Annotated in this window: 59 protein-coding genes (1 of these 59 running past the window's edge); 34 read left to right on the top strand and 25 right to left on the bottom strand. The window is 68.6% G+C overall.

Annotated elements, in window-relative coordinates; all coding sequences use genetic code 11:
• From KL788_RS03645 to KL788_RS03615, 7 genes are all read left to right on the top strand, one after another.
• On the top strand, positions 1–1,720 hold the 3' portion of the coding sequence (locus tag KL788_RS03645; RefSeq protein WP_293168587.1) for a DEAD/DEAH box helicase. Its footprint begins 899 nt before the window's first position; the window shows 1,720 of its 2,619 coding nt (coding positions 900–2,619); its start codon lies beyond the left edge, outside the window; it ends in the stop codon at positions 1,718–1,720.
• Positions 1,721–1,722: 2 nt separating this feature from the next.
• Positions 1,723–4,518 (top strand): ATP-dependent helicase, encoded by a 2,796-nt coding sequence (locus tag KL788_RS03640; RefSeq protein ID WP_293173146.1) that lies wholly within the window; start codon positions 1,723–1,725, stop codon positions 4,516–4,518.
• A gap of 10 nt (positions 4,519–4,528) precedes the next feature.
• Positions 4,529–4,771, top strand: coding sequence for a DUF2130 domain-containing protein (locus KL788_RS03635; RefSeq protein WP_293168585.1), 243 nt, complete (start codon positions 4,529–4,531; stop codon positions 4,769–4,771).
• Positions 4,772–5,249: 478 nt separating this feature from the next.
• Positions 5,250–5,870 carry a DUF2130 domain-containing protein gene (locus KL788_RS03630; protein ID WP_293168583.1) on the top strand — a complete coding sequence of 207 codons (621 nt, stop codon included), beginning with the start codon at positions 5,250–5,252 and terminating at the stop codon, positions 5,868–5,870.
• A 58-nt stretch (positions 5,871–5,928) separates the two neighbouring features.
• Complete coding sequence (locus KL788_RS03625; protein ID WP_293173143.1) at positions 5,929–6,141, top strand: DUF2130 domain-containing protein; 213 nt, start codon at positions 5,929–5,931, stop codon at positions 6,139–6,141.
• Between the two features lie 186 nt (positions 6,142–6,327).
• On the top strand, positions 6,328–6,645 hold the full coding sequence (locus KL788_RS03620) for a type II toxin-antitoxin system RelE/ParE family toxin (protein WP_293168581.1): 318 nt from the start codon (positions 6,328–6,330) through the stop codon (positions 6,643–6,645).
• Positions 6,635–6,931, top strand: coding sequence for an addiction module antidote protein (locus KL788_RS03615; RefSeq protein ID WP_293168579.1), 297 nt, complete (start codon positions 6,635–6,637; stop codon positions 6,929–6,931). Before KL788_RS03620 ends, KL788_RS03615 begins: the two co-directional genes overlap by 11 nt.
• A gap of 9 nt (positions 6,932–6,940) precedes the next feature.
• Here the strand turns inward: KL788_RS03615 and KL788_RS03610 are convergent, their stop codons facing one another.
• Entirely contained in the window at positions 6,941–7,642 is a 702-nt protein-coding gene (locus KL788_RS03610; RefSeq protein WP_293168577.1) for a M48 family metalloprotease, read from the bottom strand.
• Between the two features lie 90 nt (positions 7,643–7,732).
• Positions 7,733–7,864 carry a hypothetical protein gene (locus KL788_RS03605; RefSeq protein ID WP_293168575.1) on the bottom strand — a complete coding sequence of 44 codons (132 nt, stop codon included), beginning with the start codon at positions 7,862–7,864 and terminating at the stop codon, positions 7,733–7,735.
• A gap of 35 nt (positions 7,865–7,899) precedes the next feature.
• On the opposite strand from KL788_RS03605, the gene KL788_RS03600 reads away from it, so the two are divergent.
• A complete protein-coding gene (locus KL788_RS03600; RefSeq protein ID WP_293168573.1) occupies positions 7,900–8,781 on the top strand; it encodes a hypothetical protein in 882 nt (293 codons plus the stop codon).
• Positions 8,782–8,799: 18 nt separating this feature from the next.
• Here the strand turns inward: KL788_RS03600 and KL788_RS03595 are convergent, their stop codons facing one another.
• A complete protein-coding gene (locus KL788_RS03595) occupies positions 8,800–9,054 on the bottom strand; it encodes a M48 family metalloprotease (RefSeq protein ID WP_293168572.1) in 255 nt (84 codons plus the stop codon).
• A 124-nt stretch (positions 9,055–9,178) separates the two neighbouring features.
• On the opposite strand from KL788_RS03595, the gene KL788_RS03590 reads away from it, so the two are divergent.
• The 4 genes from KL788_RS03590 to KL788_RS03575 all read left to right on the top strand — a co-directional run bounded on the left by KL788_RS03590 (position 9,179) and on the right by KL788_RS03575 (position 10,990).
• Positions 9,179–9,751, top strand: coding sequence for a hypothetical protein (locus KL788_RS03590; protein WP_293168570.1), 573 nt, complete (start codon positions 9,179–9,181; stop codon positions 9,749–9,751).
• Between the two features lie 96 nt (positions 9,752–9,847).
• Complete coding sequence (locus KL788_RS03585; RefSeq protein ID WP_293168568.1) at positions 9,848–10,318, top strand: hypothetical protein; 471 nt, start codon at positions 9,848–9,850, stop codon at positions 10,316–10,318.
• A 19-nt stretch (positions 10,319–10,337) separates the two neighbouring features.
• Positions 10,338–10,601 carry a type II toxin-antitoxin system Phd/YefM family antitoxin gene (locus KL788_RS03580; RefSeq protein ID WP_293168566.1) on the top strand — a complete coding sequence of 88 codons (264 nt, stop codon included), beginning with the start codon at positions 10,338–10,340 and terminating at the stop codon, positions 10,599–10,601.
• Positions 10,598–10,990: a type II toxin-antitoxin system VapC family toxin gene (locus KL788_RS03575; protein WP_293168564.1), complete on the top strand. Its 393-nt coding sequence runs from the start codon at positions 10,598–10,600 to the stop codon at positions 10,988–10,990. Before KL788_RS03580 ends, KL788_RS03575 begins: the two co-directional genes overlap by 4 nt.
• A gap of 56 nt (positions 10,991–11,046) precedes the next feature.
• Here the strand turns inward: KL788_RS03575 and KL788_RS03570 are convergent, their stop codons facing one another.
• Entirely contained in the window at positions 11,047–11,253 is a 207-nt protein-coding gene (locus tag KL788_RS03570; protein WP_293168562.1) for a dodecin family protein, read from the bottom strand.
• Positions 11,254–11,395: 142 nt separating this feature from the next.
• Here KL788_RS03570 and KL788_RS03565 point away from each other — a divergent pair, with 142 nt between their 5' ends.
• Positions 11,396–15,016, top strand: a complete 3,621-nt coding sequence (locus KL788_RS03565; protein WP_367120410.1) for a TM0106 family RecB-like putative nuclease — start codon at positions 11,396–11,398, stop codon at positions 15,014–15,016.
• A gap of 6 nt (positions 15,017–15,022) precedes the next feature.
• Here KL788_RS03565 and KL788_RS03560 read toward each other — a convergent pair whose 3' ends face one another.
• The 3 genes from KL788_RS03560 to KL788_RS03550 all read right to left on the bottom strand — a co-directional run bounded on the left by KL788_RS03560 (position 15,023) and on the right by KL788_RS03550 (position 17,085).
• Complete coding sequence (locus tag KL788_RS03560) at positions 15,023–16,345, bottom strand: DUF2510 domain-containing protein (protein ID WP_293168560.1); 1,323 nt, start codon at positions 16,343–16,345, stop codon at positions 15,023–15,025.
• Between the two features lie 98 nt (positions 16,346–16,443).
• Positions 16,444–16,701 (bottom strand): hypothetical protein, encoded by a 258-nt coding sequence (locus KL788_RS03555; protein ID WP_293168558.1) that lies wholly within the window; start codon positions 16,699–16,701, stop codon positions 16,444–16,446.
• A gap of 114 nt (positions 16,702–16,815) precedes the next feature.
• The gene (locus tag KL788_RS03550; RefSeq protein ID WP_293168556.1) at positions 16,816–17,085 is read right to left on the bottom strand and encodes a hypothetical protein; all 270 of its coding nucleotides are present in this window, start codon (positions 17,083–17,085) and stop codon (positions 16,816–16,818) included.
• 126 nt (positions 17,086–17,211) lie between these two features.
• Between KL788_RS03550 and KL788_RS03545 the strand changes: the two genes are divergently transcribed.
• Entirely contained in the window at positions 17,212–17,877 is a 666-nt protein-coding gene (locus KL788_RS03545; protein ID WP_293168554.1) for an alpha/beta hydrolase, read from the top strand.
• A gap of 20 nt (positions 17,878–17,897) precedes the next feature.
• On the opposite strand, the gene KL788_RS03540 is transcribed toward KL788_RS03545, so the two are convergent.
• The 3 genes from KL788_RS03540 to KL788_RS03530 are packed head-to-tail and all read right to left on the bottom strand — an operon-like array spanning position 17,898 to position 19,170.
• Positions 17,898–18,713, bottom strand: a complete 816-nt coding sequence (locus KL788_RS03540) for an SDR family oxidoreductase (RefSeq protein WP_293168552.1) — start codon at positions 18,711–18,713, stop codon at positions 17,898–17,900.
• Complete coding sequence (locus tag KL788_RS03535) at positions 18,710–18,934, bottom strand: hypothetical protein (protein WP_293168550.1); 225 nt, start codon at positions 18,932–18,934, stop codon at positions 18,710–18,712. Before KL788_RS03535 ends, KL788_RS03540 begins: the two co-directional genes overlap by 4 nt.
• Complete coding sequence (locus KL788_RS03530) at positions 18,931–19,170, bottom strand: hypothetical protein (RefSeq protein WP_293168548.1); 240 nt, start codon at positions 19,168–19,170, stop codon at positions 18,931–18,933. Before KL788_RS03530 ends, KL788_RS03535 begins: the two co-directional genes overlap by 4 nt.
• Positions 19,171–19,307: 137 nt before the next feature.
• On the opposite strand from KL788_RS03530, the gene KL788_RS03525 reads away from it, so the two are divergent.
• The gene (locus KL788_RS03525; RefSeq protein WP_293168546.1) at positions 19,308–20,150 is read left to right on the top strand and encodes a CPBP family intramembrane glutamic endopeptidase; all 843 of its coding nucleotides are present in this window, start codon (positions 19,308–19,310) and stop codon (positions 20,148–20,150) included.
• A gap of 186 nt (positions 20,151–20,336) precedes the next feature.
• On the opposite strand, the gene KL788_RS03520 is transcribed toward KL788_RS03525, so the two are convergent.
• Positions 20,337–20,501 carry a hypothetical protein gene (locus tag KL788_RS03520; RefSeq protein WP_293168544.1) on the bottom strand — a complete coding sequence of 55 codons (165 nt, stop codon included), beginning with the start codon at positions 20,499–20,501 and terminating at the stop codon, positions 20,337–20,339.
• Positions 20,502–20,814: 313 nt separating this feature from the next.
• On the opposite strand from KL788_RS03520, the gene KL788_RS03515 reads away from it, so the two are divergent.
• On the top strand, positions 20,815–23,304 hold the full coding sequence (locus tag KL788_RS03515; protein ID WP_293173137.1) for a DEAD/DEAH box helicase: 2,490 nt from the start codon (positions 20,815–20,817) through the stop codon (positions 23,302–23,304).
• Between the two features lie 21 nt (positions 23,305–23,325).
• Here KL788_RS03515 and KL788_RS03510 read toward each other — a convergent pair whose 3' ends face one another.
• The 6 genes from KL788_RS03510 to KL788_RS03485 all read right to left on the bottom strand — a co-directional run bounded on the left by KL788_RS03510 (position 23,326) and on the right by KL788_RS03485 (position 28,459).
• Complete coding sequence (locus KL788_RS03510; protein ID WP_293168542.1) at positions 23,326–24,069, bottom strand: DUF2510 domain-containing protein; 744 nt, start codon at positions 24,067–24,069, stop codon at positions 23,326–23,328.
• A 78-nt stretch (positions 24,070–24,147) separates the two neighbouring features.
• Positions 24,148–24,450, bottom strand: a complete 303-nt coding sequence (locus KL788_RS03505; protein ID WP_293168540.1) for a tryptophan synthase subunit alpha — start codon at positions 24,448–24,450, stop codon at positions 24,148–24,150.
• A gap of 60 nt (positions 24,451–24,510) precedes the next feature.
• The gene (locus tag KL788_RS03500; protein ID WP_293168538.1) at positions 24,511–25,377 is read right to left on the bottom strand and encodes a DUF2510 domain-containing protein; all 867 of its coding nucleotides are present in this window, start codon (positions 25,375–25,377) and stop codon (positions 24,511–24,513) included.
• Positions 25,378–25,469: 92 nt separating this feature from the next.
• The gene (locus tag KL788_RS03495; RefSeq protein WP_293168536.1) at positions 25,470–26,813 is read right to left on the bottom strand and encodes a DUF2510 domain-containing protein; all 1,344 of its coding nucleotides are present in this window, start codon (positions 26,811–26,813) and stop codon (positions 25,470–25,472) included.
• A gap of 145 nt (positions 26,814–26,958) precedes the next feature.
• Complete coding sequence (locus tag KL788_RS03490) at positions 26,959–27,564, bottom strand: DedA family protein (protein ID WP_293168534.1); 606 nt, start codon at positions 27,562–27,564, stop codon at positions 26,959–26,961.
• Between the two features lie 70 nt (positions 27,565–27,634).
• Complete coding sequence (locus KL788_RS03485) at positions 27,635–28,459, bottom strand: aminotransferase class IV (RefSeq protein WP_293168532.1); 825 nt, start codon at positions 28,457–28,459, stop codon at positions 27,635–27,637.
• Between the two features lie 12 nt (positions 28,460–28,471).
• Here KL788_RS03485 and KL788_RS03480 point away from each other — a divergent pair, with 12 nt between their 5' ends.
• The 5 genes from KL788_RS03480 (at position 28,472) to holA (ending at position 36,665) form a co-directional block, all read left to right on the top strand.
• Positions 28,472–29,872: an anthranilate synthase component I family protein gene (locus KL788_RS03480; RefSeq protein ID WP_293168530.1), complete on the top strand. Its 1,401-nt coding sequence runs from the start codon at positions 28,472–28,474 to the stop codon at positions 29,870–29,872.
• 46 nt (positions 29,873–29,918) lie between these two features.
• On the top strand, positions 29,919–32,486 hold the full coding sequence (leuS, locus tag KL788_RS03475; protein ID WP_293168528.1) for a leucine--tRNA ligase: 2,568 nt from the start codon (positions 29,919–29,921) through the stop codon (positions 32,484–32,486).
• A 57-nt stretch (positions 32,487–32,543) separates the two neighbouring features.
• Positions 32,544–33,152 (top strand): helix-hairpin-helix domain-containing protein, encoded by a 609-nt coding sequence (locus KL788_RS03470; protein WP_293168526.1) that lies wholly within the window; start codon positions 32,544–32,546, stop codon positions 33,150–33,152.
• Positions 33,153–33,154: 2 nt separating this feature from the next.
• The gene (locus tag KL788_RS03465) at positions 33,155–35,545 is read left to right on the top strand and encodes a ComEC/Rec2 family competence protein (protein WP_293168524.1); all 2,391 of its coding nucleotides are present in this window, start codon (positions 33,155–33,157) and stop codon (positions 35,543–35,545) included.
• Positions 35,546–35,636: 91 nt separating this feature from the next.
• Complete coding sequence (holA, locus tag KL788_RS03460) at positions 35,637–36,665, top strand: DNA polymerase III subunit delta (RefSeq protein ID WP_293168522.1); 1,029 nt, start codon at positions 35,637–35,639, stop codon at positions 36,663–36,665.
• 69 nt (positions 36,666–36,734) lie between these two features.
• On the opposite strand, the gene rpsT is transcribed toward holA, so the two are convergent.
• Complete coding sequence (gene rpsT, locus KL788_RS03455; RefSeq protein ID WP_293168520.1) at positions 36,735–36,995, bottom strand: 30S ribosomal protein S20; 261 nt, start codon at positions 36,993–36,995, stop codon at positions 36,735–36,737.
• A gap of 205 nt (positions 36,996–37,200) precedes the next feature.
• On the opposite strand from rpsT, the gene lepA reads away from it, so the two are divergent.
• From lepA to KL788_RS03430, 5 genes are all read left to right on the top strand, one after another.
• Positions 37,201–39,069, top strand: coding sequence for a translation elongation factor 4 (gene lepA / locus KL788_RS03450; RefSeq protein ID WP_293168518.1), 1,869 nt, complete (start codon positions 37,201–37,203; stop codon positions 39,067–39,069).
• Positions 39,066–39,551, top strand: a complete 486-nt coding sequence (locus tag KL788_RS03445) for a heme-degrading domain-containing protein (RefSeq protein WP_293168516.1) — start codon at positions 39,066–39,068, stop codon at positions 39,549–39,551. Before lepA ends, KL788_RS03445 begins: the two co-directional genes overlap by 4 nt.
• 154 nt (positions 39,552–39,705) lie before the next feature.
• Positions 39,706–40,383, top strand: a complete 678-nt coding sequence (locus KL788_RS03440; protein ID WP_293168514.1) for a DUF1990 family protein — start codon at positions 39,706–39,708, stop codon at positions 40,381–40,383.
• Between the two features lie 14 nt (positions 40,384–40,397).
• On the top strand, positions 40,398–40,832 hold the full coding sequence (locus KL788_RS03435; protein ID WP_293168512.1) for a hypothetical protein: 435 nt from the start codon (positions 40,398–40,400) through the stop codon (positions 40,830–40,832).
• A complete protein-coding gene (locus KL788_RS03430; RefSeq protein ID WP_293168510.1) occupies positions 40,829–41,773 on the top strand; it encodes a bifunctional riboflavin kinase/FAD synthetase in 945 nt (314 codons plus the stop codon). The genes KL788_RS03435 and KL788_RS03430 overlap by 4 nt, the downstream gene beginning before the upstream one ends.
• Here the strand turns inward: KL788_RS03430 and KL788_RS03425 are convergent.
• Positions 41,770–42,426 (bottom strand): hypothetical protein, encoded by a 657-nt coding sequence (locus KL788_RS03425; protein WP_293168508.1) that lies wholly within the window; start codon positions 42,424–42,426, stop codon positions 41,770–41,772. The two genes, KL788_RS03430 and KL788_RS03425, sit on opposite strands and share 4 nt — an antisense overlap.
• 68 nt (positions 42,427–42,494) lie before the next feature.
• Between KL788_RS03425 and KL788_RS03420 the strand changes: the two genes are divergently transcribed.
• Positions 42,495–43,751, top strand: coding sequence for a CynX/NimT family MFS transporter (locus KL788_RS03420; protein ID WP_293168506.1), 1,257 nt, complete (start codon positions 42,495–42,497; stop codon positions 43,749–43,751).
• A gap of 5 nt (positions 43,752–43,756) precedes the next feature.
• Here KL788_RS03420 and KL788_RS03415 read toward each other — a convergent pair whose 3' ends face one another.
• Positions 43,757–44,686, bottom strand: a complete 930-nt coding sequence (locus KL788_RS03415) for an ROK family protein (RefSeq protein WP_293168504.1) — start codon at positions 44,684–44,686, stop codon at positions 43,757–43,759.
• A gap of 206 nt (positions 44,687–44,892) precedes the next feature.
• On the opposite strand from KL788_RS03415, the gene KL788_RS03410 reads away from it, so the two are divergent.
• Genes KL788_RS03410 through KL788_RS03395 form a run of 4 tightly spaced genes read left to right on the top strand, consistent with a single transcriptional unit; the run spans position 44,893 to position 49,333 of the window.
• On the top strand, positions 44,893–45,903 hold the full coding sequence (locus KL788_RS03410; protein WP_293168502.1) for a sugar-binding transcriptional regulator: 1,011 nt from the start codon (positions 44,893–44,895) through the stop codon (positions 45,901–45,903).
• Complete coding sequence (deoC, locus tag KL788_RS03405) at positions 45,900–46,913, top strand: deoxyribose-phosphate aldolase (protein WP_293168500.1); 1,014 nt, start codon at positions 45,900–45,902, stop codon at positions 46,911–46,913. Before KL788_RS03410 ends, deoC begins: the two co-directional genes overlap by 4 nt.
• 3 nt (positions 46,914–46,916) lie before the next feature.
• Positions 46,917–48,455, top strand: coding sequence for an aldehyde dehydrogenase family protein (locus KL788_RS03400; protein ID WP_293168498.1), 1,539 nt, complete (start codon positions 46,917–46,919; stop codon positions 48,453–48,455).
• The gene (locus KL788_RS03395; RefSeq protein WP_293168496.1) at positions 48,452–49,333 is read left to right on the top strand and encodes an aldehyde dehydrogenase family protein; all 882 of its coding nucleotides are present in this window, start codon (positions 48,452–48,454) and stop codon (positions 49,331–49,333) included. The genes KL788_RS03400 and KL788_RS03395 overlap by 4 nt, the downstream gene beginning before the upstream one ends.
• Positions 49,334–49,475: 142 nt before the next feature.
• Here the strand turns inward: KL788_RS03395 and KL788_RS03390 are convergent, their stop codons facing one another.
• Positions 49,476–50,468 (bottom strand): ketopantoate reductase family protein, encoded by a 993-nt coding sequence (locus KL788_RS03390; RefSeq protein ID WP_293168494.1) that lies wholly within the window; start codon positions 50,466–50,468, stop codon positions 49,476–49,478.
• A gap of 64 nt (positions 50,469–50,532) precedes the next feature.
• Here KL788_RS03390 and truB point away from each other — a divergent pair, with 64 nt between their 5' ends.
• Both truB and KL788_RS03380 read left to right on the top strand, forming a co-directional pair.
• Complete coding sequence (gene truB, locus KL788_RS03385) at positions 50,533–51,462, top strand: tRNA pseudouridine(55) synthase TruB (RefSeq protein WP_293168492.1); 930 nt, start codon at positions 50,533–50,535, stop codon at positions 51,460–51,462.
• Positions 51,459–51,839, top strand: a complete 381-nt coding sequence (locus KL788_RS03380) for a hypothetical protein (RefSeq protein ID WP_293168490.1) — start codon at positions 51,459–51,461, stop codon at positions 51,837–51,839. Before truB ends, KL788_RS03380 begins: the two co-directional genes overlap by 4 nt.
• On the opposite strand, the gene KL788_RS03375 is transcribed toward KL788_RS03380, so the two are convergent.
• Both KL788_RS03375 and KL788_RS03370 read right to left on the bottom strand, forming a co-directional pair.
• A complete protein-coding gene (locus tag KL788_RS03375; RefSeq protein WP_293168488.1) occupies positions 51,836–52,504 on the bottom strand; it encodes an HAD family hydrolase in 669 nt (222 codons plus the stop codon). The two genes, KL788_RS03380 and KL788_RS03375, sit on opposite strands and share 4 nt — an antisense overlap.
• Positions 52,501–53,619 carry a flavin-containing monooxygenase gene (locus KL788_RS03370; RefSeq protein WP_293168486.1) on the bottom strand — a complete coding sequence of 373 codons (1,119 nt, stop codon included), beginning with the start codon at positions 53,617–53,619 and terminating at the stop codon, positions 52,501–52,503. Before KL788_RS03370 ends, KL788_RS03375 begins: the two co-directional genes overlap by 4 nt.
• Before the next feature lie 170 nt (positions 53,620–53,789).
• On the opposite strand from KL788_RS03370, the gene hemW reads away from it, so the two are divergent.
• Positions 53,790–55,016, top strand: coding sequence for a radical SAM family heme chaperone HemW (gene hemW / locus KL788_RS03365; RefSeq protein ID WP_293168484.1), 1,227 nt, complete (start codon positions 53,790–53,792; stop codon positions 55,014–55,016).
• Positions 55,017–55,019: 3 nt separating this feature from the next.
• On the opposite strand, the gene KL788_RS03360 is transcribed toward hemW, so the two are convergent.
• Positions 55,020–55,391 (bottom strand): DUF4870 domain-containing protein, encoded by a 372-nt coding sequence (locus KL788_RS03360; RefSeq protein ID WP_293168482.1) that lies wholly within the window; start codon positions 55,389–55,391, stop codon positions 55,020–55,022.
• Between the two features lie 70 nt (positions 55,392–55,461).
• Complete coding sequence (locus KL788_RS03355; protein ID WP_293168480.1) at positions 55,462–55,857, bottom strand: DUF4870 domain-containing protein; 396 nt, start codon at positions 55,855–55,857, stop codon at positions 55,462–55,464.
• Positions 55,858–55,902 lie beyond the last annotated feature (45 nt).

The following is a 55,902-nucleotide window of genomic DNA, read 5'->3' as shown; positions in this document are numbered from 1 at the left end:
GAAGCTGCCGGGCGAAAAGTCTCCCGAGGCGGTCGTGCCGCTCCTTGTCATGCAGATCCCGAACGACGCCGCCGCGGAGCATCTCGACGAGGTCGGCCTCTGGCTCGACACGATCGCAGCTGGCCTCGGGGACATCAGCTCGATCCATGTCCGCCACGTTCTCGGCGACCACAGGACGATGACGTTTGGCTCGTGGGACGTTGACTGGATTGAGCCGCAGCGAGTTCAGGAGGCTACCCAGGTTCGTGTCCTCATCGCGAAAGACGCGATCTCGACTGGCTGGGACTGTCCGCGTGCCGAGGTTTTGTTGTCGTTCAGGCCGGCTAGGGACCACACACACATCGCACAGCTCCTCGGCCGGATGGTCCGCACCCCGCTTGCACGCCGCATCCCGGGTGACGAACGACTCAATTCCGTCGACTGCATCCTGCCGCATTTCGACCGCACTACCGCGGGCAATGTCGCGAAGTTCCTGACAGGCCTCATCGACGAGATGCCCGGAGGGCCGACGATTGAGGTGTTGCTCGATGGGCGCGAGCTCGAGCCGAATCCGCACGTGCCTCCCGCGGTCTGGGAGTGCCTCGACGCACTGCCGTCGTATGTCGTGCCGCAGCGCGGCGCACGGCCTGTCAAGCAGTTGGTGAGCCTCGCCCAGGCGCTCGCTGCCGATGGCCTGAAGGTTGGAGCAATCAAGTCGGCCGAGAAGCAGATGCACATCACGCTCGACGGCTTCGCAGAGCGATACGACGGACAGCTGCGTAGCGCCGAAGTTGAAGTACGCACCGTCCGCGGCATGTCGATCGCCGGACGCTTCGGCGGGGACAAGCTCACCTACGCTGACTTCACGATTCGGGCCGACGAGCGGGCGATCCGGGTCGCGTTCGAGGATGCGAAGCGGGCCTTTGGTGCGGACGTCGCTCAGTCGTACGTCGACCACCTCGCCGGCGAAGATGACCCGGATGCTGACGACGATGGCCTTCGCGGCGCCTACGTGAGGACCGCTGCACTCGCGACTATCGCGATCGTGCGCGAGAAAGTGGACGTCGCAGCGAAGGACATTGTCGACGAGTGGTTCGACGAACAGCGAATAGCACTTCTTGGCCTCTCTGACGAGCGACGCGAGGTGTACGACGAAATTCGCGCACAGGCCGTCGAACCGCAGTTGCAGCCTCTCCACCGGCCACGAAACCGTATGGCCGACTTCAAGGAACTCGATGGCGACCAGATACGAGACGCGGACACGATAGACAAGCATCTGATGTCGGACGAGGCTGGCTGGTACCCGATCACGAAGCTGAACGACTGGGAGAAGGCGGTCATCCAGAAGGAGGTTGCCCGCCTCGATTGCATCGGCTGGTACCGAAACCCTTCCGTCTCCTCCGCCGATTCCCTCGGCGTCACATACCGCGACAGGGTCGGCAACTGGCGTGCCATGCATCCAGACTTCATCTTCTTCAACGAAGTGAATGGTCAGGTCAAGCCGTCAATCGTTGACCCTCACGGCACCCACCTGGATGACGCGTTAGTGAAGCTGAGAGGCCTCGCGGAATACGCGCAAACGCACGCCAATGACTTTCATCGGATCGACTCAATCGCAAACGGGACAGGTAGCGAACTCCGCGTCCTCGACCTGAAAGACGAGGCGGTCCGAGACTCGGTCATGCACTCGAAGCTCTCCGCCGCCGAAATCTTCGCCGCCCAGGGGAGGAAGTACGCGTGACCATGCCAGCATCGATTGGATTCACGACCGCCCAGGCGGATGCGATCTCTGAGGTGTCAAACCCCCTACAGCTCATCGCCTGCGCCGGGTCTGGGAAGACTGAGGTACTCGCCCAACGGATCGCGAACATTCTCCAGCAGCCGGGCGTTCAGCCAAGGAACGTCATCGCCTTCACGTTCACCGAAAAAGCCGCGGCAGAGTTGAAAGAGCGCATTCACCGCACGGTCAACACGGCGATTCCGGACATAGTCGGCATGGCCGAAATGTACGTCGGCACCATGCACGGCTACTGCCTCGACATGCTCCAGACGTACATACCAGAGACTTTCAAGTACGGAGTGCTCACCGACACTACGCAGCAGCTGCTAATCGATCGGATGAGTGTGAAGTCTGGACTGACTACCTGCACGAAGACCGTTGGCGGGAACGTAGCCACATTGTCCCGATTCAAGGACACCCGTTACTACAAGGGCGCACTCTCTGTCCTTCAGGAAGACGACGTCACCTTCGGGCTAGTTCCTGACGCGGTCAAGGCTTCGCTCGCGTCTTATCAGAACCTGCTAACTGAGCATCGCTATTTTGACTATACGTCAATGATGGTGGAGGCCGTCCGGTTTCTGGAGCGATCCCAGACCGGCCTCACTCTCGATACTGCAGAGCAGTCATTGCGGGATCACATTGAACTCGACGTCAAGTTCGTGATCGTTGACGAGTATCAGGACGTAAACCCGATTCAGGAGAAGCTCGTCCAGCGACTCGTTCACTTTGGCGCGAACCTCTGCGTCGTCGGTGATGACGATCAGACGATTTATCAATGGCGCGGATCCGAGGTGCGCAACATCATTGACTTCACCTCCCGATACGCGGGCGTCCGGTCGATCCGACTCGAAGAGAACTTCCGCTCATCGAAGGGCATTGTCGAGCTGGGCCGTTCGGTGGCCGAGAGACTTGATTCTGCCGAGAGGCTGACGAAGAAGATGCTTTACGCCTCGCACCAGATCTGGGAACGCGGCGACATGCTCGCCCTCCAGTTCGAGGACGCTCGCGAGGAGGCGGCCTGGATCGCCGAGCGGATCCAGGGCCTTCAGGGAGTGCCGTTCCAGGATCGCCCCACCAGCGAACCGCGTGGCCTCTCATGGTCTGACTGTGCGGTCCTATTCCGGTCGGTAAAAGACGCCGACGCACTAGTCGACGAGTTCCGCCGACTGAATGTTCCCTTCATCATCAAGGGTCTTGCGCGGCTCTTCGATGGAGTCGAGATTCAAGCCTGCGTGGGGATCTTCCGTTACGTGCTCGGGAAGATTGGCGAGCCTGAGCTCCGCGACCTGTGGGATGCGGCATCGCTCGTTCCAGGCCCGTCTCTTTGGCCAGACGCGATGAAGGTGCTCGATGACGGCGCCGACTTCACAAGGAGCACCGCGTGGGGCGCTTACAACATCCAGCGGCTCTTCTTGAAATTCCTGGAAGCTCTCGACCTGCACGAAGGAACGATCGCTCCTGCGGACTCGAGACGGGCCGAGCTCGTCATGTACCAGCTCGGCAAGTTCTCGCAGGTGATTTCCGATTTCGAGGCGATCCATTTCTCCTCGGACCCCGCGCGTAAGTATGAGTCCTTCGAAGGATTCCTGACCTTCCAGGCCCCGAACGTCTACGAGGAGTCGGACGAAGACGCCGGCTACGTCGCTCCCGACGCCGTAGTGATCTCCACAGTTCACCGCGCCAAGGGACTCCAATGGCCAGCTGTCTTCGTGCCGTTTCTTCGCGCCAACCGCTTCCCGATGAAGGCGCCCGGCGGCACGCAAACGATCCCCCACATCATTCCGATCGAGGCGGTTCCGAACGGCGCTCGATACAAGACGAACCCGTCGGACGAGACGCGACTCTTCTACGTCGCGGTTACTAGGGCCCAGAAGTACCTCTACTGCACCTACTCCCCGGGCGACTCGGCTATGTATCGACGAGCTTCTGCCCTTTACCTTCACTGCACCGCTTCAACTTGGATGTCCACAACGGACGAGGGACTTCCCACTGCGGCTCGACTCGACCCGACGCCCAAGAGGGATACCCCCAACATCGGGGTGTCGTTCTCCGAACTGAAGTACTTGATCGAATGTCCCTACCAGTTCAAGCTCCGATTCATGTACGGCTTCAATCCGCCAATTCATGAGGCACTCGGCTACGGCAAGGGGCTACATGACGCTCTCGCCGAGATGCACAAGAGGGCGCTTGCCGGCGATATTCCTGACCGGTCAGAGGCGGAGTGGCTCGTTGACCGACACCTGCACACCCCGTATGCCTACCCGACGCTGCGAGCGGAGCTCCGACGCGCAGCAGTCGATGCCGTCGAGCGTTACTTCGACCGGCATGGTGCAGATCTCACGCGAACAATCCACTCAGAGAAGGTCATCGAAGTCGAGATTTCTCCCGGCGTCACCGTCAACGGCCGTATCGACCTGATCAAGTCGCTCGAGACCGGTGAGACCGCAATCGTGGATTTCAAGTCCACGAAGGATTCGCAGTCAGAGAGTGTGACAAAGGACCAGCTATCGATCTACGCGCTTGGCTACCAACAGCTCACCGGAGTGGACGCTGATCGCGTTCAGATCCTGAACCTTGATGAACAGGGCAAATCTACGAACGATCCCGTGAGCCCTGACCTCGTAGCTGACATCAAGGCGAAGGTTGAAGGTGTCGCCGAGGACATCCGAGCGAATCACTTCGCGTGCGATCACGATCACGCCAAGGAGGCCGCCTTCGACGACCTGGTGTGGCTCACGGCAGGTGGTCGGTCCTTCTGACGCTCACGGAATGGGCAGAAAGCGCGGAGGAGTCATTATTTGTCTGGGGCTGGCAGGGCCCCCGGCTCTCGCGCTACTTCATGAGTCTCTCGATCAGCGCTATCCCAGCCAGGTCTGGCGTCACGGGGGCAGTCTCCGGTGGCTCAAAGACATGAAGGCGCGGCTCTCGACCAAGATGTTCGGCGAGACACTTGAGCAGCACTGCGAGACCGAGTTCAACCACATTCGCGCCACGGCGTTTTCGAAGGCGTAGTTCGAGAAAGATAACGACGCGCGGTCGGGCAGCAAGGCGGCTTCGTTGTCCAGCCGTCGCGCAGGAAGAAAGCGCCTTTCACTGGCTCTACAAATTAATCCGTGGACTAGTAGGTGCGTCGATGTAGTCTGACGCCAAGGACCATAAGACAGAGATTTGCTCGAAAGCCTAATCAACCTAGCGATCACGACTAAGCGGTTCTTTTCTGTTCATCTCCCTGGGATCGGTGCATATTGGTGGGAGCGCGGCGTGCTTCCGGCTTTGCTTTTCCCGCAGACGCAACTTGCTCTGGAACGAGGTTGGACTTCCCTCGCTGACTTTGACGTCGCTTCGTTGCTTCGAGTGGTCGACGGCAACTGGGATCGGTGGCGTGGCGTCAACCTCGTTTCTTGCGAAGCGCGTGATTGGCCCAAGGAATCGGCGGCCATTCGCAACCGAGTTGCACACGAAATCGTCGAAACGAAAGGCACACCACGCCATGCAAGAGATCATCTGCCCCAACTGCGGCAAGGCCTTCACGATTGACCAGGCCGGATACGCCGACATCCTGAAGCAGGTGCGCGACACCGACTTCGAGAAACAACTGCACGAGCGCCTCGAGCTTGCCGACCATGAGAAGCAGCGGGCGATCGAACTTGCCGAGACGAAAGCGGCCGGCGAGTTGCAGAAGGCTGCGGCCGCGAAAGACTCCGAGATTCAGGCGCTGAAGGCCAAGCTCGACGCGGGGGAGAGCGCCAACAAGGTCGCTGTCGAACTCGCCGAGGCGAAGCTCGCCGCCAAGCTCGCCGACGAGTCCGCGAAACTCGAAGCGGAAGTGGCGAAGAAGGCGTCAGAGATCGAGTTGCTGAAGGCGAGCATCCAGAACGGAGAACAGGCGAAGCGGCTTGCCGTCAAGGAAGCACTGAGCACGGTGGAGCGCGAGCGTGACGAGCTGAAGAACGGGCTCGCCATGGCCACGATGGAAAGACAAGTCTCTGAGCAGGCGCTCGAAGAGAAGTACAAGCAGCAGATCAAAGATCGCGACGACGCGATCGAGCGGCTCAAAGACATGAAGGCGCGGCTGTCGACCAAGATGGTCGGCGAGACGCTCGCTGCCTGACGCGTCAGATCATCACGCGGCGCTCGGGTCGCTGCAGTACAAGCAGGAGTTGGCGTTGGTGAAGGCGCAGAACGTTGACATCACGAGTTACGAGAGCGACCTCGACGCGTTCAAGACCGGCTTTGCGCGCAACTACGACCTGGCCTTGCGGCGGTTCGGCGAGGCGATCGCCGAGATCGACAAGTCGATCGAGCGGCTGCAGAAGGCGAAGGATGCCCTGCTCGGGTCAGAGCGCAACCTGCGCCTGGCCAACGGCAAAGCACAGTGGTGACCATCAAGAAGCTGACGCGGGGTAACCCGACTATGGCGGCGAAGTTTGCTGAGTTGGGCGACGGTGCATAGTTCGTAGCCCTCCGTCGGTGGTCGGCGCTACCTTTCGGACGACCTACTCGAGGGCGCTGTGGCGCCGAGGGCTTGGCCGGGACTCCGTTGACCGCGGAAGTGTTGTGAACTACAGTTGACAATATACGAACTGCGCAGAAGTGCTGAGTTCGACCGGTGGCTAGCTGGGCTGAGAGATCGTGCCGCTATTGCACGGGTCTTGGTGCGGCTCGATCGGCTCGCTCGCGGCAACCCTGGCGATGTTCGACCCGTCGGCTCGAGAGTCTCGGAGCTGCGGATCGAATTCGGACCCGGTCTTCGCGTGTACTACCTGCAGCACGGCGACGTGGTGGTGCTGCTTTTGTGCGAGGGAGACAAGTCGACCCAGCCACGAGATATCAAGCGGGCACATCGTCTGGCCGACCAGTGGAGGTATGAGAAGCATGACGACTGAGACTTTCAGCCGATTCGACGCTGCCGACTACCTCACCGACATCGAGACTGCGGCGGCCTATCTCGAAGCGACGATTGCCGAAAGTGGCGACGACCCCGCCGCCATTGCGGATGCGCTCGGGGCAATCGCACGCTCGGGAAACCTCAGCGAGCTGGCTCGGCGCACCGGGATGAGCCGCGAGGGTCTATACAAGGCGCTCTCCGCCGACGGCAACCCGAGTTTTGCGACCATCGTCAAGGTCGCGCGGGCGCTCGGGCTCACGATCTCGTTCTACGCTATCGCGTAGGGGTGCGGCCTAGAACCCGCGCCCGATCTCCCGCAGTCGGTCCACCCGTTCCGCCACGGGCGGGTGCGAGCCGAGCCACTGCGCGAGCAGCCCTTTGCCGATGGTGTTGACGAAGAACAGCCCGCGCACCTCGAACGATGCGGCTTTCACCGTGGTCAGGTGCTCCGCAATCTTCGACAGCGCCCGCACGAGACCCTCCGGAAAGCGCGTGAGCTCTACGCCGCTCGTGTCAGCCAGAAACTCGCGGCGGCGGGAGACAGCCGAACTGATGAGAGGGCCGAGCACGAAGGCCACGGCCGCGAAGGCGGTGCCGACGACGATCATCACGAGCCCGAGCATCCCGAGAATGAGACCCAGGCCGAATTTGAACTCGCTGATCACCGACCGCACGAGCGCCCAGCCGAGCACGAGCAGCGTGCCGGCGACCGACGCGATCGAGCCGACGAGGGCGAAGGTCGTCAGGGTGACGCGGCCATCCTGGTTGACGATGTGCGCCACCTCGTGCGCGACGACCGCCTCGAGTTCGCTGCCGTCGAGCAGGTCGAGGGCTCCGGTCGTGACGCCGATGACGGCGTTCTTGGGGCTGAGCGACGCGGGGAACGCGTTGGGGGCGGGGTCGTCGATCACGCCGACCTTCGGCTTCGGGATGCCCGCCCGAATCGCCGTCGTCTCCACCACCGTGTGCAGCCGCGGTTGCTGCTCGGCATGCACGGCCGCCCACCCCGCCGTGCTCGCCGCCGAGTTAGTGGCAGTGGAGAGCGCCCACCACTGGGGTAGATGACCCAGCGAGCGGGCAGAAGGTCACGTCAGCCAGAACGGCCACACCTCGCCGACCACCCACGCGCTGAACACCCCGAGCCCGACCACGGCGACGCAGAACAGGGCGATGAGCAGGATGCTCCACCGCTTGTTGCGCGCGATCTGCCGGTACATGAGGTGAATCTACCTCGCACGCCCGACCGTGGCTCATGATCGCTAGAGTCGACACACCCGACGAAAGCGAGAGCCTTTTGGTTTCCCTGCGCACCCTTCTCATCGCCTGCGTCATCACCGCGCTGGTTGCCACCGGCGGCGGGATGCTGGGGGCCAGCATCTTGCTCGCACCGAGCACCCCGGCCTCGGCCGTCGAGGGCACCGGCGAGCCGGGCCCTCCCGGGGCGGATGGCCGTGATGGGGTCGACGGGCAGGACGGGGCCGATGGGCAGGACGGGGTCGACGGGCGGGACGGCGTCGACGGGAGTGACGGAGCTCGGGGGCCTGCAGGCACTGCGGGTGCTCTGGGGGCAGACGGCCCGGAAGGGCCGATGGGGCCGCTCGGGCCGCAGGGGCCGCAGGGGCCTGCGGGGGAGCAGGGCCCGGAAGGCCCGGAAGGCCCGGAAGGCCCGGAAGGCCCCCGGGGCGTTCCAGGGCTACTCGACTATGCCTATTTCACCGCCGAGACGGCGTTTACGGCTACGGAGAGCGATGACTTCTCTCTTCCTCTCACCTGGGCCGCGGGATCAGAGGACTCGTCGATCGGGTCGGTGGATGGGGGTGGCACCATCACGCTGCAGCCCGGCCTGTACCGGTTGACGACCATGCTGAGCTTCGAATCCCTGGTCTATGGCCGTTACGCAACGCTGATGATCACCACGACCTACCCCGACCGCGGCTACGGGCCGTACAACCCGTCACGGGTTCCCTTCGACACCGAGATCGGTACCCAGAGCGTCACGACGGAGGCGACGCTGGTGCTTGACTACGCCACCGAAGTGACGGTGGACGTCGATGTTCTAACGGCGGACGGGGCTCTCATGAGAGATGTCGGCGGGTGGCTGATGATCGAGAGCTTCGGGTCATCGTTGCGCTGAGCGAAGGTCACGGCGCTGCTACAGCTCGCCGCCTGCGCCGAGCAGGTCGAGGGCTCCGGTCGTGACGCCGATGACCGCGTTCTTCGGGCTGAGCGACGCGGCGAACGCGTTGGGGGCGGGGTCGTCGGTCACGCCGACGCGAGGCATCGGGATGCCCGCTCGAATCGCCGTCGTCTCCACGACCTTGCGTAGCCGCGGTTGCTGCTCGGCGTCCGCCGCCGCCCACCGGCGGTGCTCGCGGCCGAGGTCGTGGCAATGCTCAGCGCCGACCACCGGGGTAGATGACGCAGCGAGCGGGCAGGCAGCATGTTCCACCGCTGGTTTGACGAGCTCTCGACTTTCTTGGCAGGGTGGAAGCACGACCGAAGAACCTTCGCCACTGATGTGAATGAGACCCATGACTGACATGCCTGAAACCACCCTGCCCACCGCACGAACCGCCCGCCGGCGCTGGCTGGTGCGAGGCTTCGCACCGGTCGCGCTCGCGGCGGCATTCGCGCTCGCCGGATGCGCTGCCGACACCGAAGCGCCCACCGAGCCGAACGGCTCGACCGTCGAGAGCGATGCTCCGGCCAACGAGACTCCCGAGGGCGACGAGCCCGCGGCGACCGTGCTGGGCACGGCGACGGTCGGCGGCACGAGCTACGACATCACCGAGCTGCGCAATTGCGAGCCTCTGAACCAAGACGCAGTCGAGTCGTCGCTCGAGCTGCAGGGATTCGGCGAGACCGCTGACGGCGAGCGCGTGCAGATCGACGTCTACATCCAGACCATCGGCGGCACGCCGCTCGACGTGGTCTCGTGGTCGGGCCCTGAAGGCGTCTTCGGCACGCAAGATCACGCGGATGTTCAGCTCGCCGACAACCGCGTGAGCGGCTCGGCGACCATGGTCGACTCGTTCACGCTCGAAGAAGAGCTGGCGATCGAGTACGACCTCGCCGTGCCGAACGAACTCATCGACTGCCGGTAATCCGCGCCTCCTCCACCGTCGCGGCTCGACGGCGCTCGTGCCCGACAGTGGGGGAGTTCGGCAAGCGGCTCACGTGACTCGGGCATCCTGCCCTGCATGACTGGAGCCTTTCGCACCTACCAGCCGACCGTCACCCGCCCGGTGACCGATGCCGACCTGCAGACCCCCGAGGCGCAGCTCGCTTACGCGCTCGGGCCGGCGCTGCGTTGGCAACTGTGGCTGTTCTTTCCGGCGAACGACAACGGGTTCGGCGGGCTCGCCATGCCGTGCGATGACCTGCCCCGCCGCGCACCCACCGACGCCGCCGACACGCTGTTCACGGTGATCGACGGGGTCGCCCAGCACTCGGGCGCGACGGAGCTCATCATCGGTCTCGAAAGGCGCGGCGGTCCCGACCCCGGCCGTCTCGATCGCGAGTGGATGCTCGCCGCATCCACCGCCGCCGACCGCGCCGGCGTGCGCCTGCGCGCGGTGCTCATCAGCCACACCCGCGGCGTGCGCGAGCACGAGCCGCCCGCCCCGACCCTCGCAGGAATGCAACCTGAGACCGCGCAATTCGATGCTTAGTTCACTACACTTAGTCCACATGGGGAGCCAGGTGAATGTGCACGAGGCCAAGACTCGACTCTCAGAGTTGCTCGCGCGGGTCGAGCGCGGTGACGAGATCGTGATTGCTCGCGGGGGAGTTCCCGTCGCGCGCTTAGTGGCGTTCGAGCAGTCGGCTGAGCGCGAATTGGGATTCTTGCCCGGGCTCGACACCCCCGCGTCGTTCTTCGAGCCGCTGCCCGAATCCGAACTAGCTGCCTGGGAGGGCGGGCTCGATGACAGCTACGGGGAGTCGTCGCCGTGACTCTACTTCTCGACACACACGTGCTGATCTGGGCGCTGGCCGCACCGCATCGTCTGCCGGAGGCCGTTCGAGCTCGGGTTGCCGATCGAAGCGAGACCCTTGTGGTCTCGGCAGCGAGCGCGTTCGAGATTGCGACGAAGCACCGACTCGGCAGACTGCCCGAAGCTGCCGCAGTCGTGCACTCCTACGACGAACAGGTCTCGAGACTCGGGGCGGAGGTGATCCCTATCGAGGCGCGCCATGCAATCACCGCCGGCTCGCTCGAATGGCCGCACCGCGATCCGTTCGACCGCATGCTCGCGGCGCAGGCGATGAGCGAGGGTCTCGAGCTGATGTCGGCTGACCCAGCATTCACCGGGCTACCCGGGCTAGCGGTCGTCTGGGGGTGATCGGCGCGCGCTGACGACCAGCGACAACACGCGCCGAGCATCCGGAATCTGAGCGATCAGTCGTCGAGCACGAAGGTGACCTCCATGGTCACCTGATAGGCCGCGACCTTGCCGTCGACGATGTGCAGCTTCTGCTCTTTGATCCACGCGCCGCTGACACCGCGCAGGGTGCTGTTGGCGCGGTCGACGCCGACGCGCACGGCGTCTTCGAAGCTCTTCTCTGAGCGGGCGGTGATGGTGGTGATGCGGGCGACGCTAGACATGGGGTTCTCCACTTCGTTGTGCGTGCTGGAGGTTCCAGTCAACCCCCGCGTTCGGCTCGCGTCTAGGGGTTGCGGCGCGCGAGCACCCGCATGTCACCCCTCGCCTCTAGCCTGGGCAGACCCCTGGCCGGAGGAGATCCCCGTGTACCTGACGACAAACGAGAGCGGCGAACGGATGCTCGTCACCTCGGCGAGCGACCTCACCCGCGCCGCAGAGTGCGAGTTCAGAGTAGCCCGCGACCTCGACGCGCGCCTGGGCCGCCTCGCCGCCGTCGACGACGAGCCCGACGCCATGCTCGCCCGCACCGCCGAGCTCGGCGACGCGCACGAAGCCGCCATCATCGCCGACTATCGGGCCCGCGCCGCTCACCCTGACGACGTGCTCGAGATCGACCGCGCCGATAGCGCTGGCCTTGATGCCATCGAGCCTCTCGCCGCGCAGACGCTCGACGCCCTGCGGCGCGGCGTGCCCGTCATCGTGCAAGCAACCTTTGTCGATCGCGACCACAGCCCCGGCCAACCGGGTGATCTGCCGATCGCGTTCGTCGGGTACGCCGACTTTCTCGTGCGCACCGCCGAGGGCGCCTACCGCGTGCAAGACAGCAAGCTCGCACGACGCGCGAAAGTCACGGCGCTGCTGCAGCTCGCCGCCTACGCCGAGCAGCTCGAGCGGCTCGGCATCGCCGTCGACCCCGAGGTCGACCTGATTCTCGGCACACGCGAGGTGAGCATCCACCGTCTCGACGACATCGCGCCGGTGCTGCGCGCGCGACGTGCCCGTCTGCACCGCCTGTTGCGCGAGCGGGCCGCGGCCACCGGGCCGATCGCCTGGCGCGACCCGAGCGTCACCTACTGCCGTAGCTGCGCGTGGTGCACCGCCGAGATCGCGCAGCACGACGACGTGAGCCAGGTGGCCGGGCTGACCGGCGCGCAGTGGACCAAGCTCGGCGCCGCCGGCATCGAGACCCTCGAGCAGCTCGCCGCGCTCGACGACCGCGCGGCCGTCGCGACCGCGAGCCTCTCAGGTATTTCGCGCAGCACCCTCGACGCCCTGCGCCTACAGGCCGAACTGCAGCGTCAAGCCGCGGGAGCCACCGCGGGCACTCCGCCGCCCGTGCGCGTGCGCGACGCGGCCGTGCTGCACGCGCTGCCCGCCCCGAACCCCGGCGACCTCTACTTCGACTTCGAGGGCGACCCGCTCTACACCGAGCACGACCCGACCCAGTGGGGTCTCGACTACCTGTTCGGTTTCGTCGACGCCGAGGGAGCCTTCACCGCCTACTGGGCGCACAGCTTCGCCGACGAGCGGGATGCCCTCATCGCCTTCCTCGCCGACGTGAAAGCCCGGCGTGCGCAGCACCCCGACCTGCACATTTACCACTACGCCGCCTACGAGCGCACCCACCTGCGCTCGCTCGCCGCGCGGCACGCGGTCGGCGAAGACGTGATCGACGAGTGGCTGCGAACCGGAGTGCTCGTCGACCTCTACCCGGTCGTGCGCAAAGCCCTGCGCGTCGGCAGCCCGAGCTACTCGATCAAATACCTCGAGCCGATCTACTGGCCCGAGGCGCGCGAAGGGGCGGCGGTCGCGCGGGGCGACGACTCTGTGGCCGAATACGTGCGGGCGCGCGCACTGCGCGAGGCGGGCGACAGCGATCCGGCCAGCGCAGCGGCTGCGCAGCAGATTCTCGACGACATCGGCGACTACAACGAGGTCGACTGCCTCAGCACGCTCAAGCTCGCGGCGTGGTTGCGCGAGCTCGCCGCCGAGCATCCGTCGCCGCCGCCCGTGCTGTTCGATGACGAGCCGGCCCCGCGCGAGCTGCCCGATTCGCCGCTGCGCACCGCACTGCTCGAGCTCGCCGCGAACGACGACGGCACGCCGTCGAGCGAGCCTGACCGCACGCCCGAGCAGCGCGCCTACGCCTACGCCGCCGCGGCCATCGACTATCACCGCCGCGAGCACAAGACCTTCTGGTGGGATCACTTCGACCGCCTCGTGGCCCCGCTCGACGAGTGGGCCGACGTGCGCGACGTCTTAACGGTGGATTCTGATCAGCACCGGGCGGATGCTCACCACGAGCAGTCTGACTGGATCAAGCCGACCCCGCGCAGCTCGCTCGGCCGCACGGTGCGCCTGCGCGGCGCCTGGAGCGCCGGCAGCCGGCCGACCGTGGGTGGCAGGTCGGGGCCGTTCGCGCTGTACGAGCAGCCCGCACCGTTCGCGCCGAGCAGCCGCGACCCCGGAGCCCGCTCGGCGCGCGCCATCACGCTCGTCGAGCTGCACGACGACGGTGTGACCTACCGCGAGACCCTGGCCAAGGGTGTCGAGCCCTACACCGACCTGCCCGTCGCCCTCACGCCGGCGAGCCCGCCGCCCGCCGGGCAGCAGAAGCCCGCCATCGAAGAGTGGGGGAGTGCGCTCGTGCAGGGGGCAGCGTCGTCGAAGGGCGCCGAGTGGCCGGCCGAGCCGGTCGGCGACCTTTTGCGCCGGGTGTCTCCTCGCACCCGCAGCGCAAAGCCCCTCGCCGAGGTGCCGATCGTCGACGGCGAACCCGATCGAGTCAGCGCCGTCATCGCGAGCCTGCTCGACCTCGATCGCTCGTACCTCGCCGTGCAGGGCCCTCCCGGCACGGGCAAGACCTACCTCGGTGCGCACGTCATCGCGGCGCTCGTGCAGCGGCAGGGCTGGCGCATCGGGGTTGTCGCACAAGGGCACGCGACCGTCGAGCACATGCTCGAGGGCGTCGTCGCGGCAGGGCTGCCGTCGCGCCAGGTCGCCAAGGCGCCGCGCACCAACGCTGACCCCGTCGACTACGCGACTGCTCACTTCACCGTGCTCGGTGAGGCCGACGACCTCTACGACTACGCGCACGGCCAGCCTGATGGCTTCGTCATCGGCGGCACCGCCTGGGATTTCTCGAACCCCCAGCGCGTCGCCCGCCGCAGCCTCGACCTGCTCGTCATCGACGAGGCTGGGCAGTTCTCGCTCGCCGCCACGATCGCCGCGAGCATGGCCGCGAAGAACCTGCTGCTGCTGGGTGACCCGCAGCAGCTGCCTCAGGTGAGCCAGGGCACGCACCCCGAGCCGATCGACGGCAGCGCGCTCGGCTACCTCAGCGCCGGGCACGACGTGCTGCCAGCCGAGCTTGGCTACTTTCTCGCCGAGACCCGCCGACTGCACCCCGCGCTGGCCGAGCCCGTCTCGCGGCTCAGCTACGAAGGTCAGCTGCACGCGCACCCGAGCGCAGCCGAGCGCGAGCTCGTGGGGGTCGCGCCCGGGCTGCACCCCGTGCCCGTGCAGCACCACGGCAACGCGACCGAGTCAGTCGAAGAGGCAGACGAGGTCGTCGCGATCATCCGTCGCCTGATCGGCAGCGAGTGGACCTCGGGGCCGGATGCTGAGCCGAGGCCACTCGCCGACCGCGACGTCATCGTCGTCACGCCCTACAACGCGCAGCAGCAGACGATTCGCGAAGGGCTCGACGCTGCGGGCTTCACGAGCACGCGTGTTGGCACGGTCGACAAGTTTCAGGGGCAGGAGGCCGCCGTGGCGATCGTCTCACTCGCGGCGTCAAGCTCGCGCGACGCCCCTCGCGGCATGGAGTTTCTGCTCAACCGCAACCGCCTCAACGTCGCCATCTCGCGCGCGCAGTGGGCCGCATACCTCGTGCACTCGCCGGGGCTGCTTGACTCGCTACCTCACACGCCGCAGGGCGTGGCCGAGCTGAGCGCCTTTATCCGCCTCGTCGAGACGCACTGAGCAGCACTACGAGCCGGTGCTGCTCGACTCGACCTCGAACGTGAACGAGCCGGGCACTCCGCCGTAGGTGACGCGCAGCAGGGCAACCGGCCCCACCTCGTCAGAGGCGGTGCACACGAACGTGCTGCCGACAGCGAGCGTGGCCTCAGAAGGACAGATGACGCTCACGTCGAGACCCTGCTGCTGCAGGTCGGCGGCGATCGACTGCTCAACCTGGCGCAGCTCGGCGAGGCTCGCGTCGCGCGGCAGGGCCAGGCTCGCAGCGCCCGCGGCGGCGCCGACGACGATGCTGAGCGCCAGGTAGACCCAGGTCGGCGCGACACCTTTGCCCGTCGTGCGCAGCACGTGAATAGCCCGGGCGATGAGGTACATCAAGGGCCCGACGAGAATCCACAACACCGAGGGCCTGAACTCGTGGCCGAGCGCGCCCAGGCGCCGGAAGTCGGCGATCGCGCCGACGAGCACCCAGGCGATGAGCACGGCGCCGAACGAGGCGCCGATGATCATCGTCGAACTGTTGGTGCCGCCGTCGGTCAGCACCCACCCGAGGGCGAGCAGGCCGAGCTGCACCAGGGGCGAGAGTGCGAGCATCCACGCCCCGCCGGTGGTCACGCCCGTGACGGTGCGCGACGCCGAGCTGCCGCGGGCGCTGCCCCAGGTGCGCGTCATGGGCTCGTAGTCGACGCTCGCGAGATCGACCGAGCCGGTGGGCTGGGCGAAGGTTGACGACGACGTCCACGGCGTGCCCGCCGAGGCCGGCGCCGGGGGAACCGTGGCGAGCGGGGTCACCGCGAATGAGCCGGAGTCGGGGGCGCGCGTGGGCTCGGCGCTCGCCCAGCTGGGTTCGGGCGGGGCGGTGCTCGCGACGCTGGGCGCGGCAGGGTCGGGGGCTGGCCAGCCTGACGGTGCAGACTCGGCGACGGGCGACGTCGGAGGCACGAGGCGCACGGGCTCCGAGATCGGGAACGAGCTCGACGTCGGCGGCACGAGCTTCACCGGAGCCGACACCGGAATCGACGGCGAGCCAGACGCTCGCGTGTCTCGACGGCTCGGCACGGCGTCGGCCGCGGGCGGCACGGTGAGGTCGGTCGCCGCAGGCTCGGCAAACGGAGGCGGCACGGGCGCCGACGGTGCCGGCATCGGAATCGACGAAGCGGGCGTCGACTCGGCGGTGGTGGCGGCCGAGACGGGCGGCGGGAAGGCGGATGCGTCGGGCGCGGGCGCGGCAGGATTCGGCTGAGTGTGGTCGGTCCAGCTCTCGCCATCCCACCAGCGAATGAGCGCAGCGTTCTCGGCGTCGGTGTACCACCCGGGTGCTACCGAACTCATCTCGCCCCCTTTGTGCGACGACGGTCTCGCCGTGAATGGGGCCAGTCTAGGGCTGAGCCTCGCTCAGTGCTATTCGCCTCTGCGCACTGTGATCAGGGCTACGACGACTCGGGCTGAATCGGTGCCGCACCCGCGTCGGTGCGCTCATCGGCGGCGTGCTCTCGCTCGTGCGATGTCGACCCTTCCGACGTCGACTCGTCGTGGTCGTCGCCGACCTCGTCCTGGTTCGGGCTGACCTTGCCCTCGTCGAGCACCTGCTCGCCGGCGACGATGTCACCAGCCTCGGGGTTGCGCTCGTCGATGTCGTCGGCGACGGGATCAGCCTCGTGCTGCCGCTCGTGATCGTTCGTGGTCATGCTCGATTCCTTTCGCCGCGACGGCTGAACGCGATGGTCGGGTGCCCGCCCTCCCCCTGAGTGCGGGCACCCTGGGTCGAGAACGAGGAAGCCCAGTCGTTCCCGACCTGTCGGTCAGCGGTCTGAATTTCCGCCGTTGATCATCGTGGAGTCTTCGCCGGGGTCGCGGTCGAGCGGCGAGATCAGCTCGTCGTCGCTGTCGCCGTCGAGGTGCTCTTCGCGGCGCGGTTGCTCGTCACCTTCGACGACGCCGTCGCCGACGACGACGGGGTCGCTGGGTCCGGGCTCGGCCTGGCCCGCACCGATGTCACCCTGGGCGCCCGGGTTCTCGCCCTGCGTGAGGTCGTCGTCGTGGGTGCCGCTCGTGTGATCGTTCATGCTCATGATCCGTCCCCCTTGCTCTTGCGTGATGCCCGGCAACTCGCCGCGGCATGCCCTCCACTCAACCCGCCGAGGTCGAACCTCACCAGGGGTTGCCACGGGGGTGCGGCCGGGCTATGGTTCGCGGCGATGAGACGCGCAGCAGGCATCGCCGCCGACTACCTCTATGTGCTGCGCTCGCGGCTGCGGTTCTACCGCTATGGGTCGCGTCCGCCGGCTCCGATCGAGGCGGGGGCGGATGCTCCGCCTCCCGTTCTTCTCATCCCCGGGGTCTTCGAGACCTGGCACTACCTGAAGCCGCTGCGCGATCGGCTCGAGGGGCTCGGGCACCCCGTGCACAGCGTGCCCGAGCTCGGCTTCAACCGTCACCCGATTCCGGAGATGGCGGCCCTGCTCGCCGCCTACGTCGAGCACCGCGACCTGCGCGACGTGCGCATCGTCGCCCACAGCAAGGGCGGGCTCATCGGCAAACTGCTGCTCGTCGGAGACACCGACGGCAGATTCGACCGCCTCATCTCGATCAATACGCCCTACCTCGGCAGCCCGCTCGCGCGCTTCGGGCTTGGCCCGTGGCGCGAGTTCTCGCCGACGCGTCCGGTCATCGTCGAGCTGGGCGAAGCGCTCGACGTCAACGGCCGCATTACCTCGCTCTACAGCGAGTTCGACCAGTACGTGCCCGCCGGCAACTCAGTGCTGCCGGGTGCCGAGAACGTGGTGCTGCCGCACATCGGGCACTTCCGCGTGCTCGCCGTGCCCGCCGTCATCGACGAGGTCGTCGCTCGCCTCAGCGAGTAGGCGCATCGCCGAACGTGCGGCTACCGCGCGAGCGGAATCCTCCACGAGTCGTCGCCGATCTCGGCGCCCGCGTGCGGACCCATCTGGAGCATCCCGCCGTCGACCACGACCGACGACCCCGTGACGTAGGAGGCGTCGGGGGAGGCGAGAAAGGCGATGACCGCCGCGACTTCGTCGGCCGCGCCCGGTCGACCCAGCGGAATGCCGGGTCGCGACACGGTCTCGGGGTCGACGTTGTGCTGATCGGTCATCGGTGTGGCGATCTCGCCCGGAGCGACCGCGTTGACGGTGACGCCCGCGGGGGCGAGCTCGAGGGCGAGCGACTTCACAAGACCGCCGAGGCCGTGCTTGGCCGCGTCGTAGGCACTCGACCCGGCCATCGGCTGGTGCTCGTGCACGCTCGTGACGGCGATGAGGCGCCCGCCGTTGCCCGCGCCGACCATGCGCCGGGCGGCCCGCTGCATGCTCAGAAAGGCACCATCGAGATCGGTGGCGATCACCTGCCGCCACTCGCCGATGCTCATCTCGAGCGCCGGAGTGGTGGTGCCCACGCCCGCATTGTTGACGAAGACGTCGACGCCGCCCAGAGCATCGATGAGTTCGTCGATGTCGTCGCCGATGCGCTCGAACTCGCTCACGTCGATCTGACGCACGACGGCGCGAGAGCCGAGCGACTCGACCTCGGCGGCCGTGGCCATCGCGCCCTGCTGATCGGTGTGAAAAGTGATGCCGACATCGAGCCCGTGACGCGCGAGCGCGACCGCTGTTGCTCGGCCGATGCCCGAGTCAGCGCCCGTCACGATCGCGCGGCGCGCGGGGGAGTGCGAGGTCGTCATTCTTCGTTCGCCTCCGCGAGAGGGTCATCGTCGTCGACTTCAGGAACCGGCTCGTCTTCGCCGGCGACGTCGGCAGGAGCATCCGGCCCCATGCCGTCATCAATGGGCTTGCCGTTCTCGTCGGTCTGAGGCGGGTCGCTGCGCGGATCAATGCTCGTCGTGTCGTCTCGTGAGTTCTCAGCGTCGCCGGTCGGGGTCTGCTCGCCGTGGGCCGTACTCATGGCTGGTCTCCTTCTCTCTCGTTCTCGTCGATTGAGCCGCCGATGGCGCCTCCGCCGAGGTTGCCCCCGACGTAGCGGTCGTCGGCGCCCTGGCCACCCGACTCGGCGGTGTCGCTCGCTCCGGGCACGGTGATGTCGGGGTCGGCACCGTCGACTGCTCGAGCGTCGACTTGGTCGTAGTCGTCGGCGTTCAGGTCGTCAGGGTCTGGCTGAGAGGTGTCTCGGTCGTTGTTCATGAGGACAGTGAAGCGAGGTGCTCAGAGCCTGACAACGGGGTTGACAGCGAGCGCGCAGGTGTGATGACCCCCATCGCATGAAGCGCGATTCAGCAATAACTGAGGGTGTTGCGCGCTCGAACTGACAGAATCGGCCCATGCCTGCCGCTGACGCCGTGCCTGTGACAGCCGACCGACGTACCTTCACCTGGAAGCTGTTGCCAGCGGCCGTCGTGGTGACCAGTGCGATTCCGCTGTTCGGCTTCGAGAACCGGCTGGTCGGGTACCCCTGGCTCGTGATCGGCCTGATCATCGCCTACTTCGTCGACCGCGAACTCATGCGCGATCTCGGCATTATCGCCGCGGGCCTCATCGTGGTCAGCACGGTGAGCGTCAAGGCCGACATCTCGTGGCCCAACTTCTTATTGCTCGGCTTCGTGCTGAGTCTCGCCGTGCTCGTGCCGTTCGTCATCGACCGGTTCGTCTTCAAGCGGAAGGTCATCCGTTTTCCGTGGCGCAGCGGGCAGAAGTGGCAGCCGTGGGAGAAGTCGTATCTCTTCGCCGTGCCGTTTCTCGGCTGGCTGATTCTGCCGTTCTACTTCATCACCTCGGGCGCCTACCAGAACTGGCCCGCCGTCTCCGAAGCGTCAGAAGTGGCGCGGCTCTTCGTGGGCGTCAACGCGGTCGGCATCTGGGATGAACTATTCTTCATCTGCACCTGCTACGTGCTGCTGCTGCGCCACTTTCCGGTGCTGACCGCCAACATTCTGCAGTCGATCATCTTCGTGAGCTTCTTGTGGGAGCTCGGCTACCAGGCCTGGGGCCCGCTCATGACGATCCCGTTCGCGATGCTGCAGGGCTGGATCTTCCACCGCACCAAGTCGCTCACCTACGTCATCATCGTGCACCTGCTGTTCGACCTCGTGGTCTTCCTCGCGATCGTGCACGCCCACAACCCCGGCGTCTTCCCGTTCTTCCCGGTCGAGAGCCCCGGCAGCTAGGTTGCTGCCGCTCATGGCGGCATGATCGAGGCCGGCTGCACCACCGAGATCGAGGGCGAACCCCCGCGTCTCCACAATTCAGGAGTTCGGGATGCTCGCACCCGGTCGACACGCCGTGCGAGCATCCCGAACCGCCGTTTCTGGGCCGCGGTTCCTGAATTGTGGTGAACCCACAGGCGGCAGAGGCTAGACGTAGCCCCGCGTGCGGTCTTCGTCGGCTTCGGTCTCGGCGGCGTCGTCTTGATCGCCCGCGGCCTCTTCGCGCGCCTCGTCGACGCTGCGCAGGTCGTTGGTGTCGTCGGCCTGTGGGTCGCGCTGCGTGCCCGGTTCGGTGCTGTCGCTCATGCTCATGGTGTGCTCCTCTCACCGCGGGGTGATTCGCTCTCGATGAGCGGCCCCGTGTCTTCGAGTGAAGCGAGCGCACGCCGCGCAGACCACCCCTTGACACCGGCGCCTCCACAATTCAGGAGTTCCGGATGCTCGCGCCCGGTCGACACGCCGTGCGAGCATCCCGAACCGCCGTTTCTGAGCCGCACCTCCTGAATTGTGGGGGCGCGCCCTCGTGCGTGACTCCTGAATTGTGGAGATGCCGCCGGGCACGCGACTCCTGAATGGTGGTGACCGGCGGGTGGGGCAGACTCGAGGGGTGAGCCTGCTTGACGCGATGCCCCGCCCGTACGAAGCCGGTGCGGCGTATGACGCGATCGAGAACTGGGCGGTCGGGCAGGGGCTGAACCTCTACCCGGCGCAAGAAGAGGCGATCTTCGAGCTCGTCGCCGGCGCTCACGTCGTGCTCGCCACGCCGACCGGCTCGGGCAAGAGCCTCGTCGCGGTCGCCGCCCACGCGATCGCCCTCGCGCAAGGGCAGCGCACCTACTACACGGCGCCGATCAAGGCGCTCGTGAGCGAGAAGTTCTTTCAGCTCGTCGACATCTTCGGTGCCGAGAACGTCGGCATGGTGACGGGAGACAGCGCGGTCAACGGCGATGCCCCGATCATCTGCTGCACGGCCGAGATTCTCGCCAACCAGGCGCTGCGCGAGGGTGCCGAGCTCGAGGCCGGCATCGTCGTCATGGACGAGTTTCACTACTACGCCGACGTCGACCGCGGGTGGGCGTGGCAGGTGCCGCTGCTGACCCTCACGAACGCGCGCTTTCTGCTCATGAGCGCGACGCTCGGCGACGTGACGCCGATCGCCGCCGACCTCGAGAAGCGCACCGGGCATCCGGTGAGCGAGGTGACGCACACCGAGCGGCCGATCCCGCTGACGTTCGAGTACGTGCGCACGCCAGTGCACGAGACCGTCGAGACCCTGCTCGAGAAGCGCCAGGCGCCGATCTACATCGTGCACTTCAGCCAGGCCGCGGCGATGGAGCGCGCTCAGGCGCTCTCGAGCATCCGCGTGGTGACGCGTGAGCAGCGCGACGAGATCGCCGCCGCCATCGGAGACTTCCGCTTCGCGACCGGATTCGGCACGACGCTCAGCCGGCTCGTGCGCTCAGGCATCGGCGTGCACCACGCCGGCATGCTGCCGAAGTACCGCCGGCTCGTCGAGGTGCTCGCCCAGCGCGGGCTGCTGCGCGTCATCTGCGGCACCGACACCCTGGGCGTGGGCATCAACGTGCCGATTCGCACCGTGCTGCTGACGGCGCTCAGCAAGTATGACGGCGTGCGGATGCGCCAACTGAGCGCGCGCGAATTTCATCAGATAGCGGGTCGCGCTGGTCGCGCCGGGTACGACACTGCCGGGCTCGTCGTCGTGCAGGCTCCCGACCACGAGGTCGAGAACCACCTCGCGACGACGAAGGCGGGGGAAGACCCGAAAAAGAAGAAGAAGATCGTGCGCAAGTCGGCGCCGGCCGGCTTCGTCACGTGGAGCGAAACGAGCTTCGAGCGACTCATCGGCGGCGCACCCGAGCCGCTCGAGAGCCGCATGCAGGTGAGCGCGGCGATGCTCATCAACCTCATCGCCCGCGGGGGAGACGTGTTCGCCAACGCTCGCGCGCTGCTCACCGAGAACCACGAGCCGCCGCACCGGCAACGCGAGCTTGTGAAGCGCGCGCTCGGCATCGCCCAGACGCTGGTGCGCGCGGGCGTAGTGGTCATCGACCGCGCTACCGAGCCGGCAACCATCACCCTCACGGTCGATCTGCAGCCCAACTTCGCGCTCAATCAGCCGCTCAGCCCCTTCGCGCTCGCCGTCATCGGAGTGCTCGACCACGCCGACCCGAACTACCCGCTCGAGGTGATCAGCGTCATCGAATCGACGCTCGACAACCCGCGGCCCGTGCTCGCCCAGCAGCAATTCGCTGCGCGCGGTGAGGCGATCGGCGCCATGAAGGCTGAGGGACTCGACTACGACGAGCGCATGGAGGCGCTCGACGACGTCGAGTACCCGAAGCCGCTTGACGAGCTGCTCACCGCCATGTTCGAGACCTTCGCGAGCACCCAGCCGTGGATTCGCGACGTCGAACTGCGCCCCAAGAGCGTCGTGCGCGACCTCTACGAGAAGGCCATGACGTTCACCGAGTACGTCAGCCACTACAAGCTCACCCGCAGCGAAGGGCTGCTGCTGCGCTACCTCAGCGACGCCGACCGAGCCATTCGCCAGACCGTGCCCGATGAGGCGAAGACCGACGAGCTGCGCGACATCATCGAGTGGCTGCGCGAGCTCGTGCGCCAGGTCGACTCGAGCCTGCAAGATGAGTGGGAGCAGCTGAGCTCCCCTTCCGAAGTTATGGAAGGCACGCCAGCGTTGCCGCCCCGGCCGCCGGATGTCACGACCAACCGCCGGGCATTCCTCGTGCTCGTGCGCAACGAGCTGTTCCGCCGCGTGCAGCTCGCGGCCCTGCAGCGCGATGACGACCTCGAGGCGCTCGACCCCGACGCCGGCTGGCCCGAGGCGCTCGACGCCTACTACGCCGACCACGACGAAGTGCTCACGGGGGGCAACGCGCGCAGCGCATCCCTGGTGCAGATCGATGAGAGCCCCGAACGCGATGATCCGGATGCTCACGGCACGTGGAGCGTGCGCCAGGTCATCGACGACCCGGCGGGCGACCACGACTGGGGTATCGACGCGGTCGTCGATCTGGCGGCGAGCGTCGAGGCCGGATTCGCCGTGGTCAGGGTGCTCGGCCTGCGCCGCATGTAGCAGCCCGATGGCCGCCGTCGGCTAGAAGATGACGGTACGCAGCACGCCGAGCGCGGGCGTGAAGAGCCCGATGTTGACGAGCACGGCCGTGATGGCAAGGTTCGTCAGCAGCGGCCACCAGCCGCGGCCGGTCGCCTGCTTGCGCACGACGATCGTGCGGGCCACGAGGTAGCCGAGGGCACCGAGAAAGGCCCAGCCCCAGTGCGCGCGCCGGAGGTGACCCCACTCGTGCAGGGTGATGCGGTCGCGGCGCACGAACATGATGATCCACAAGATCGGGATGATCATGGCGCCAAGAATCCAGATCGCCGGCGTCGACTCGAAACCGGTGAGTACGACCGCCGCGGTCTGCGCGAGCACCGTCACGAGGGGAGTGAAGGCGAGTGCCCAGGCGGCGGGGGTCGTCGTACGCTCAGGCGTGTAGTCCATCGACTGCGCTGAGGTGTTCCATAGTTCGTCGGTGCGCCGGGTGTGTGACTTCCACGTGCCCAACACAGGGGGCTCGGTCGCCGACGCGGCGGCCGCCGAGGGCGTAGCGGGCGACCACGAGTACGGGGCCGAGTATCCGTAGGGCTCGGTCATGCCCGGCACCGCCAGCGCGTCGCTCGAGCTCATGTCGACCACGCCTGCCGCGACAGGCACCGGCTCAACGATGGTCTTGGCGCGCGTGTGGGTCGTCCAGCGGGCACCATCCCACCACCGAAGGCGCAGTGCGCGCTCCGGGTCGTCGTACCACCCAGCTTGGGGCGTGTAGTCAGCGGTCATCGAGTTCTCCTGAGCCGAGTCTACGAGCGGAAGGCTCGATGTGGGGGTCAGGAGCAGTCCCCCTTTATGGGGACTCAGTCATTCACCTTCTCGGCCGAGCATGCTCCATACGGTCGTCGTCAGCGCGGGGTGATCGAGCGCGATCTGCCGCAGTAGCCGATAGTCGCGCGACGGGCCCGGCAGGCGATCACCGTCATCGCGGATGCGGTCGGCTCTGAGCATCCACACCACCAGCTCGTCGACCGAGGGCAGCTCGCTCATGAAGTCCCACGGGTCTTCACCGTCGCGCGCTCGCGCGAGAATCACCGTCTGCAACTCGTCGTGCGCCTCGGCACGCAGAACCTCGAGGCTGGCGCCCCGGCGACTGCGCGTCTCATCCACCTCTCGAGCCTACGACGGCCACCCGAGAGCAGCATGACGGGGGCGGATGCCCTCCGAGCGTCAGCCCAACTGCTCCAGCACCAGCTGCACCGCGGCGGGGTCGAGGCTGAACCAGACGGCGATGACCCCAAGCTGCGCGATCACCCAGATGACGAGAGGCCACGGCGACGCTCCGGTCGCGCGCGACACGCGCAACCCGCGCACGGCGAGGTAGACCGGGGGAGTGATGAGTGCGGCGATCCACGGAGCGGTGCGCAAGTGGCCCGAGCTCTCGAGCAGGCGCGTGTCTTGACCTGCGAGTGCGGCCGAGAGCACGAACGGCAGGGCAACGGCGAGAGCGCGAGTCCAGCTCGAGCTCTCGGGCGGCAGCGAGCTGAAGACCCAGAAGATCAGCAACGCCTGGGTAACGGGCATCGTCGCCATGAGCCAGATCGAGACGGTGTGCACGCGCAGGCCCTGCGGGTTGCGCGTCGTCGCGCGGTGCGACACGTGGGCGAGTGCCTCAGCGTGGCGACGGTGCGCGAAGGGCTCGTAGTCGACCTGGGTGCCGGCCGAGCCGACCGAGTTCGATGAGAACGGCACCGACGAGGTGCTCGGCGAGAACGCCGAGTAGGGCGCGGACGACGCGACCTCGGCCTCGATGCGGCTACGCGTAGTCGACGGCCGTGCGGCAACGGGGTGCAGCGGCATGCTCTCGGCGGTGCGAGCCGAATCGCCCGGCCCGACGGTCGTCGGCGCGCTGCCGACAGCGGTGAGCGCGATCGTCGGCGACGCTGCCGCGGCGCGAGGCGCCTCGAACGGAGCAGTGTGGTTCGACCACGCGGTGCCGTCCCACCACCGGCGCTGCGTAGCCGCACCCGAATCGGCGAGCGTCACCGGGTCGGGATACCACCCGGCCGGCACCCGCACCGTCGTCGTGTTCGTCATTGCTCTTTCCCCCATGTGTTCCCGGTCCCCCGACCGGGTCGTGCTTTCGATTATGCGCGCCGAGCGGTTCGGGCCGCTCGGCGCGCATTCGCTCAGCGAACCACGCTGAAGATTCCCCAGTCGTCGACCTGCCACGCGATCCACCCGTTCGACCGCTGCAGGCTGACCGTCACCACCAGGTTCTCGCCCGAGGTGTTCACGGCGGGGCAGCGCAGCTGCTGGCCGATGAACAGCGGCGGCGTGGCCGGGCACGAGACCTCCATGGCCGAGCCGATGCTGCGGGCGTTGAGCTCGATGCTGTTCGACGCCTCGGCGGCGAACACGGTCGGGAAGGCGGCGATGATGAGGCCGGGAACGGCCAGGATCGATGCGCCGACGAGACCGGTGAGAAGCAGCGCGACCCCAACTGGGCCGTAGCCGCTGCCCGAGATGCGGCTGAGCGTCACGGCGCGCACGATCAAGAAGATCGGAGCGCCGAGGGCGGCCCACCACCCGCTGGCGACGCGGTCGACGCCGCGGCGACGCAGCGTGCGAGCATCCAGCAGGGCCAAGACGATGATGATCGGCAGGGGTCCGAGCCAGATCGCGGCCATGAAGGCGACGCTCGGGCCGGTCGAGAACGCGGCGACGACGAGCAGGCTCAGCAGCAGCTGCAGCATCGGCAGCAGGGCGATGGCCCACACTTCGATCGTCTGCAGGTGCGGCGCAGTCGTGCCGAGGGTCTGGTGCGTGCCGCGGCGGCCCGGGTCGCTCGCCGAGACCGGCGACTCTGACCAGGCGGGCGTGAAGGCGGGCGCGTTCGGGGCAGAGCCGAAGCCGGGTGCCGAGCCGTACCCCGGAGCCGAGCCATAGCCGGGGGCGGAGCCGTAGGCCGGAGAGCCGGCGCCTGCGCCCGAGCCGAAGGGCGATGAGCCGGTCTGCACCGACGACACGGGTGCCGAGGTGCTCTGCAGTGGAACCCAGGGCTCGCTCGGTTCCTGACGCGTCGTGCGCGCCGTATCGGCGGCGAGGTCGGCGAAGGCAGCGGCCGCGAAGGCGTCGGCGGGGTTCGATGCGGTCGGCGTCGCCGCAGCGGCCGAGGGCGCAGCGGCCGAGGGCACTGAGGCTGCTGGGGCCGAGGGCGCGCTCGGGTCGATGAGCGGCGGCGCTTCAGCGGTCGACGGCGGCGCGAGTTGACGCAGAGTCGCCGCGGTGGGCTGAGCGATCGGCGATTCGTCGGTCTCAGGAGCCGACTCGGTGCTGCGGCGACCGCGTCGGGTCGGCAGCTCGTCGTCGGCGAACATCGTGGGCGCGGCTGCCGCAGTCGGCATCATCGGCTGACGGGCGTCTGAGACGTGCTCGGTCCAGGAGTGGTTGTCCCACCACCGCAATTGCGGAAGGCCGAGCGGGTCGGGGTACCACCCCGCCGGCACGCGACCGTATTCGTCTTCTGACACGCTGATTTCCCCCTCAGGTGCTGGTCCCGAAACCAGCGTCGTCAGTCTACGGGGCAGTACCCCCTGAGGGGGAGGAATCGTCACCCCCCCAGTCGGGGTGTCACCCTGTCGGGGTACACGACCGTTCTACCCCCGGATTGCAGCGTCATTCCGCGGTCTGGCGCCGCTCTCGACGCACGCGGATCGCATCGACGATCAGGCCGATGACGATCGCGACGACGACGGAGACGACGACCGCCAGCACGGGATTGTCGCCCAACCACACGCCGAAGGCGGCGCCGAGAGCGACGTTGTAGACCGCCCAGGCCAGGCAGGCGAGAGCACTGAGCGGCAAGAATCGGCGGTAGCCGAAGCCCGTCGCACCCGCCACGAGGTTGACGGCGACACGGCCGTAGGGAATGTAGCGCGCAATGAAGATGACGAGCGCAGCCCTCCGGTCGAGCGCGGCACGCGCCCAGGCGAAGACGTTCTGCACCCGCGGCGACCTGATGCGCGCGAGCAGGGGCGCACCGAGTTTGTGGCCGAGCGCGTAGGTCAGGCTGTCGCCGATCATGGCCGCGAGTGCGGCGACGACGATGAGCAGCGCGAGGTTCGGGGTGCCGCTCGAGACGCTGAGGGTCGCGAGGGCAACGACGGCAGTCTCACTCGGCACGATGACGAGAAACGCGTCGAGAATCGTGAGCAGGGCGACGATCGGCAGCACCCAGGGCGACCCCGAAGCGTCGATGACCCACTGTGTGATCGCCTCCACGCTCGCCAGCGTGGCTCGGGCAGGTGAACAGCAGGCGACCGGATGCTCCGCGCGCACCCGCGCGCTGTGCTCAGCTGCTCGGTAACGCTGCGGCGGCCGCCGCGAGCCAGGCGCGCCCTTCAGCCGCGCGATCACCAGGGGTGAGGGTCGGACCGTCGACCCAGGCGGTCGCGACCCGCAGCCCGTGGAGTGCACTCAGCACCCACACTTCGCAGCCCTCGAGCTCTTCTGGGCGGGCGCGCCGCTGACTGAGCGGCACGCCCGCGGCGCGCGCGGCGTCGAGCACGAGGTCGACGGTGACGCTCGCGATGCGCGGCAGCGTGTCGGCGGGCCGCACGAGCACCCCGTCGTGCCACCACAGCAGCCCGCTGTACGCACCTTCGACAAGATGCCCGTCGGCGTCGAGAATTACGGCTTCGCCCGCGCCGAGAGGCTGCACGGCGGTGCGGAGGCTCAACAGGGCATCCAGGTCGGGGCCCTTGACCAGCGGTTGCGTGCGCACATCGCGCGGTGCGGTCGCGACGACGACGTCGGTGCTCGGCGGGGGAGTCGGGCGCAGGCGCAGCCACCACTGCGCCCCATCCTCTCCGTCGCGCGTGCGCAGTTCGATGCGCGGAAACCAGTCGCCGTGCCGGGGCAGCGCGGCGATCGCGTCGTCGACGAAGCGCGCGGCAGCGTCGACCTTGTCGGGGCACTGGATGGCCACGCCAGCGAGGAAGCGCGCCCGATGGTGCCCGAGACCCCGCGCCATGCCGTCGATGACACGCCACGAGTCGGCGACGAGCAGCCGGCCGTCGTGTGGGTCGCACCAGTCGACGACCTGCCAGGTGCGCGCCGTGCCAGGCACCCAGGCGTGCAGCCCCTCTTCTGGGCGACCCTGCTCGACCTCGGCCATACACTTCAGCGTATGCGGCACGGCGTTCTCGGGCATTCGGTCGCGGCGCCGCTCGATGCCGAGACCGTGGCGGCGTTACTCGAGCGTGAGCACCCTGATGCCGACGGGTTCGTCTGGCTCGACAGTGGCATCGGCGCGCGCACCGGCCGCAGCCTCATCGCCGTCGGCGAGCGCGTGCACCTCGACAACGCTGCGCCGGTGCTTCCACAACTTCGGAAGGAGATCGCCGCGCTCGCCGTGCCCGCCGCAATGGGTGCCACGGCCGTGCCGCTTGGTCTCGTCGGCTGGTTCGGCTACGAGCTGCGCGACGAGACGATGGGCCTTCCCGTCGAGATCGTTCCGCCCGAGCATCGCGCGGCCTGGCTGCGCGTCGACCGCGGTATCGAAATCGACCACGAGCAGGGCACCGCCCGACTCGTGGCGCTCGACCTCGACGGCCACGGCGACTGGAGCGGCGAGCTCGACGAGTGGCGGCAGCGCATGCTCGCGGTGCTGCAGGGGGCGGCATCAGCATCCGTCGACGCCGCTGGAAAGGGCCCCGCGCCGAGCGCCGCGATGTCGGTGGTCTGGCGCGACACCGACGAGCACTATGCCGACCTGGTGCGCGCGTGCCAGCGCAGCATCCGCGACGGCGATGCCTACCAGTTGTGCCTCACCACCCAAGCCGAGCTCGAGACCGTCGACGAGTCGCCACTCGCCGCCGCCTCGGTCTACCGACGGCTGCGACGGTCGAGCCCCGCCCACCACGGAGCGCTCGTGCGCATCGGTGGCACCACGCTCTTGAGTGCGAGCCCCGAGACCTTCTTGCGCGTCACCGACGGCGTGGTGCAGACCCGGCCGATCAAGGGCACGCGGCCCCGCGATGCCGAGCCCGCGCGCGATGCGGCGCTCGCCGCCGAACTCGCCGCGAGCGACAAAGAGCAGGCCGAGAACCTCATGATCGTCGACCTCATGCGCAACGACCTCGCGCGCGTGTGCGAGGTCGGCAGCGTCACCGTCACGGGCCTGCTCGAGGTCGAGAGCTACGCCCACGTGCATCAACTCGTGAGCACCGTCGAAGGACGCCTGCGGCCAGGTCTTGATGCGCTGGATGCTGTGGCCGCGTGTCTTCCCGCCGGCTCGATGACGGGCGCGCCCAAGCGCCGAGCCATCGAGTTGCTCGCCGAGCTTGAGGCCGGCCCCCGAGGCATCTACTCGGGAGCGTTCGGCTACCTCGGCGCCGACGGCACCGCCGATCTGGCCATGGTCATTCGCAGCATCGTCGTCGAGGGAAGTCGCGCGACCATCGGCGCGGGCGGCGGCATCACGGCGCTGAGTGAGCCGATCGCCGAAGTGGCCGAGATGCGCCTCAAGGCCGCCGCGCTGCTGCGCGCGCTCGGTGCCGCTGACGCGCACGTGCAGACGGTAATCTGAGAACTTCGCCCCGCCACCACGCACTGATGTGAAACGAGACCCCGCCGTGACCGACGAGCAGCCCGACGAGAACGCCTACGACTTCGCGCGCATCGAGGCGCGCTGGGCTCCGGTGTGGAACGAGCTTCAGCCCTTCACGGTCGATGATCCGAGCGACGCGAAGCCTCGCAAGTACATCCTCGACATGTTCCCGTACCCGAGCGGCGACCTGCACATGGGTCACGCCGAGGTCTACGCGCTCGGCGACGTCGTCGCGCGCTACTGGCGCCAGCAGGGCTTCACGGTGCTGCACCCCATCGGGTGGGACTCGTTCGGCCTGCCCGCCGAGAACGCCGCCATCAAGCGCGGAGCCGACCCCCGCATCTGGACCTACGAAAACATCGCGCAGCAGCGCGCCTCGATGGAGCGCTACGCCGCGAGCTTCGACTGGACCCGCGTGCTGCACACGAGCGATCCGAACTTCTACCGCTGGAACCAGTGGCTGTTCTTGAAGATGTACGAGAAGGGCCTCGCGTACCGCAAAGACAGCTGGGTGAACTGGGACCCGGTCGATATGACCGTGCTCGCCAACGAGCAGGTGCTGCCCGACGGCACGAGCGAGCGCTCGGGCGCCGTCGTGGTGAAGAAGAAGCTCACCCAGTGGTACTTCAAGATCACCGACTACGCAGACCGGCTACTCGACGACCTCAACCAGCTCGAAGGCTCGTGGCCGGCCAAGGTGCTCACGATGCAGCGCAACTGGATCGGCCGCTCGACCGGCGCCGACGTCGACTTTGTTATCGAGGGCCACCACAGCCCCGTCACCGTCTTCACGACGCGCCCCGACACGCTGTTCGGTGCGACCTTTATGGTCGTCGCCCCCGACAGCGACCTCGCCGCCGAGCTCGCCGCGGGCTCGACGCCCGAGGTGCGCATGGCCTTTCAGGCCTACCTCGAGCAGTCGCAGAAGAAGAGCGAGATCGACCGCCAAGACACCACGCGCGAGAAGACCGGCGTCTTTCTCGACCGCTGGGCGATCAACCCGGTCAGCGGCGAGCGCCTTCCCGTCTGGGCCGCCGACTACGTGCTCGCCGACTACGGCCACGGCGCGATCATGGCCGTGCCCGCCCACGACCAGCGCGACCTCGACTTCGCGATCGCGTTCGACCTGCCGGTCAAGGTGGTTGTTGACACGAACGCGCCCGTCACCGGCGCGATCCCCGTCATCACGCCCGAGATGCTCGAATCGGGAGACATTCCTCAGCTCGACCCCGTGACCACCGGCGAGGCGCTTACGGGCGACGGCCGCATGATCAACTCGGGCCCGCTCGACGGCCTCAGCAAGTCGAACGCCATCAAGCGGGCGATCGAGCTGCTCGAAGAGCGCGGCACGGGGCGGGCATCCAAGACCTATCGCCTTCGCGACTGGCTTATCAGCCGTCAGCGGTACTGGGGCACGCCGATTCCGATCATGTACACCGACGACGGCACCGAAGTGCCCATGTCGCTGGATGCTCTGCCGCTGCTTCTGCCCTACGAAGAGGGCATGGACCTCAAGCCCAAGGGCACCTCGCCCCTCGGCGGGCTCGAGAGCTGGGTCGCGACGACCACGCCCGATGGCAGGCCTGCCCGCCGCGACACCGACACGATGGATACGTTCGTCGACTCGTCGTGGTACTTCTTGCGCTTCTTGAACCCGAGCGACGACACGCAGGCCTTTGACCCGCGCGAGGCCGACAAGTGGGCGCCCGTCGACCAGTACGTCGGCGGCATCGAGCACGCGATTCTGCACCTGCTCTACGCACGCTTCATCACCAAGGTGCTCTTCGACATGGGCTACGTGACCTTCACCGAGCCCTTCACCAAGCTGCTCAACCAGGGCATGGTCATTCTCGACGGCGCCAAGATGTCGAAGTCGAAGGGCAACCTCGTCTACTTCACCGAAGAGCTCGACAGCTTCGGCGTCGACGCCGTGCGCCTGTCGATGGCCTTCGCTGGCCCGCCCGAAGACGACATCGACTGGCGTGACGTGTCGGTCACGGGGTCGCAGAAGTTCTTGGCTCGTGCCTGGCGGCTCTCGGGCGAGGTCAGCGCGCCCGTTGGCGCCGACCCCGCGCTGGGCGATCAAGCACTGCGGCGCATCACGCACCGGTTCTTGGCCGATGTGCCCGGCCAGATCGAGGCCTTCAAGTTCAACGTGGCCGTCGCGCGCACGATGGAACTCGTCAACGCCATTCGCAAGGCAGTCGACTCGGGCCCCGGCGCGGCCGACCCCGCCGTGCGCGAGGCTGTCGAGGTCGTGGCCGTGGCCCTCTCGCTCTTCGCGCCCTACACGGCCGAAGACATGTGGGCGCGGCTCGGCCACGGCGGCGAGACGAAAGACGACCTCGTCGCGTTTGCCGGCTGGCGCAAAGCCGACCCGCTGTTGCTCGTCGAGGAGTCGATCACCGCGATCGTGCAGGTCGATGGCAAGGTGCGCGACAAATTCGAGGTGAGCCCGACGATCGGAGGCGACGAGCTCGAGAAGCTTGCGCGGGCGTCAGAGAACGTGCAACGGGCCATCGGCGATCGCGAGATCGCGCAGGTCATCGTGCGGGCGCCGCGAGTCGTCAACATCGCGACCGTCAAGCAGTAAGTCACCGGTTCTCGGCTCGTGCCGAGCGGGGGAGTGGGCGGCGCCTAGCCTGCCGCGGTGGACGAACCTCCCCGCCGGTCGGTGCGCGTGCGCGCCGCGCTCGGCGGCGTGGTGGTGCTCGCTCTGCTCGGGCTCGGCGCGGCCGTCGTCGGCACGGTGCTCACGCCGGGCGGGCAAACGGTCGAGGTGGCGCTACCTGCCGATGACGCGGTCGAGCTCTCCGACGGCCCTGTGCCGACCGATGTCGTGGTGCTGCACGTGCACGGCGCCGTCGACGAACCCGGCATCGTCGAGCTGCCGCTCGGCAGTCGCGTTGTCGATGCGATCGCGGCTGCTCGCGGCCCGACCGACGACGCCGACCTCGGTGCCGTCAACCTCGCCCGCGTCGTCGCCGATGGCGAGCAGCTGTACGTGCCGCGTGTCGGCGAGGCCCCACCGCCTTCGGTCGGGGGTGCCACGGGCCCTGACGCTCAGGGCCGCGTCAACCTCAACACCGCTGATGCCGCAGCGCTCGAGACTCTCGCGGGCGTCGGCCCCGCGCTCGCCGCCCGCATCATCGCCTGGCGCGAGCAGAACGGGCCTTTTCGCAGCGTCGATGAACTGACCGCCGTCTCGGGCATCGGGCCGAAGACACTCGACGGCATGCGCGACCAGGTGACGGTGTGAGCGTGGCGTCGGCCTCCGTTCCGATCGGCGGTGCGGTGGGGGTCGCGGATGCTCGCCTCGCGCTGCCTGCCCTCGCCGGCTGGCTGACCGCGGTCGTGCTCGTCGGCGCGGCCGACGCGGCCTGGGCGGTCGCGGGTGCGGCGGCCGCGGTTGCGGCGGCGCTGGCATGGCGGGAGCGCGGTCGCGTGGCGAATCGGCGCGCGCGGGGCGGCCGGGGGAGCGGGGTGCTCGCGGCGAGCATCCCAAGTGTGATCGCCATCGCGGTGATTGCGGCGGCGGTCGCTCTCGTCGCGCCCGCACGCACACCGCCCGTGATCGCCGCGGCGCTCGACTCTGGCGCGGCCGTGACCGTGGTGCTTGAACTCGAGCAGACGGTGACGCCGCGCGAGGGTGCGGCATGGGGCTCGAGCGCCGATGCGCTGGTCGTCGAGGTCGAAACCAGCGCTGGCGAGCGCGTGGCAGTGCGGGTTCCGGTGCGCGTGCTCGGGCTGAGCGCGGCAGAGCGGATGCCGCTGGGGTCGCGCCTCGAGGGGCTCGTGCGGCTCGTGGCGCTTGACCCGGGCGACGATCGGGTGGCGCTCGTGCGGGTGCTCATGCCGCTCGAGCCCGTCGCCCGACCTGCGCCCTTGCTCGGGGCCGCCGACGACCTGCGGGCCGGCTTTCTCGAACTCATGCAGCCCTTCGCGGGCGACGGAGCCGACCTGTTGCCGGGCCTCGCGATCGGCGACACGACCGCGGTCGGCGACGACCTCGACGAGGCGATGAAGCGCAGCGCGCTCAGCCACCTGACGGCGGTCTCGGGGGCGAACTGCGCGATCGTCGTTGGGCTCGTGCTCGGCATCGGCACGCTTGCTCGCTGGCGGCGACCGGTGCGAGTCGGGGTCGCGCTCGCGGCGCTCGCGGGGTTCGTCGTGCTGGTGACGCCCGAGCCCAGCGTGGTGAGGGCAGCCGTCATGGCGTCGGTCGTGCTCGTCGCGCTGGCGAGCGGGCGACCCGCGCGCGGGCTGCCTGTGCTGGGTGTCGCGGTGCTCGGCATCGTCGTGCTCGACCCGTGGATCTCGCGGGAGTACGGCTTCACGCTCTCGGTGCTCGCGACGGCGGCGCTGCTCGTGCTCGCGGGTCCGATCGCTGAGCGGCTCGGGCGTGTGCTGCCCGCGCCCCTCGCACTCTGGATCGCCGTGCCGCTCGCGGCGCAGCTCGCGTGCCAGCCCGTGCTGATTCTGCTCGCGCCCGAAGTGCCGCTCAGCGGGGTGGTGGCCAACGTGCTCGCGGCGCCAGCAGCCCCCGTCGCGACGATCGTGGGCATGATCGCGTGCCTGCTGGCGCCGGTCATCCCGCCGCTCGCCACCCTCGTCGCCGCGATCGCGTGGCTGCCCTCGGCCTGGATCGCCGGGGTCGCGCGGGCGAGCTCGGGGCTGCCGGGGGCGCTGCTGCCGTGGCCCGAGGGTGCGGGCGGGGCAGTGCTGCTCGCAGGGTTGACTCTGGCGGCCCTCCTCTCACTCGGCGTGCCCGTGGCGCTCGGCACGCGGCACGTGCGACGCACAGTCGCGATCGGTGTGGCTGCGACCCTCGTGGTGGTCATGGGGGCGACCGTGGGAGTGACGGCGCTGCGAGCACTCGGACGCCCCGCCGACTGGGTGCTCGCTCAGTGCGATGTGGGGCAGGGCGACGCCGTGCTCGTGCGCAGTGGAGCCCAGGTCGCCCTCATCGACACGGGGGCCGAACCTGAGTTGCTGTCGTCGTGCCTGTCGAGCCTGGCCATTGATCGCATCGACCTGCTCGTGCTCACGCACTTCGACCTCGATCACGTCGGTGCGGTCGAGGTCGTCGTCGGGCGCGTCGACCGCGCGATCGTCGGCCCGACCGGGCGGGCCGCTGACGAGGCGGTCGTCGCAGCGCTGCTCGCGGGGGGAGCCGTCGTCGACACCGTCGCCGAGGGTGAGCGCGGCCGCCTCGGCGACTGCGACTGGGCCGTGCTCTGGCCGCCCGCGCACCGCGGCATCGAGCCCGGCAACGATGCGAGTCTGGTGCTCGCCATCGAGGGTGGCTCGTGCCCGAGCACGGTCGCACTCGGCGACCTCGGCGAGCAGTCGCAGCGCATGCTTATGGGGGCATACGACTTTGGCGTCGTCGACGTGGTCAAAGTCAGTCACCACGGCTCACCCGATCAGCACCTCGACCTCTACCGACAGCTCGGCGCCGCCGTGGCGCTCATCGGAGTCGGTGCCGAGAACGGGTACGGACACCCGGCACCGGCACTTGTCGCCGAGCTCGAATCGCTCGGCAGCACGGTCGCCCGCAGCGACGGGCACGGTCTCGTGCTCGTGTCGAGGGGCGCAGACGGGCTGCGACTGTGGCGGGAGCGAGCGTCGACCGTCGGGGTAGAGAACTAGTCTGGAGTCGTGCCGCGCGACCCCGCGTCGGCGCCGAACCGGCAGCGCTCACACTGCGCACCGCCGCGAACCCGTCGCCGAGAGGAGCCCCATGGCTGCGCCGAAGAAGGCCTCCTCCGCGCGAGCTGCCGCGAGCATCCCGCAAGTCGCCTGGCACCAAATCCGGCCGGCGCCCGTGATTCTCGTGAGCGGCCCCGAGGGCTTCCTCGCCGAGCGCGCGAGCCGTCAGTTGCGGGATGCCCTCCGCGACATCGACGCGAGCCTCGAGGTGCACGACCTCATGGCCGATGCCTACGCGCCCGGCGAGCTCATGAGCCTTGCGAGCCCGTCGCTGTTTGGCGAACCCCGGTTGATCAGGGTCGACGGGGCCTCGACGATGAACGACGCGTTTCTGCAGGAGGCGCTCGAGTACCTCGAAACTCCGGCCGACGACACGACGCTGCTGATCCGCCACAGTGGGGGAGTGCGCGGCAAGAAGCTGCTCGACGCCATTCGTCAGGGAGTCGGCGGCGGCATCGAGGTCGTCTGCGCCGAGCTCAAGCGCGACAGCGATCGCGCCGACTTCGCGGCAGCCGAGTTCCGGCATGCCGCGCGCCCGATCGCCCCGGCAGCGCTGCGCGCGCTCGTGAGCGCTTTCACCGACGACCTCGCCGAGCTCGCGGGCGCGTGCCAGCAGCTCATGGCCGACACCGAGGGTGACATCACCGAGCAGACCGTGGCGAAGTACTACGGCGGCAGGGTCGAGACGAACGCGTTCGCCGTGGCCGACGCCGCCATTGCCGGTCGGCACGGCGAAGCGCTCGGGCTGCTGCGCCACGCACTCGCGACCGGGGCCGACCCTGTGCCGATGGTGGCCGCCTTCGCGATGAAGCTGCGCACGATGGCCAAGGTGGGCGGCACGCGCGGCGCGAGCGGCCAGGTCGCGTCGTCGCTCGGCCTCGCGCCCTGGCAGGTCGACCGCGCGCGCCGCGACCTGCAGGGCTGGGACGAAGCGGGCCTCGGCCGCGCGATCCTCGCCGCCGCCGAGACCGACGCTGCCGTCAAGGGCGCAGGCCGCGACCCGGTCTACGCCGTCGAGACTCTCGTGCGCACGGTCTCCGCCCGCGGCCACGACCTCTAGCTCGCACTGCAAACGACGAACGACCCGCCGGCCGGAGCCGACGGGTCGTTCGGGTGAAGCGGGTGGCTGCTAGAGCGCGGCGACCTTCTTGGCGATCGACGACTTGCGGTTCGCCGCCTGGTTCTCGTGAATGACGCCCTTGCTGACGGCCTTGTCGAGCTTCTTGGTCGCCGTCTTGAGGGCGGCTTCGGCCGTGGCCTTGTCGCCAGCGGCGACGGCCTCGTTCGTGCGGCGGATCGCCGTCTTGAGCTCGCTCTTGACAGCCTTGTTGCGCTCTTGCGCCTTGAGGTTGGTCTTGATGCGCTTGATCTGCGACTTGATGTTTGCCACGTGTGTGCTTTCTTCTTCAGGAACGGTGTGAGTGAGGCGGCCGGGGTGGGGGTTGCGCGCATCCGAACGTGAAGATGCGAGGCGAACTGGTCCCAGCCGCATTCCGTGTCGAAAGAGAGAGGGCTTTCTGACACGCAAGCCAACCGCTTACGTTACCAGGTGCTGTGTGTCATCGGCCACTCGCGTCGTGGGAGAATGGGCGGCAATGTCTCCCCGCGCCTCCACCGCCCTCGCCCCTGCCGCGACCGACCCGACGCTGATTCGCAATTTCTGCATCATCGCGCACATCGACCACGGCAAATCGACCCTTGCCGACCGCATGCTCGGCATCACGGGTGTCGTCAGCGACCGCGACATGCGCGCGCAGTATCTCGACCGCATGGACATCGAGCGCGAGCGCGGCATCACCATCAAGAGCCAGGCAGTGCGCATGCCGTGGGCGCTTGCTCCGGAGGAGGGCGGCAAGCCCGTCACCTACGCGCTCAACATGATCGACACGCCCGGCCACGTCGACTTCACCTACGAGGTGAGCCGCAGCCTCGCCGCTTGCGAAGGCGCGATTCTGCTCGTCGATGCGGCGCAGGGCATCGAGGCCCAGACGCTGGCGAACCTCTACCTGGCGCTCGAGAACGACCTGACGATCATCCCGGTGCTCAACAAGATCGACCTGCCGGCAGCCGACCCCGAGAAGTATGCGCGAGAGCTCGCCGGGCTCATCGGCGGCGACCCCGACGACGTGCTGCGAGTGAGCGGCAAGACGGGCATGGGCGTCGAAGACCTGCTCGACGAGGTCGTGCGGCAGATTCCGGCGCCGACGGGCGACCCTAACGCCCCGGCCCGCGCGATGATCTTCGACTCGGTGTACGACTCGTACCGCGGCGTGGTCACCTATGTGCGCATGGTGGATGGCCGCCTCAGCCCGCGCGAGCGCATCCAGATGATGTCGACGCGGGCGACCCACGAGTTGCTCGAGATCGGCGTCAGCTCGCCCGAGCCCACTCCCAGCAAGGGCCTGGGGGTCGGAGAGGTCGGCTACCTCATCACCGGAGTGAAAGACGTGCGCCAGTCGAAGGTGGGCGACACGGTCACCAACGCGCAGAAGCCCGCGTCGACGGCGCTCGCGGGCTACACCGACCCGAAGCCCATGGTGTTCTCGGGGCTCTACCCGATCGACGGCAGCGACTACCCGGTGCTGCGTGAGGCGCTCGACAAGCTGAAGCTGTCTGACGCGAGCCTCAACTACGAGCCCGAGACGTCGGTGGCGCTGGGCTTCGGCTTCCGCTGCGGGTTCTTGGGGCTCTTGCACCTCGAGATCGTTACCGAGCGGCTCGAGCGCGAGTTCAGCCTCGACCTCATCTCGACGGCGCCGAGCGTGACCTACGAGGTGGTGACCGACGACAAGAAGCACTTCGTCGTGACGAACCCGAGCGAGTTTCCGACCGGCGGCAAGATCGCCACCGTGACCGAGCCGATGGTGCGCGCCGCGATCTTGGCGCCGAAAGACTACGTCGGCACGATCATGGAGCTCTGCCAGAGCCGACGCGGCACGCTCATCGGCATGGACTATCTCGGCGAAGACCGCGTCGAGATCAAGTACACGATGCCCCTCGGCGAGATCGTCTTCGACTTCTTCGATCACCTGAAGAGCAAGACGGCCGGTTATGCGAGCCTCGACTACGAGCCCGCGGGCGATCAAGAGGCCGACCTCGTCAAGGTCGACATTCTGCTGCAGGGCGAGGCTGTCGACGCGTTCAGCGCGATCGTGCACCGCGAGAAGGCCTACGCCTATGGCGTGCTCATGACCGAGCGCCTCAAGAAGCTCATCCCGCGCCAGCAGTTCGAGGTGCCGATTCAGGCCGCGATCGGCGCCCGCATCATCGCGCGCGAGTCGATCAGCGCGATGCGCAAAGACGTGCTCGCCAAGTGCTACGGCGGTGACATCACCCGAAAGCGCAAGCTGCTCGAGAAGCAGAAAGAGGGCAAGAAGCGCATGAAGATGGTGGGTCGCGTCGAAGTGCCGCAAGAGGCCTTCATCGCCGCGCTCTCGGGCGACGTCGAGGTCAAGAAGAAGTGACCGACGTCGATCGCGCCGAGCTCGACGCCCGCATCGCCGAAGTCGTCGAGCAGGAGCAGCGCCTGCAGTTCTCCACGTTCAGCGCAGAGGACGCGTGGATGCTGGGCTCTCGGCTGCGTGCCCTCGGCCTCGAGCGGGCTCTCGCCATCACGATTGACATCGCACTGGGCGAGCAGCGGCTGTTCCACTGCGCGCTGCCGGGCACGTCGGCGCACAACGGTGCCTGGATCGAGCGCAAGAAGCGCACGGTGCGCGAGTTCGGCACGTCGAGTTACCTGGTGGGCCTGCAGGCGCGACGCGGGGGATCGACCTTCGAAGAGGCTCCCTGGATCGACCCTTTGCAGTTCGCCGGCCACGGCGGGGGCTTTCCGCTGACGATTCGCGGGGTCGGAGTCGTCGGCACGATCGCCGTCTCGGGGCAGCCGCAAGAAGTCGACCACGCGCTCATCGTCGAAGCGCTGAGCGAGCACCTCGGCGCTTGAGAGACGCCTCGAGACCCTGACCGTCTCGCGGCGGACTCGTGAATGCAAGGAAAGTGCGGTGACTTCGCTCACATAGTTCCTTGGATTCACGAGTCCGCCGATGAACCACACCTCGCGGCGGCTTGGCGCCCGCGTTCGCCGTACGCTGGAACATGTGAGCACTGATCGCGATGACGCGCGCCAGCAGCAAGCGGTGACATACGCCGCCGTCGGCGCGAGCCAGGCGCCCGATCTGATGCAGTATCCGCCCGCCGGCTACCGGCCGCTCGAGCTACGCGGACGCATCGGCCACGGCGACGACCGGTGGGCCTACGCGGTCGACGAGCTGCTGACGGGCGGCGTCTACCGCGGTGCAGGCATGGGCGTGCGCATCACGCCCGTCTCGGCGGCCGACGCCGAGCGCGAGTACCAGCCCGTCGAGTTCGACGAGCAGGGCGAGCCTGCCGAGCCCGCCCAGGTCGGTGCGGTCGACGAGGTCTACACGGGCAGTGGCGCGCGGCATCTGCGCGCGGGCGACATCATCGTGGTCGGCCTCGAGGTGCGGCGCAGCATCTGGTTGCCGCTGCCGACCCGGGTCGTGCTGCTCGAGGTCGACGAGGGGCGCGTCATGTACGCGGTCGGAACCCTGCCCGGGCATCCGTTCTCGGGCGAAGAATCGTTCACGCTCGAGCAGACCGACGATGGCTCGGTGTGGCTCACCGTGCGCAGTTTCGCGCGGCCCGCCTCCTGGTGGGCCTGGCCGCTGCTGCCCGGACTGCTACTGGCCCGCACGATGATTGCGCGACGGTTTCTGCGCGCGCTCATGGGCCCGATCTCTGCTCAGCCAGCCTGACTTAGGCTGACACGGTGAGCGAAGAACTGCGCCCGACGAGCGCCGGCATCGGCCGCGTGCTGATTGCCGTGTACGGCATTCTCGCGCTCGCCGCGATCGGCCGCTCGACGTATCAGATCATCACCAAATTCGACGAGGCGCCGCTTGCCTACAGCCTCTCGGCGCTCGCCGCGGTCGTCTACGTCATCGCGACCGTCGCGCTCGTCGCGCGGGGTGCCGTGTGGTTCCGCATCGCCGTGATCGCGATCGTCTTCGAGCTCGTCGGCGTGATCGTCGTCGGCACGCTGAGCCTCATCGACCCCGAACTCTTTCCCGACGACACCGTCTGGAGCCTCTTCGGCCGCGGCTACGCCTTCATCCCGCTCGTGCTGCCGGTGCTCGGCCTGCTATGGCTGCGCCGCGTCGCGAGGGCGCGGGCGACGGATGCTCGCACGCAGGTGCTCGCATGACTGGCCAGCTCGTGCTCGGCATCGAGAACCTGCCCCGCGATGGTCGCCCGAGCGCCGTCACGATCGGCAAGTTCGACGGCGTGCACCGTGGCCATCGCGCCGTGCTCGAGCGCCTCGCGAGCGAAGCCCAAGGGCGGCGCACAGTCGTCGTCACGTTCGACCGACACCCCGCCTCGGTGTTGAGCCCCGAGACCGCCCCCGAGCCTCTGCTCAGCGTCGAGCAGAAGACCGAAGCGCTGCTCGAAGCGGGCGTCGACATCGTCGTGGTTCTGCCCTTCACCCCCGAGTTCGCGGCACTGACAGCTGATGACTTCGTTGCGCAGGTGCTTGTCGCCGGCCTGAGTGCCGAGGTCGTGCTCGTCGGCGCCGACTTCCGCTACGGCGCTCACGGCTCGGGCACGGTCGACTCGTTGCGGTCAGCGGGCGAGCGCGGCGGGTTCGCGGTCGCCCTCGTCGACGACGTGTGCGAGCATGACGGCACGCGCATCTCCTCCACCGGCATCCGCGGCATGCTCGCGACCGGGCTCACGACCGAGGCGACCGAGGCACTGGGTCGACCGCACCGCATCCGCTCGCTCGTCGTGCACGGCCACCAGCGCGGCCGCGACCTCGGCTACCCGACCGCGAACCTCGCCCACGATGCCGAGGGCTACATTCCCGCCGACGGCGTCTACGCGTGCTGGCTACACGTGGGCGGTGACCGCTACGGCGCCGCGGTCTCGATCGGCAACAACCCGACGTTCGGTGACGTGCCCGAGAAGACCGTCGAGGCCCACGCGATCGATGTGCACCTCGACCTCTACGACCAGGTCGTCGAGCTCGAGTTCATCGAGTACATCAGGCCCATGCACAAGTTTCCGTCGGCGGATGCTCTTGCCGCGCAGATGGGTGCCGACGAGCTGCGCATCCGCGACGTGCTGGGGCTGCCCGCCCCGACTTAGTCGTTGGGTGAACTCGGCCCGTCGTCGTGTTCGACGGTCGTCGGCACACCGCCCCGGCCTGCGAGGAACAGCACGATCGACGCGGCCGTGGCGGGCAGTGCCGGCCCGCGGCCTACCTGCCACTCTCCGTCGACGGCAACGAGGGTGCGCGCCGTGACGACCGCCCGTCGGGGGTTGCGCATGCGCACGGCCAGATCGAGAGCGACGGCTCCGCTCACGAAGGGGTCGACCTCGATCGCGGCGCCGATCGAGGCGCGCAGGTCGAGCGCGAGCACGAGCACGGCGCCGAGCTCGCGCACCGAGGTGCGAGCTCGGGCAGCGGAACGCGCGATCGCTTCGGCCTGCACGGCGTCGGCGAGCTCGGCATTGGTGAGCGCCTCGACGTCGGGGTTCGCCGACTCGACCGCGCCGATGCGGGCTGCCGCGCGCTGCCAGCGGGTCGAGCGCAGCTGCGCGAGCAGCTCGCGCGTGGCCGCGGCAACCGAGACATCGGGCCGGAGGGTCGGCTGATCAAGCACCTCGGGGCGGGCATCCAGCACCGCGGCGAGGCCCAGCAGCATGCCGCTCGTCGCGCGCGACCAGTTACGACTCACGCTCGATTCGTCGCCGCGGTCGCGGTTGCTCAAGGGAAGGAAGCGGGCCCAGTCGGTCACTGCTCCACTGTAGGCGGCGCGAGCGCACCGTGGCCGAGAGCAGGCGGGCCGAACCCTAGGCTGGGTCAGTGACCGACGCCCCGATCAGCCGCCGCGGAGGCGTCGCTCTCGGCATCGCCGGTATCGTGCTCATCGCCGCGACTCTGCGCCTGCCGGTGGGGGCACTCTCGCCGCTCGCGCCACTCATCGACTCTGACATCGCGCTCTCGGCAACGGCGCTCGGCGTGCTGGGCATGCTGCCGCCCATCGGTTTCGCGATCGCCGGACTCACGGCACCGGCCGTCGGGCATCGCATCGGCCTCGAGCGGGCCCTGCTGCTCGCCATCGGGGTCATGATCTCAGGCCACCTCGTGCGCGCCGCGGCTCCCGACTTCATCGTGCTCGTGCTCGGCAGCCTGCTCGTACTGCTCGGCGCAGGGTTCGGCAACGTGCTGCTGCCCTCGGCCGTCAAGCGCTTCACGCCCGGTTCGATCGGACCGATGACGGCCGCCTACGCCACGATCATGGCGACCATGTCGGCACTGCCACCGCTGCTCGCCGTGCCGATCGCCGACGAGTCTGGCTGGCGCTTGTCACTCGCGACCTGGGCGCTCGTCGTGCTGGTCGCCGTCGTGCCGTGGGTGCTGCTCGTCGTGCGCGCAGCCCGCAGCGCCGCCGCCGCGAAAGCCGCGACGGCGCGGGGCGAAGCGGCCGACGACATCACCGAGCCCGACACCCACCGCTTCGCGCAACTGGCCCGGTCGCGCACGGTGTGGGGCATCACGATTCCCTTCACGGTCTCGAGCATCTCGGCCTACGTGACGTTCGGGCTACTGCCCGTGATTCTGCAAGACATCGCGGGCGTCACAGCGGCCGAAGCCGGCTCGTTGCTCGCCCTCTTCGCCATTCTCGGCATGCCGCTCGCGCTCGTCGCGCCCGTGCTGACCGCGCGGCTGCGCACGCCGACGCCCCTTCTGCTCACGTCGATGATGCTCTTCGGGCTCGGCTACGGAGGATTGCTGCTCGCGCCTGCCCTCGCACCCGTGATCTGGGTCGCCGCGATCGGGCTGGGGCAGATCACCTTTCCGATGTGCCTCGCGCTCTTCTCGCTGCGCACCGCGTCAGCGACGAACGCCGCCAACGTCAGCGGATTCGTGCAGACCGTCGGCTACGCCATCGCGGCGATCAGCCCACTCGCCCTCGGCGCGCTGCACGAGCTCACCGGCTCGTGGGTGCCGAGCCTCGTCGTGCTGCTCGTCATCGTCGCGCTGACCGTGCCCGCGATTCCGCTGCTCGCGCGCGGCGACCGGGTCGAAGACGACCTCGGCGGCGCGCTGCAGCCGTAGCCCGCTCAGCCGAGCAAGTCGGCGCGGTGCACGAGCGCCGCGGCGCCGATGAGCGGGCCTTCGCCGCTCAGGCCCGAGGCCACGACGCGCGTCTTCGTGACGAAACCGAAGTCGCTGTGCGCGCGCACGGCGGCCTGCACGAGGTCGATGTAGTCGTCGCTCACGTGGCTGAAGCCGCCGCCGATCGCGACGACGTCGAGGTCGACGAGGGCGCCCGCGCTGGCGATCGCGCGCCCGACCGCCGTGGCTGAGCGCTCGATCGCGTCACGCGCCGTCCTATCACCGGCACGAGCAGCCTCGGCGAGCTGCTCGCCCGTCTCGCCCGCGAAACCGTGTTCGCGCGCCCACGTGACCGTGCGCGGGCCCGAGGCGACCGCTTCGAGGCAGCCGCGCGCGCCGCACGCGCAGAGCGCGTCATGGCCCGTCACCGCGACGTGCCCGATGTGCCCGGCGTTGCCGGTCGGCCCCGCAATGACGCGGTCGCCGAGAATGAGCCCGCCGCCGACACCGGTCGAGACGATCATGCCCATGACGTTCGACTCGCCTTGCGCCGCGCCGAGCCACACCTCGGCCAGGGCGATGCAGATGCCGTCCATCCGCAGGGTCACGGGCAGCCCGGGCACCTGCTGCGCGACCAGATCGCCGAGCGGGTAGTCGCGCCAGGCCGCGAGGTTGAGCGGAGACACGTTGCCGGTCGTGCCGGCAATGGGGCCCGCACTGCCGATGCCGGCGCCGAGCAGGGTCGCGTCGGCGGGCAGCGCCGCGAGGGCATCCCGCACCGCCTCGGTCACGGCGGTCTCGAGCTGCGGCGAGGTCGACGAAGCGCCGGTCGGGCGGCGATGCCGAGACTCGGCCAGCACAGAACCCTGAGCATCGACGAGCGCGGCCTCGACCTTCGTGCCGCCGAGGTCGACGGCGAGGGCGTAGTCGGTCACAGGGTTCCTTCCGCGCAGAGAGCGGCGACGGATGCTCGCTCGATGTCATCGCCAGCGTACCGAGCGTGTTCCCCCGCTCGATGCGGGTCAAGGCGCACTGCGCGTCGGTCTGCTCATCTGAGCACAACCGCAACATTTGTTGATGCGCGCACTCTGCCCGCCTAGCCTGAAGAGACCGCACGCCCACGACCGCAGGGGAGCCCCTCATGGTGCCCGTCGACACCGCCGCAGCCAATGAGCTGCTCGCTGTGCGCGCCGCCGAGCTCTACTACGAAGAGAACAAGACGCAAGACGAGATCGGTGCAATCTTGCGCGTCACTCGCTGGAAGGTCGGCCGGCTGCTCGCTCAGGCGCGCGAGCGCGGCATCATCCGCATCGAGATCGTGCACCCGCGCGCCCGCCGACTCGCCCTCGAACGCGAGCTGACGGCGCGTTTCGCCCTCAACGATGCGGTCGTCGTGCCCGCTCCGGTCGACGAGGTCGAGCTGCAGGCGCGCGTCTCAGAAGCCGCCGCCGACTACCTCGTGAGCCACCGACCGGTGCCGCGCCTGCTCGGCGTCAGCTGGGGCCGCACGCTGCACCAGGTGGCCGAGGCCCTGCCGGTCGGCTGGTCGACGGGCGTCAACGTCGTACAGATCAACGGCGGCGTGAGCCTCAGCAAGCGCCCCGGCAACGCCGCGAGCACGGCCGTCATGATCGCGCAGAAGGCGGGCGGCCAGGCAACTCTGCTGCCGACCCCCGCCATTCTCGAGCGGCTCGAGACCAAACGCGCGATCGAAGGCGACCGCACCGTGAGCGGCGTCGTGCAGATGGCGCGCGGAGCGAGCGCCTACCTGTACAGCGCGGGCGTCGCCGACACGAGCTCGGTGCACGTCGACAGCGGCTACCTCACGCCCGCCGACATCACACGGCTCGTCGAGCGCGGCGCCGTGGGCGATGTCATCGGTCGCTACATCACGGCTGACGGCACGATCGCCGACCCCGAACTGGATGCTCGCACGCTCGGCCTCGGCCTCGAAGAGCTGCGCGCCTCGAGTACGAGCATTCTCGTGATCGGCGGTGAGCCCAAACACGCGGTCGCCCGCGCGATCGTGACGCACGGCCTCTGCTCGGTGCTCGTGACCGACGAGCACACCGCGCGGGCCCTGCTCGGACACCCCGATGACACGCACGACCTCGACCTCGCCACCACCGCCTCCCGAGAGGACGCCTCATGACCATCACCCAGCCCGTCGGTCTCGCACCGACGGATCGCGCCGAGCGTCTGCTCGGCGGCGACCTCACTGAGACCGCGCTGCGGCTGCACCTCGAAGGGCTCAGCGGTGTCGACGCCGTGGGCCTCGAGCAGCGCGCCGCGGGCCTCAGCACCCGATCGATCAAGACCACGTCGAAGGCGTGGGCCCTCGACACGATCATCCGCACCTGCGACTTGACGACGCTCGAGGGTGCTGACACCCCCGGCAAGGTGCGCTCGCTCGTCGCCAAGGCCATCACGCCCGACGCCACCGACCTGACGACGCCGAGCGTCGCCGCGGTGTGCGTCTACGGCGACATGGTGCCCTACGCGGTCGAGGCGCTCGGCGCCCGGCACGGCGACCCCGACCAGGGGCTCGTGAGCGTGGCGGCCGTCGCCACGGCGTTCCCCTCGGGGCGCGCGAGCCTCGCCATCAAGCTCGCCGACACGCGCGAGGCTGTCGCTGCCGGCGCCGATGAGATCGACATGGTCATCGACCGCGGGGCCTTCCTCAGCGGCCAGTACGGCGTCGTGTTCGACCAGATCGTCGCCGTGAAAGAGGCGTGCGCGCGACCCGACGGCACTGCAGCGCACCTCAAGGTCATTCTCGAGACCGGCGAGCTGCAGACCTACGACAACGTGCGGAGGGCATCCTGGCTCGCGATTCTCGCCGGTGCCGACTTCATCAAGACCTCGACGGGCAAGGTGAGCCCCGCGGCGACGCTGCCCGTCACGCTGCTCATGCTCGAAGTGATTCGCGACTGGCACCGCCTCACGGGCGAGAAGGTGGGCATGAAGCCGGCGGGCGGCATCCGCTCGTCGAAAGACGCCGTGCGCTACCTCGTGACGGTCGCCGAGACCGTGGGCGAAGAGTGGCTCACGCCGCACCTGTGGCGGTTCGGCGCCTCGAGCCTCGTCAACGACGTGCTGCTGCAGCGCCAGAAGATGCGAACCGGTCACTACAGTGGCCCCGACTACGTGACGGTGGACTAGATCATGGCCTTTCTCGAATATGCGGCGGCCCCTGAGTCGCCCAGCATCCTGAACCTCAAGGCGCAGTACGGCCTCTTCATCGACGGCGAATTCGTTGACGGTCACGGCGACGTGTTCGACACGATCTCGCCCGCGACCGAAGAGGTCATCGCGAGCATCGCGCAGGCCACGGCCGGCGATGTCGACACGGCTGTTCGCGCTGCGCGACGGGCCTACGAGACCGTCTGGTCGCGCATGTCGGGCAGCGACCGGGGCAAGTACCTGTTCCGCATCGCGCGGCTCGTGCAAGAGCGCGCGCGCGAGCTCGCCGTGGCCGAGAGCCTCGACAACGGCAAGCCGATTCGCGAGACGCGCGACGTTGACGTGCCGCTCGTCGCCGCGTGGTTCTTCTACTACGCGGGCTGGGCCGACAAGCTCGAGCACGCCGGTTTGGGTCCGAACCCGCGCGCGCTCGGCGTTGCGGCCCAGGTTATTCCGTGGAACTTCCCGCTGCTCATGCTCGCGTGGAAGATCGCTCCGGCTCTCGCCGCGGGCAACACCGTCGTCATCAAGCCCGCCGAGACGACCTCGCTCACGGCGATGCTCTTCGCCGAGATTCTGCAGCAGGCCGACCTGCCAGCCGGCGTCGTCAACATCGTGACGGGCCCCGGCCCGACCGGCCAGGCGCTCGTGACCCACGACGACGTCAACAAGGTCGCCTTCACGGGGTCGACGAACGTCGGCCGGATGATCGCGCGCCAGGTCGCCGGAACCCAGAAGCGCCTCACGCTCGAGCTCGGCGGCAAAGCCGCCAACATCGTCTTCGACGACGCGCCGATGGATCAGGCGATTGAGGGCATCGTCAACGGCATCTTCTTCAACCAGGGTCATGTATGCTGCGCGGGCTCGCGCCTGCTCGTGCAGGAGAACGTGCACGACGAGGTCATCGACCGCCTCAAGGCGCGGCTGTCGACCCTGCGCATGGGCGACCCGCTCGACAAGAACACCGACATCGGCGCGATCAACTCGGCCGCGCAGCTCGAGCGCATCCGCACGCTGAGCGACACCGGCGAGAACGAGGGTGCCGAGCGCTGGACGGCCGACTGCCGCATTCCCGACAAGGGCTTCTGGTTCGCGCCGACGATCTTCACGAAGGTCAGCGCCGCACACGCGATCGCGCGCGAAGAGATCTTCGGCCCCGTGCTGTCGGTGCTGACGTTCCGCACGCCCGCCGAGGCGATCACGAAGGCGAACAACACGCCCTACGGCCTCTCGGCCGGCATCTGGACGGAGAAGGGCAGCCGCATGCTCGCCCTCGTCGACCAGCTCAAGGCGGGCGTCGTGTGGGCCAACACCTTCAACCGCTTCGACCCCGCGTCGCCGTTCGGCGGCTACAAAGAGTCGGGCTACGGCCGCGAGGGTGGTCGCCACGGGCTGGCTGCCTACCTTGAGGCGAGCGGGTGGGATGCTCCGGCCGCGTTGAGCGCAGCATCCACGCCCCCTGCTGACGCTAAGCGCGCTACTCGAAAGCCCAAGCAGACCCGAAAGGCGGTCGCGAAGTGAGCCGGCTCACCGTTCCCAAGACGTACAAGCTCTACATCGGCGGCAAGTTTCCGCGCAGCGAGAGCGGCCGCACCTACGAGGTCGTCTCGGCGAAGGGCGACTTTCTCGCCAATGCCGCGAAGGCCTCGCGCAAGGATGCCCGCGATGCGGTCGTCGCCGCGCGTGCCGCAGTCTGCGGCTGGGCGGGCGCCACGGCCTACAACCGTGGCCAGGTCATCTACCGCATCGCCGAGCTGCTCGAGGGGCGGCGGGCGCAGTTCGTCGACGAGATTCAGTCGTCCGAGGGTGTGACGGCTGCGCAGGCCTCTGCGCAGGTCGACACGGCGATCGACGTGTGGGTCTGGTACGCCGGCTGGGCCGACAAGTACGCGCAGGTGGCGGGCAACGCGAACCCCGTCTCGGGGCCGTACTTCAACCTCTCGGTGCCCGAGCCGACGGGCGTCGTCGCCGCGGTCGCGCCGCAGGGTGTGGCGAGCGGCTCGCTGCTCGGGCTCGTCTCGGTGATCGCGCCGATCGTCGTGAGTGGCAACACCGTCGTCGTCGTGGCTGATGAGGCCGCACCGCTCTCGGCGATCTCGCTGAGCGAGGTGCTCGCGACTTCAGACGTGCCCGGGGGAGTCATCAACATGCTCACCGGATCCGCGGCCGAGATCATGCCGTGGCTCGCCGCACACGCCGACGTCAACGCGCTCGACCTCACGGGGGCCGGCTCGCTCGAGGGCGCGAAGGGCGAGAGCTGGGTCGATCTGCAGCTCGCGGCGGCCGAGACGCTCAAGCGCGTCGTGGCGCCCGTGGCGGGCATCCCGCGCCCCGCGCTCGAGCGCATCACCGCCTTCGTCGAGACGAAGACCGTCTGGCACACCAAGTCGATGCTCTAGCTGCGCGCTTCCACAACTTCGGATGGGGAGCCACCCCGTGTCGTCTCCACAATTCAGGAGAACGCGACACGAGGTGGGCGAGTAGAGCGCTCTTGCGGCGTGTCGGGCAACTGGCGCTGCGCTGACTCCTGAATTGTGGAGATCAGAGGGGAGGGATGCTCGCCGCGAGCTCGGCGGGCGCGAGGTGCTCGCCTGAGCGCTCGACGGCGTGCACGAGGGCGACGAGCGCGGCGTTCACCCGGGTGCGGACGCCGTGCTGCGTGCCGAGGGCGACGACGGCGCCGTTGATCGCCTCGACTTCGGTCGTGCGGCCGCGGCGAATGCTCTGCAGCATCGAGGCCGGGTTGGGCACGTCGCCCATTCCGGCGGCGAGGTGCTGAGCGAGATGCTCGGCAGCGGGAGTGCCGCCCGCGCGCACGGCGGCGACGGCATCGGCATCCACCGCCCCGATGCGGCCCCAGCGGGCGCCGGCCGCGGTACCGACCCGCACCGTCTCGACCATCGCGCGCGCGAGCACATCGCGCAGACCCGGATGGGCGATGGTCTGCTGCACACTGAGGCCCGTGATGGCGGGCAAGGCGTTGACCTGATTGATGAGCAGCTTGGTCCACTGGGCGCCGCGGATGTTCTCGGCGAGCACGATCTCAGCGGGCAGCACCTCACGCAGCAGGGGCTCGGCGACCGCCACGGCGGCCGCGTCACCGCCGAATGTGAGGCCGTTGGGGCCCGTGACGGTGACGTGCCCCGGGGCCGTGAGGCTGACGGCGAAGAGCGCGAGGCCGATCGCGACGGGGGAGTGCGGCAGGGCATCCCGCACGGCATCTTCGCCGCCCAGGCCGTTCTGCAGCACGAGAACGGGCGTGCCGTCATGAGGGCCCCACCCCTCGAGGGCGGTCGCGGAGTCGTGCGCCTTCGTGGCGAGCACGAGCAGGTCGAGGGCGCGGTTCGGGATGCTCTCGACGAGCTCGACCGCGGCCACCCACTCGCCCCATCCGCCGTCGACGTGCAGCCCGGCGGAGGCGATCGCTTCGGCATGCTCGCCGCGCGCGGTCACGAGCACCTCGTGCCCCGCGCGCGCGGCCAGTGCGGCCACGAGGCCGCCGACCGCGCCCGCTCCGATGACCGCCATGCGCATGCTCGCCAGCCTAGGCGCGGCAGCCGTACGACCGCCGTCGCCCGCGCCCGCTAGCGTGGAGGCCATGACCACCGGACTGCTGCTCGTCGACAAGCCGCAGGGTCTCACGAGCCACGACGTCGTCGCGCGTGCGCGCCGCGCGCTCAACACCCGCAAGGTCGGCCACGCCGGCACCCTCGACCCGATGGCGACGGGCCTGCTCACACTCGGAGTCGGCCCGGCCACGCGCCTGCTCACCTACCTGGTCGGCCTCGACAAGACGTATGAGACGACCATGCGGCTGGGCGCCGCGACGACGAGCGACGACGCTGAAGGTGAGGTTGTCAGCACGGCCGAGCCCGCGGCGATCGCGGCAGTGACCGACGACGCGCTCGTGGCGGGCATCCGCGCCCTCACGGGTGAGATCGACCAGCGACCCAGTTCAGTGAGCGCGATCAAGGTCGACGGCAAGCGCGCCTACGACCGCGTGCGCGCGGGCGAAGAGGTCGAGCTCGCGTCGCGCCGCGTCACGATCAGCGCGTTCGAGGCGCTGGCCGTGCGACGCACCGCGACCGCGATCGAGGTGGATGCTCGCATCGACTGCAGCTCGGGCACCTACATCCGCGCCCTCGCGCGCGACCTCGGCACGGCACTCGGTATCGGCGGGCACCTGACGGCGCTGCGGCGCACGCGCGTCGGGCCGTTCGACGTGGCTGACGCCGTGAGTCTCGACGAGCTGGCCGAGCAGGGTGCCAGCCTGCTCGCGAGCCCTGCCGAGGTCGCCGCGCAGCTGTTCCCGGTGCTCGAGGTCGATGCCGCGCGGGCCCGCGACCTCGGGCACGGCAAGCTGCTCGCCCTGCCCGCGCAGCCCGACGCCGAGCCGGTCGCCGCGATCGAGCGGGGTGCGGGTGGCGCGCATCCCGACCGCCTCGTCGCCCTCATCAGCGTGCGTGAGGGCCGCGGTCGTACGCTGGTCGGGTTCCCGAACGACAGCGCCCAGGAGGCAGCACCGTGATCGAGTGGTTCACCACGATCGCCATCATCGTCAGCGTCGTCGCCGGCGTCGCCGCCCTCGTGCTCGGCGGCATCGGCCGCAAACCCGACGACTACAGCGTGCTGCCCACCGCCGCCGTGGCGCTCGTGCTCATCGTGCAGATCGTCATCGGCCTCGTCGCGCCGTTCGTCGGCAACGAGCCGACGGGCGACCTCGTCGAGTGGTGGATCTACCTCGTCGTCGCCCTCGTGCTGCAGGTTGCCGCGATCGCCTGGGCGCTCGTCGACCGCTCGCGCTGGGCGACCGTGGTCATGGGTGTCGCGAGCCTCGCCGTCGCCGTCATGGTGTTCCGCATGAACCAGATCTGGTTCGTGCAAGGGGTCGCGCTCGTCAGCTAGAGCGGCTCGATCGCTGCGAGCACCTCATCGAGCGACTGGGCGAGATCGGCGACGACGAGCACCGCGCCCGTCTCACGCAGGTCGTCGACGGTAAAGACGCCCGTCGCGACGCCGATGAAGGGCATGCCCGCGGCGGCCGCGGCCTCGTCGTCGCGCGGGGTGTCGCCGATGATCACGAGGGTCTCGCCGGGCAGCGCCTCGCGCGCCGCGCGGGTGATCTCGCTGCGGTCGCGGGCCGTCGAGCCGAAAAACGAACGCTCCCAGTCGAACCACTCGGGCCCGAGCCCGGCGCCCTCGAGCTTCACGCGAGCGCGCACGAGCGAGTTGCCCGTCAGCAGCGCGTTGTGCCAGCCGCGCGCGGCGACGGCGCGCAGAGCATCCGTCACGCCCGGTGCCGTCTCGCGGGCGTCGCCGCTGCGGTGCCGCTCGATCGAGAGCTCGTCGAGCGTCGCCCGCGCGCGCTCGTGCCACTCGTCGCCGAAGCCGAAGTGGGCGAGGATCTCGCTGAGGATGAGCCCGTCGGGCTTGCCGTGCGTGCGCGGCAGCGGCGGGTGCAGCTCGCGGCCCACGGTGCGCTCGATCGCCGTGTGGTAGAGCTCGCCGCCGCCCGTGTAGCTGTTGAGCAGCAGGGTTCCGTCGACGTCCCAGAGGATGGTGGTGGTCACGGTTCCATGCTGTCAGAGGCAGCGCTGCGCAACAGACCGAGGTGCCGCTCGAGCGGCGCGAGAAGGTCGGCCGAGTCGGCGGCGATGCCATGGATGATCGACGAATCGAGTCGACGCTGCCACGGGAGCCCGAGCCAGTAGAGGCCGTCGACGGGTGAGACGCCGCCCTCGTGCAGCGGCCCGCCGTGCTCCGTGAGCGCACCCTCGACCTGCATGAACGGGTAGTGCGTGCGAAAGCCCGTCGCCCAGAGCACCGCATCGACTTCGTGTCGGGTGCCGTCGGCGAGCACGAGCGAGCGCTCGTGAGCATCCACCACGCGGCTCGTGAGCAGACGCAGTCGACCCGATCGCACGGCGCGCTTCGCCTCGGTGCCCAGGATTCCGTCACCGCGCGAATGAATGTACTCGCTGATGCGGCTGTCGGCCGGCGAGCTCAAGATGCCCAGCAGTTTCAGGGGCCAGTAGACCGTAAGGCCGAGGATTCGCTCGGGAATGAACCAGGGCTGCTGCGGCGCGATCATCGTGACGTCGCGTGCGCGGTCGCTGTCGGCGAGCTCGACGGCGAGCTGCGCGGCGGAGTTGCCGCCGCCGACGACGGCGATGCGGCCGTGCGGCAGGTCGTCGGCGCAGGTGTACGCGCTGGAGTGCAGCTGCGCCACGCTCAGCTCGAGCTTGGCGCCGACGCGGGGAATGCGCGGGTACTGGAACGGACCCGTCGCGATGACGACGGCGCGAGCCCGCACGGTGCCGCGCGTCGTCTCGGCGACGAATTCGTCGCCCGCGCGGGTGATGGCGATGACCCGAGTCTCGCGCACGACCGGCAGCGCGAACTCGGCGGCGTAGTGCTCGAGGTAGTCGGCCATCTGCTCGCGCGTCGGGTAATAGCCCGTCGACGACGGCAGCGGCAGCCCCGGCAGCGCCGCAAACCGGCGCGGAGTGAACAGCACGAGGCTGCGCCAACGAGCACGCCACACGTCGCCCGTGCGAGCGCGATCATCGACGATCACGAAGGGCACCCCGGCCTCGCGCAGCCGGTACCCCATGCCGAGGCCGGCTTGCCCGCCGCCCACGACGAGCACCTCGATGCGGTCGGGTAGCTCTGCCTTCTGGTTCATCGTCTCCACTCTGAGTCTTCGGTGCCGAGCTCGACGCCGCCTGGGGCGATCTCCACAATTCAGGAGTTCGGGATGCTCCCACGCCGCGACACGCCCGGCAGAGCATCCGCAGCCCGCGTCGGCGAGCCCGACTCCTGAATTGTGGAGGGCGAGGCTGGGAGGATGGGGGCGTGCCCAGCGCCCTACCCCTCGCCGACCCGGCGCCCGACGACGGGATGCTGCCGCCGAGCGTGCTCGCGGGCGCCGAGCAGCGCGACCTCGGGGTGTACCTGCACGTGCCGTTCTGCCGCGTGCGCTGCGGCTACTGCGACTTCAACACCTACACGGCCGACGAGGTGCGCGGCGTCAGGCAGAGCGACTTCGCCGACCAGGCGATCGCCGAGGTCGAGCTCGCCGCGCGCGTGCTGCACGAGATCGGCCTGTCGCCGCGCCCGGCCCGCACGGTCTTCTTCGGAGGCGGGACTCCGACGCTGCTGCCGACGAGCGATCTCGCGCGCATGCTCGACGCGGTGCGCAAGCACATGGGCATCGCCGAGGGGGCCGAGATCACGACCGAGGCGAACCCCGACTCGATCGACGAGGCGGGCCTCGAGCGGCTCGCCGCCGCGGGCTTCACGCGCGTGAGCGTCGGCATGCAGTCGGTCGTGCCGCACGTGCTCGCGGTGCTCGAGCGCACGCACGACCCCGAAAACGTGCCGCGCGTCGTCGCGGCCGCAAAGGCCGCCGGGCTCGCCGTGAGCCTCGACCTCATCTACGGCACGCCGGGTGAGACCGAGGCCGACTGGCAGCACAGCCTCGATGCGGCGCTCGCGGCCGAGCCCGACCACGTGAGTGCCTACGCGCTCATCGTCGAGCCCGGCACGAAGCTCGCCCGCCAGATTGCGCACGGTCAGGTGCCGCCTGTCGACGACGACCTGCATGCGCTGTTCTACGAGGTGCTCGACGCGCGGCTGAGAGACGCGGGCTACGACTGGTACGAAGTGAGCAACTGGTCACGCACCCCCGACCATCGCTCGCGCCACAACCGCGCCTACTGGACCGGGCAGGACTGGTGGGGCGTCGGCCCCGGCGCGCACAGCCACATCGGCGGCGTGCGCTGGTGGAACGTCAAGCATCCTGCCGCCTATGCCGACCGACTCGCGCACGGGCTGAGCCCAGCCGCGGGCCGCGAGACCCTCGACGACGAGTCGCGCCGCACCGAACGCGTGCTGCTCGAGGTGCGCCTGCGCGAGGGCCTGTCGACGGATGCTCTCACCCCGCTCGGCCGCCGAGCAGTCGCCGGCCTCATCGCGGATGAGCTCGTCGAGCCGGGGCCCGCGCTGCGCGGCACGATCGTGCTCACGCTGCGCGGGCGCCTGCTCGCCGACGGCGTCGTGCGCCGTCTGCTGCCCGACTGACGGCTACTTGATGAACGGGATCGTCAGCGGGTAGAGGTAGGCCTCGCCGCGATTGGCCGCGATCGCCGCGATGATCGAGAGCACGATGATGACGATGCTCACGGCGATGATGATGAAGATGCCGATGATGAGCCACGAGGTGATCGCGCCGATCGCGGCCGCGATGATCATCGTCAGCTGAAAGTTGAGCGCGGTGGCGGTGTGCCCGCGTACGAAGGGCCCCCGGTTGCCGAGCACGAGGAACCCGATGAGGGCCGGGATGAAGCCGAAGAAGATGCCGCCCACGTGCACGAGCGTCGCCCACAGCTTTTCGTCGGCAGGGCTCATGGGCTGCGGAGTGGCGGCGTACGGGTTGGTAGGAGGTTGATCGGTCATGCGGCCATTAAACACCCGAGGGGCCCGGCCGTGTCGGCCGAGCCCCTCGAATGTGCTCCTGGTGAAACGACTACTTGACGAGTCGGATCGAGACCGGGTAGCGGTACGCGTTGCCGTCCTTCGACTTCACGAAGCCGAGAATCGAGAAGATCACCGCGCCGATCCAGACGAGCGGGGTCAGCAGGCCGAGCAGCGCACCGAGGCCGAAGGTGACGGCGCCGATGATCCAGCTGAGCACGTTGACCGCGATGTACGCGATGATGACGGTGATCTGGAAGTTCAGGGCCTCTTTCGACTCCCCGCGCGTGAACGCGCCGCGGTCCTTGAACACCAGGAAGATGATCAGGGCGGGCAGAATGCCCAGGATTCCGCCGAGGTGGGCGAACGACGCCCACTGGCGGTCTTCGGCCTCGCTCAGAGGAGCAGCCGGAGCCGGGCTGGCGGGGGGAGGGGTCTGGTCAGTCATAGGTGCTGCCTTTCGATGATCCTTGTGCGGACTGGGTTTCCCGGG

Source organism: Microcella sp., assembly GCF_019739195.1.
GTDB lineage: Bacteria > Actinomycetota > Actinomycetes > Actinomycetales > Microbacteriaceae > Microcella.
This window is presented reverse-complemented; position numbering and strand designations above follow the sequence as displayed.

Bases quoted from the DNA above. Each gene is read 5' to 3' on its own strand.
- KL788_RS03590 (WP_293168570.1), top strand. From the start codon at position 9,179: ATGACTGACATGCCTGAAACCACCCTGCCCACCGCACGAACCGCCCGC.
- KL788_RS03580 (WP_293168566.1), top strand. From the start codon at position 10,338: ATGGGGAGCCAGGTGAATGTGCACGAGGCCAAGACTCGACTCTCAGAG.
- KL788_RS03640 (WP_293173146.1), top strand. From the start codon at position 1,723: ATGCCAGCATCGATTGGATTCACGACCGCCCAGGCGGATGCGATCTCT.
- KL788_RS03530 (WP_293168548.1), bottom strand. From the start codon at position 19,170: ATGAACAACGACCGAGACACCTCTCAGCCAGACCCTGACGACCTGAAC.
- KL788_RS03630 (WP_293168583.1), top strand. From the start codon at position 5,250: ATGCAAGAGATCATCTGCCCCAACTGCGGCAAGGCCTTCACGATTGAC.
- KL788_RS03555 (WP_293168558.1), bottom strand. From the start codon at position 16,701: ATGACCACGAACGATCACGAGCGGCAGCACGAGGCTGATCCCGTCGCC.
- KL788_RS03485 (WP_293168532.1), bottom strand. From the start codon at position 28,459: ATGGCCGAGGTCGAGCAGGGTCGCCCAGAAGAGGGGCTGCACGCCTGG.
- KL788_RS03550 (WP_293168556.1), bottom strand. From the start codon at position 17,085: ATGAGCATGAACGATCACACGAGCGGCACCCACGACGACGACCTCACG.
- KL788_RS03520 (WP_293168544.1), bottom strand. From the start codon at position 20,501: ATGAGCATGAGCGACAGCACCGAACCGGGCACGCAGCGCGACCCACAG.
- KL788_RS03605 (WP_293168575.1), bottom strand. From the start codon at position 7,864: ATGTACCGGCAGATCGCGCGCAACAAGCGGTGGAGCATCCTGCTCATC.
- KL788_RS03355 (WP_293168480.1), bottom strand. From the start codon at position 55,857: ATGACTGACCAGACCCCTCCCCCCGCCAGCCCGGCTCCGGCTGCTCCT.
- KL788_RS03585 (WP_293168568.1), top strand. From the start codon at position 9,848: ATGACTGGAGCCTTTCGCACCTACCAGCCGACCGTCACCCGCCCGGTG.
- KL788_RS03570 (WP_293168562.1), bottom strand. From the start codon at position 11,253: ATGTCTAGCGTCGCCCGCATCACCACCATCACCGCCCGCTCAGAGAAG.
- KL788_RS03360 (WP_293168482.1), bottom strand. From the start codon at position 55,391: ATGACCGATCAACCTCCTACCAACCCGTACGCCGCCACTCCGCAGCCC.
- KL788_RS03410 (WP_293168502.1), top strand. From the start codon at position 44,893: ATGGTGCCCGTCGACACCGCCGCAGCCAATGAGCTGCTCGCTGTGCGC.
- KL788_RS03615 (WP_293168579.1), top strand. From the start codon at position 6,635: ATGACGACTGAGACTTTCAGCCGATTCGACGCTGCCGACTACCTCACC.
- KL788_RS03560 (WP_293168560.1), bottom strand. From the start codon at position 16,345: ATGAGTTCGGTAGCACCCGGGTGGTACACCGACGCCGAGAACGCTGCG.
- KL788_RS03525 (WP_293168546.1), top strand. From the start codon at position 19,308: ATGCCTGCCGCTGACGCCGTGCCTGTGACAGCCGACCGACGTACCTTC.
- KL788_RS03500 (WP_293168538.1), bottom strand. From the start codon at position 25,377: ATGACGAACACGACGACGGTGCGGGTGCCGGCCGGGTGGTATCCCGAC.
- KL788_RS03480 (WP_293168530.1), top strand. From the start codon at position 28,472: ATGCGGCACGGCGTTCTCGGGCATTCGGTCGCGGCGCCGCTCGATGCC.
- truB (WP_293168492.1), top strand. From the start codon at position 50,533: ATGACCACCGGACTGCTGCTCGTCGACAAGCCGCAGGGTCTCACGAGC.
- KL788_RS03540 (WP_293168552.1), bottom strand. From the start codon at position 18,713: ATGACGACCTCGCACTCCCCCGCGCGCCGCGCGATCGTGACGGGCGCT.
- KL788_RS03535 (WP_293168550.1), bottom strand. From the start codon at position 18,934: ATGAGTACGGCCCACGGCGAGCAGACCCCGACCGGCGACGCTGAGAAC.
- lepA (WP_293168518.1), top strand. From the start codon at position 37,201: ATGTCTCCCCGCGCCTCCACCGCCCTCGCCCCTGCCGCGACCGACCCG.
- KL788_RS03510 (WP_293168542.1), bottom strand. From the start codon at position 24,069: ATGACCGCTGACTACACGCCCCAAGCTGGGTGGTACGACGACCCGGAG.
- KL788_RS03515 (WP_293173137.1), top strand. From the start codon at position 20,815: ATGCCCCGCCCGTACGAAGCCGGTGCGGCGTATGACGCGATCGAGAAC.
- KL788_RS03635 (WP_293168585.1), top strand. From the start codon at position 4,529: ATGGGCAGAAAGCGCGGAGGAGTCATTATTTGTCTGGGGCTGGCAGGG.
- KL788_RS03600 (WP_293168573.1), top strand. From the start codon at position 7,900: ATGATCGCTAGAGTCGACACACCCGACGAAAGCGAGAGCCTTTTGGTT.
- KL788_RS03370 (WP_293168486.1), bottom strand. From the start codon at position 53,619: ATGAACCAGAAGGCAGAGCTACCCGACCGCATCGAGGTGCTCGTCGTG.
- KL788_RS03430 (WP_293168510.1), top strand. From the start codon at position 40,829: ATGACTGGCCAGCTCGTGCTCGGCATCGAGAACCTGCCCCGCGATGGT.
- deoC (WP_293168500.1), top strand. From the start codon at position 45,900: ATGACCATCACCCAGCCCGTCGGTCTCGCACCGACGGATCGCGCCGAG.
- KL788_RS03545 (WP_293168554.1), top strand. From the start codon at position 17,212: ATGAGACGCGCAGCAGGCATCGCCGCCGACTACCTCTATGTGCTGCGC.
- holA (WP_293168522.1), top strand. From the start codon at position 35,637: ATGGCTGCGCCGAAGAAGGCCTCCTCCGCGCGAGCTGCCGCGAGCATC.
- KL788_RS03400 (WP_293168498.1), top strand. From the start codon at position 46,917: ATGGCCTTTCTCGAATATGCGGCGGCCCCTGAGTCGCCCAGCATCCTG.
- KL788_RS03390 (WP_293168494.1), bottom strand. From the start codon at position 50,468: ATGCGCATGGCGGTCATCGGAGCGGGCGCGGTCGGCGGCCTCGTGGCC.